Origin of the sequence: Saccharothrix coeruleofusca (assembly GCF_017876325.1) — a bacterium.
In the GTDB taxonomy this organism is placed as follows: domain Bacteria; phylum Actinomycetota; class Actinomycetes; order Mycobacteriales; family Pseudonocardiaceae; genus Actinosynnema; species Actinosynnema coeruleofuscum.
Genome location: NZ_JAGINV010000001.1, coordinates 3251390 through 3309060, shown reverse-complemented (window position 1 = coordinate 3309060; position 57671 = coordinate 3251390). Strand labels below are relative to the sequence as shown.

The 57671-nt window shown below is 73.0% G+C and carries 48 protein-coding genes (2 of these 48 running past the window's edge); 22 read left to right on the top strand and 26 right to left on the bottom strand.

The genetic code is table 11. The annotated features are described in order from the left end of the window. The 3 genes from JOF41_RS14965 to JOF41_RS14955 form a co-directional block, all read right to left on the bottom strand. Positions 1–336, bottom strand: the start of a protein-coding gene (locus JOF41_RS14965; RefSeq protein WP_209619642.1) for an SGNH/GDSL hydrolase family protein. The gene continues 354 nt to the left of window position 1, outside the view; the window shows 336 of its 690 coding nt (coding positions 1–336); the start codon lies at positions 334–336; its stop codon lies off the left edge, out of view. 133 nt (positions 337–469) lie between these two features. Continuing rightward, positions 470–2155 carry a PHP domain-containing protein gene (locus JOF41_RS14960; protein WP_209619639.1) on the bottom strand — a complete coding sequence of 562 codons (1686 nt, stop codon included), beginning with the start codon at positions 2153–2155 and terminating at the stop codon, positions 470–472. A gap of 113 nt (positions 2156–2268) precedes the next feature. Further along, entirely contained in the window at positions 2269–5625 is a 3357-nt protein-coding gene (locus JOF41_RS14955) for a phosphodiester glycosidase family protein (RefSeq protein ID WP_209619637.1), read from the bottom strand. A 286-nt stretch (positions 5626–5911) separates the two neighbouring features. Here JOF41_RS14955 and JOF41_RS14950 point away from each other — a divergent pair, with 286 nt between their 5' ends. From JOF41_RS14950 to JOF41_RS14940, 3 genes are all read left to right on the top strand, one after another. Then, positions 5912–7171, top strand: a complete 1260-nt coding sequence (locus JOF41_RS14950) for a cytochrome P450 (RefSeq protein WP_189227289.1) — start codon at positions 5912–5914, stop codon at positions 7169–7171. Positions 7172–7497: 326 nt separating this feature from the next. Further along, positions 7498–9786 carry a PQQ-dependent sugar dehydrogenase gene (locus JOF41_RS14945; RefSeq protein ID WP_189227288.1) on the top strand — a complete coding sequence of 763 codons (2289 nt, stop codon included), beginning with the start codon at positions 7498–7500 and terminating at the stop codon, positions 9784–9786. 290 nt (positions 9787–10076) lie between these two features. Beyond that, a complete protein-coding gene (locus JOF41_RS14940; RefSeq protein ID WP_189227287.1) occupies positions 10077–10538 on the top strand; it encodes a MarR family winged helix-turn-helix transcriptional regulator in 462 nt (153 codons plus the stop codon). 121 nt (positions 10539–10659) lie between these two features. On the opposite strand, the gene surE is transcribed toward JOF41_RS14940, so the two are convergent. Both surE and JOF41_RS14930 read right to left on the bottom strand, forming a co-directional pair. Then, positions 10660–11409, bottom strand: coding sequence for a 5'/3'-nucleotidase SurE (surE, locus tag JOF41_RS14935; protein WP_209619634.1), 750 nt, complete (start codon positions 11407–11409; stop codon positions 10660–10662). Next, the gene (locus JOF41_RS14930) at positions 11406–12320 is read right to left on the bottom strand and encodes a PfkB family carbohydrate kinase (RefSeq protein WP_189227285.1); all 915 of its coding nucleotides are present in this window, start codon (positions 12318–12320) and stop codon (positions 11406–11408) included. The genes surE and JOF41_RS14930 overlap by 4 nt, the downstream gene beginning before the upstream one ends. Before the next feature lie 62 nt (positions 12321–12382). Between JOF41_RS14930 and JOF41_RS14925 the strand changes: the two genes are divergently transcribed. Continuing rightward, the gene (locus JOF41_RS14925) at positions 12383–12892 is read left to right on the top strand and encodes an HIT family protein (protein ID WP_189227284.1); all 510 of its coding nucleotides are present in this window, start codon (positions 12383–12385) and stop codon (positions 12890–12892) included. Between the two features lie 29 nt (positions 12893–12921). On the opposite strand, the gene JOF41_RS14920 is transcribed toward JOF41_RS14925, so the two are convergent. Next, positions 12922–14730, bottom strand: coding sequence for a glycoside hydrolase family 76 protein (locus tag JOF41_RS14920; RefSeq protein WP_209619631.1), 1809 nt, complete (start codon positions 14728–14730; stop codon positions 12922–12924). A gap of 260 nt (positions 14731–14990) precedes the next feature. Here JOF41_RS14920 and JOF41_RS38275 point away from each other — a divergent pair, with 260 nt between their 5' ends. After that, positions 14991–17096: a putative bifunctional diguanylate cyclase/phosphodiesterase gene (locus tag JOF41_RS38275; RefSeq protein WP_209619628.1), complete on the top strand. Its 2106-nt coding sequence runs from the start codon at positions 14991–14993 to the stop codon at positions 17094–17096. 9 nt (positions 17097–17105) lie between these two features. On the opposite strand, the gene JOF41_RS14910 is transcribed toward JOF41_RS38275, so the two are convergent. After that, complete coding sequence (locus JOF41_RS14910; RefSeq protein WP_209619625.1) at positions 17106–17558, bottom strand: ATP-binding protein; 453 nt, start codon at positions 17556–17558, stop codon at positions 17106–17108. Between the two features lie 89 nt (positions 17559–17647). Between JOF41_RS14910 and JOF41_RS14905 the strand changes: the two genes are divergently transcribed. Then, positions 17648–18526 carry a fructosamine kinase family protein gene (locus JOF41_RS14905; RefSeq protein WP_189227280.1) on the top strand — a complete coding sequence of 293 codons (879 nt, stop codon included), beginning with the start codon at positions 17648–17650 and terminating at the stop codon, positions 18524–18526. A gap of 34 nt (positions 18527–18560) precedes the next feature. Here JOF41_RS14905 and JOF41_RS14900 read toward each other — a convergent pair whose 3' ends face one another. After that, positions 18561–19736, bottom strand: coding sequence for a metallophosphoesterase (locus tag JOF41_RS14900; RefSeq protein WP_209619622.1), 1176 nt, complete (start codon positions 19734–19736; stop codon positions 18561–18563). A 69-nt stretch (positions 19737–19805) separates the two neighbouring features. Continuing rightward, positions 19806–20486 (bottom strand): TetR/AcrR family transcriptional regulator, encoded by a 681-nt coding sequence (locus JOF41_RS14895; protein ID WP_189227278.1) that lies wholly within the window; start codon positions 20484–20486, stop codon positions 19806–19808. Positions 20487–20981: 495 nt separating this feature from the next. Between JOF41_RS14895 and JOF41_RS14890 the strand changes: the two genes are divergently transcribed. Together JOF41_RS14890 and JOF41_RS37065 are read left to right on the top strand one after the other, a co-directional pair. Continuing rightward, on the top strand, positions 20982–21305 hold the full coding sequence (locus tag JOF41_RS14890; RefSeq protein WP_189227277.1) for a PadR family transcriptional regulator: 324 nt from the start codon (positions 20982–20984) through the stop codon (positions 21303–21305). Then, complete coding sequence (locus JOF41_RS37065) at positions 21302–22429, top strand: HAAS signaling domain-containing protein (RefSeq protein WP_189227276.1); 1128 nt, start codon at positions 21302–21304, stop codon at positions 22427–22429. Before JOF41_RS14890 ends, JOF41_RS37065 begins: the two co-directional genes overlap by 4 nt. Positions 22430–22434: 5 nt before the next feature. On the opposite strand, the gene JOF41_RS14885 is transcribed toward JOF41_RS37065, so the two are convergent. Both JOF41_RS14885 and JOF41_RS14880 read right to left on the bottom strand, forming a co-directional pair. Next, positions 22435–24189: a sensor histidine kinase gene (locus tag JOF41_RS14885; RefSeq protein WP_244989598.1), complete on the bottom strand. Its 1755-nt coding sequence runs from the start codon at positions 24187–24189 to the stop codon at positions 22435–22437. Further along, positions 24186–24851 carry a response regulator gene (locus JOF41_RS14880; protein ID WP_189227274.1) on the bottom strand — a complete coding sequence of 222 codons (666 nt, stop codon included), beginning with the start codon at positions 24849–24851 and terminating at the stop codon, positions 24186–24188. Before JOF41_RS14880 ends, JOF41_RS14885 begins: the two co-directional genes overlap by 4 nt. An 80-nt stretch (positions 24852–24931) precedes the next feature. On the opposite strand from JOF41_RS14880, the gene JOF41_RS14875 reads away from it, so the two are divergent. Beyond that, the gene (locus JOF41_RS14875; protein ID WP_209619608.1) at positions 24932–25756 is read left to right on the top strand and encodes a DUF3152 domain-containing protein; all 825 of its coding nucleotides are present in this window, start codon (positions 24932–24934) and stop codon (positions 25754–25756) included. Between the two features lie 9 nt (positions 25757–25765). On the opposite strand, the gene JOF41_RS14870 is transcribed toward JOF41_RS14875, so the two are convergent. From JOF41_RS14870 to JOF41_RS14860, 3 genes are read right to left on the bottom strand one after another with little or no spacing between them, the layout of a single operon-like run. Further along, positions 25766–26092, bottom strand: a complete 327-nt coding sequence (locus tag JOF41_RS14870) for an STAS domain-containing protein (protein ID WP_209619605.1) — start codon at positions 26090–26092, stop codon at positions 25766–25768. Further along, a complete protein-coding gene (locus JOF41_RS14865) occupies positions 26089–27318 on the bottom strand; it encodes a PP2C family protein-serine/threonine phosphatase (RefSeq protein WP_209619602.1) in 1230 nt (409 codons plus the stop codon). Before JOF41_RS14865 ends, JOF41_RS14870 begins: the two co-directional genes overlap by 4 nt. Further along, positions 27318–28097 carry an alpha/beta fold hydrolase gene (locus JOF41_RS14860; RefSeq protein ID WP_276530117.1) on the bottom strand — a complete coding sequence of 260 codons (780 nt, stop codon included), beginning with the start codon at positions 28095–28097 and terminating at the stop codon, positions 27318–27320. The genes JOF41_RS14865 and JOF41_RS14860 overlap by 1 nt, the downstream gene beginning before the upstream one ends. Positions 28098–28224: 127 nt before the next feature. On the opposite strand from JOF41_RS14860, the gene JOF41_RS14855 reads away from it, so the two are divergent. The 6 genes from JOF41_RS14855 to JOF41_RS14830 all read left to right on the top strand — a co-directional run bounded on the left by JOF41_RS14855 (position 28225) and on the right by JOF41_RS14830 (position 32778). Continuing rightward, entirely contained in the window at positions 28225–28605 is a 381-nt protein-coding gene (locus tag JOF41_RS14855) for an ATP-binding protein (RefSeq protein WP_189227269.1), read from the top strand. A 108-nt stretch (positions 28606–28713) separates the two neighbouring features. Continuing rightward, entirely contained in the window at positions 28714–30045 is a 1332-nt protein-coding gene (locus JOF41_RS14850; RefSeq protein ID WP_209619599.1) for an extracellular solute-binding protein, read from the top strand. Positions 30046–30049: 4 nt separating this feature from the next. Then, positions 30050–30955 carry a carbohydrate ABC transporter permease gene (locus JOF41_RS14845; protein ID WP_189227267.1) on the top strand — a complete coding sequence of 302 codons (906 nt, stop codon included), beginning with the start codon at positions 30050–30052 and terminating at the stop codon, positions 30953–30955. Further along, entirely contained in the window at positions 30952–31767 is an 816-nt protein-coding gene (locus tag JOF41_RS14840) for a carbohydrate ABC transporter permease (RefSeq protein ID WP_189227266.1), read from the top strand. Before JOF41_RS14845 ends, JOF41_RS14840 begins: the two co-directional genes overlap by 4 nt. Before the next feature lie 46 nt (positions 31768–31813). Further along, a complete protein-coding gene (locus JOF41_RS14835) occupies positions 31814–32242 on the top strand; it encodes a hypothetical protein (RefSeq protein ID WP_189227265.1) in 429 nt (142 codons plus the stop codon). A gap of 92 nt (positions 32243–32334) precedes the next feature. Then, complete coding sequence (locus tag JOF41_RS14830) at positions 32335–32778, top strand: nitroreductase family deazaflavin-dependent oxidoreductase (protein WP_189227264.1); 444 nt, start codon at positions 32335–32337, stop codon at positions 32776–32778. A 60-nt stretch (positions 32779–32838) separates the two neighbouring features. Here the strand turns inward: JOF41_RS14830 and JOF41_RS14825 are convergent, their stop codons facing one another. Genes JOF41_RS14825 through JOF41_RS14810 form a run of 4 tightly spaced genes read right to left on the bottom strand, consistent with a single transcriptional unit; the run spans position 32839 to position 36245 of the window. Next, positions 32839–33774: an ornithine cyclodeaminase family protein gene (locus tag JOF41_RS14825; RefSeq protein WP_209619596.1), complete on the bottom strand. Its 936-nt coding sequence runs from the start codon at positions 33772–33774 to the stop codon at positions 32839–32841. A 4-nt stretch (positions 33775–33778) separates the two neighbouring features. Beyond that, positions 33779–34876: an alanine racemase gene (locus tag JOF41_RS14820; protein WP_209619593.1), complete on the bottom strand. Its 1098-nt coding sequence runs from the start codon at positions 34874–34876 to the stop codon at positions 33779–33781. After that, positions 34873–35565 (bottom strand): helix-turn-helix transcriptional regulator, encoded by a 693-nt coding sequence (locus JOF41_RS14815; protein WP_209619590.1) that lies wholly within the window; start codon positions 35563–35565, stop codon positions 34873–34875. Before JOF41_RS14815 ends, JOF41_RS14820 begins: the two co-directional genes overlap by 4 nt. Before the next feature lie 56 nt (positions 35566–35621). Further along, the gene (locus JOF41_RS14810) at positions 35622–36245 is read right to left on the bottom strand and encodes a TetR/AcrR family transcriptional regulator C-terminal domain-containing protein (protein WP_189227260.1); all 624 of its coding nucleotides are present in this window, start codon (positions 36243–36245) and stop codon (positions 35622–35624) included. A gap of 42 nt (positions 36246–36287) precedes the next feature. Here JOF41_RS14810 and JOF41_RS14805 point away from each other — a divergent pair, with 42 nt between their 5' ends. Further along, complete coding sequence (locus tag JOF41_RS14805; protein ID WP_307867415.1) at positions 36288–37661, top strand: FAD-dependent monooxygenase; 1374 nt, start codon at positions 36288–36290, stop codon at positions 37659–37661. Positions 37662–38154: 493 nt separating this feature from the next. Here the strand turns inward: JOF41_RS14805 and JOF41_RS14800 are convergent, their stop codons facing one another. Next, positions 38155–38427, bottom strand: a complete 273-nt coding sequence (locus JOF41_RS14800; RefSeq protein WP_189227258.1) for a GlsB/YeaQ/YmgE family stress response membrane protein — start codon at positions 38425–38427, stop codon at positions 38155–38157. Positions 38428–38589: 162 nt separating this feature from the next. Here JOF41_RS14800 and ppk2 point away from each other — a divergent pair, with 162 nt between their 5' ends. Next, the gene (gene ppk2 / locus JOF41_RS14795; RefSeq protein ID WP_209619584.1) at positions 38590–39594 is read left to right on the top strand and encodes a polyphosphate kinase 2; all 1005 of its coding nucleotides are present in this window, start codon (positions 38590–38592) and stop codon (positions 39592–39594) included. A 31-nt stretch (positions 39595–39625) separates the two neighbouring features. Beyond that, complete coding sequence (locus tag JOF41_RS14790; RefSeq protein ID WP_209619581.1) at positions 39626–41125, top strand: amidase; 1500 nt, start codon at positions 39626–39628, stop codon at positions 41123–41125. 45 nt (positions 41126–41170) lie between these two features. Here JOF41_RS14790 and JOF41_RS14785 read toward each other — a convergent pair whose 3' ends face one another. The 6 genes from JOF41_RS14785 to JOF41_RS14760 form a co-directional block, all read right to left on the bottom strand. After that, positions 41171–42817 (bottom strand): glycoside hydrolase family 27 protein, encoded by a 1647-nt coding sequence (locus tag JOF41_RS14785; protein WP_209619578.1) that lies wholly within the window; start codon positions 42815–42817, stop codon positions 41171–41173. Between the two features lie 111 nt (positions 42818–42928). After that, a complete protein-coding gene (locus JOF41_RS14780; RefSeq protein ID WP_229796339.1) occupies positions 42929–44173 on the bottom strand; it encodes a PP2C family protein-serine/threonine phosphatase in 1245 nt (414 codons plus the stop codon). A gap of 18 nt (positions 44174–44191) precedes the next feature. Further along, complete coding sequence (locus JOF41_RS14775) at positions 44192–44338, bottom strand: hypothetical protein (RefSeq protein ID WP_209619575.1); 147 nt, start codon at positions 44336–44338, stop codon at positions 44192–44194. 503 nt (positions 44339–44841) lie between these two features. Then, positions 44842–45561, bottom strand: coding sequence for a helix-turn-helix domain-containing protein (locus tag JOF41_RS37790; protein ID WP_209619572.1), 720 nt, complete (start codon positions 45559–45561; stop codon positions 44842–44844). Between the two features lie 24 nt (positions 45562–45585). After that, a complete protein-coding gene (locus JOF41_RS14765; RefSeq protein ID WP_189227253.1) occupies positions 45586–45783 on the bottom strand; it encodes a ferredoxin in 198 nt (65 codons plus the stop codon). A gap of 9 nt (positions 45784–45792) precedes the next feature. Beyond that, a complete protein-coding gene (locus tag JOF41_RS14760) occupies positions 45793–47004 on the bottom strand; it encodes a cytochrome P450 (protein WP_189227252.1) in 1212 nt (403 codons plus the stop codon). A gap of 103 nt (positions 47005–47107) precedes the next feature. Between JOF41_RS14760 and JOF41_RS14755 the strand changes: the two genes are divergently transcribed. Further along, positions 47108–47767, top strand: a complete 660-nt coding sequence (locus tag JOF41_RS14755; protein ID WP_229796336.1) for a TetR/AcrR family transcriptional regulator — start codon at positions 47108–47110, stop codon at positions 47765–47767. A 72-nt stretch (positions 47768–47839) separates the two neighbouring features. On the opposite strand, the gene JOF41_RS14750 is transcribed toward JOF41_RS14755, so the two are convergent. After that, on the bottom strand, positions 47840–49744 hold the full coding sequence (locus JOF41_RS14750) for a Calx-beta domain-containing protein (protein WP_209619570.1): 1905 nt from the start codon (positions 49742–49744) through the stop codon (positions 47840–47842). Positions 49745–50203: 459 nt separating this feature from the next. On the opposite strand from JOF41_RS14750, the gene JOF41_RS14745 reads away from it, so the two are divergent. The 3 genes from JOF41_RS14745 to JOF41_RS38270 all read left to right on the top strand — a co-directional run. Further along, on the top strand, positions 50204–51553 hold the full coding sequence (locus tag JOF41_RS14745; protein ID WP_189227249.1) for a 3' terminal RNA ribose 2'-O-methyltransferase Hen1: 1350 nt from the start codon (positions 50204–50206) through the stop codon (positions 51551–51553). Then, positions 51553–54039 carry a polynucleotide kinase-phosphatase gene (locus tag JOF41_RS14740; protein WP_209619567.1) on the top strand — a complete coding sequence of 829 codons (2487 nt, stop codon included), beginning with the start codon at positions 51553–51555 and terminating at the stop codon, positions 54037–54039. Before JOF41_RS14745 ends, JOF41_RS14740 begins: the two co-directional genes overlap by 1 nt. An 858-nt stretch (positions 54040–54897) precedes the next feature. Further along, on the top strand, positions 54898–57671 hold the 5' portion of the coding sequence (locus JOF41_RS38270; RefSeq protein WP_307867414.1) for an AAA family ATPase. 94 nt of this gene lie beyond the right edge of the window; 2774 of the gene's 2868 nt are visible here — the first part of the coding sequence; it begins with the start codon at positions 54898–54900; its stop codon lies beyond the right edge, outside the window.

Sequence of the window (57671 nt, the reverse complement as noted above, 5' to 3'; positions counted from 1 at the left end):
GTAGTACCAGTCGTTGATGCCCCAGTTCATGATGATCAGCGGGGGACGGTGGCGGGTGAAGGCGATGTGGCCGTGCTGCGGTCCGCCGGGCAGGAAGTCGGCGGTGGTCGAGCCCGCCACCGCGCCGCCGGACCACACCTGCGCGTTGGGATAGCCGTCGGCCACCAGGCTCTGCTGCAGCAGCAGGGGCCAGCGGTGCTCGTCGTCGGCGCGGTCGCCGCGGGCCACCGAGTCGCCGAGCACGTCGACCACGGGCGCGCCCGCGGCCAGCGACTGGCACCAGGCCGTGGTCGCCGCGCCACCGGCGGGTGGCGCGGTCGGTAAGAGCAGCAGCACGAGCGGCAGGAAGGTCAATAAGCGTCGAGGGCGGGCGGTCATGCGCTGCCGCCAAGTCTGCGGATGATCACGTTCACGATGTCGATGATCACCCTTTCGAGCGTTACTCGAAAGGGTGATCAGAGGGTGTTCGCTAGATGACGTCGATGAAGACCGGGTTGGCGTAGAACCACAGGTCGGCCCACGGGTCCGCGTCGCCGATCACGTCCACCACGGGATGCCCGTCGGCGGTCAGCCGGTTGCCGTCGCTGCCGCGCAGCCGCAGGTAGAAGGAGCGGTCGACATCGCGGAAGGTGTGCGTGAAGCGGACCTCGCCGCGTGCGCCGCCGACCTCGAAGGTCTTCACCACCGAGGTCCCCGGCGCCGACAGCGCGTCCCGGTCGGCCGCCGGGCCGGTGACCGGACCCGCGATCAGGTCGACCTTGGCCAGCTTCGGCACCACGCCGCCGAAGTTCGCGCCGCGGGCCAAGGTCACCTCGATGACGACCTCCACCTCGCCGCCGCGGGGGACGAACGTGCGGCCGCCGATGGTGACGCCCCGGCCGTCCCGGTTCGTGCGCACCCGCAGGTCCAGCCCGTCGATCAGCCTGCCGTGCACGGCGATGACCTTGCCCGCCTGCATCCCGCGCATGACGTCGAGGTAGGACTTGGAGGCCGCGCCGACCAGGGTGCTGCTGTAGAAGCCGGGCCAGTAGTCGCCGTAGACCTGCTCGACCCCGGTGTCGACGGGCTTGCCGCGGCTGCCGGTGCTGCCGTGGTCCCCGCTGCCGGGAACGTGCGTGTCGCGGTGGTTCTGGTGGCTGTCGGAGGTCGCGGTGACCCACCACGGCTTGCCCTCGGCCAGCATCGAGTCCCACAGGCCGCCGACCTTGGCGGTCATCCAGTCGAACCCGCCGTAGGTGCGGTAGGGGTTCTCCGACGCGGTGGGGGCGTAGCCGGGGAAGCTGTCCGGGCCGGGGGAGGAGTCGTAGTAGCCGCGCCCACCACCGCGCCCGCCCCGGTCCTCGGGGATGCCCGCGGCCTGGTGGCCCGGCGCGCCCTCCATGCCCACCGCGACGCCGGGCGCGGCGTCGCGCCAGCCCCGCAGCTCGTGCGGGCTGTCCAGGCCGCGGCGGGACGGGTGGTTGGCGAACATCAGCGCGATCTCGGTGCGACCGGAGAGTACCTGCGCCTCCAGGTAGCGCAGGGCGGCCAGCGCGTACGGCTCGCCCTCGGGCCCGGTCGAGCGGGGGATCAGGCCCGCGCCGCCCTGCTCCGCGGGCGTGGACAGCACGCCGCCGTCGTACGCGGCCTCGAACGCCCGCAGGATGTCCATGGTGGAGCGGCCCGGAGGCAGGAACAGGGTGGCGTGCTCCGCGCCGGGGATGTTCCACTCCAGGCCCTGGTACACCAGCACGTCGCGGTAGGACTTGCGGGCCCGCTCGACGTCCGGCCCGACCTGGTCGAGCGAGAGCTTCTGGTGCGCCACGCCGCCGTGGTCGGTGATGACCACCCAGTCCAGGCCGTGCTCGCGCGCCGCGGCCACCTGCTGGGCGACCTCGTACTGCCCGTCGGAGGAGTACCGGGTGTGGATGTGGTGGTCACCCGCCAACCACCGGTCGCCGCCGCCCCACGGGTTGCGCGGCCTGCGGTCGTCCTCGTGGGCGTGCGCGGTCCCCGCGCCCACCGCCGCGGTCCCCGCGACCGCGCCCGCCGCGCCCAGCCCGGCCAGGAAGCGTCGGCGCGCCACCGAGAGCGGGCGGTCGTCCTCCTGGTTCAGCCAGCTGTCCCGCGCGTCCTGGTGGGTGTGCTCGTGGGAGTGGCCGTGGTGGTGCGACATCGGGGCGCTCCGATCGTGACCCGTGCGGTGGCGTCCCGAAACTATTGCGACGCCACCGCACGCGCGCACCGCACGCGGGCGAACAGCCGGTGAACACTCAGGCGGGGAACACTTCAGGCGACGCCCAGGCCCCGCTGCGGCAGCGCGACGGTCACCTCCGCCCGTTGCGTCACGCCGTTGACCGCCACCGCCAGCGTCACCCGGCCGGGCCGCAGGCCGGTCAGCTCGCCGGTGCTGGGGTCGAACCACGCGGTGTGCCACGGGCGCACCCCCTGCCGCGGCCCGACGTGCAGGTTCGGCGAGCCGCTCCAGTCCTGGCTCATCGGGTACGCCACCGGCACCCGCCGCGCGCCCTGGGTCACGGTGGCGCTCACCCGCTCCGCTGAGCCCGTCCACACGACCGGCGGCGCCTGCAGCGCCAGCGCGTCCACGTGCGGGCGGATCTCCGCGGCCAGCCAGTCCCGTGCGCCCTGGTCCACGCCCAGCAACGTCCAGCCGGTGAACCCGCCCGCGCCCGCGTCGCCCGAGGGCGCCTTGCCGGAGTTGCCGTTGACCAGGTGCGGCACGCCGTCCACCCGCGAGGCGGCGAACAGGCCCACGTGCGCGCCGATGAACGCCGCGCCCTTGCCGGTGTCCCGCTGGAACTCGGCCAGCCACCGCTCCACCAGCGCCGCCTCCATCCGGTCGGACAGCTGGCTGCTCTTGACCGGCGACGGGTCGCGCGTCGGGTGGTGCTCCAGCACCACCACCGAGTTCACCCCGCCGTGGTCGCGCAGCGCGTCGCGCAGCATCACCACCTGGTCGAAACCGCCCCCGCGCAGCGTGCCGGTGGAGGAGTCCAGCAGCACGAACCGGGTGCCCCGGTGGTCGAAGACGCGGTTGGTGACGCCGAACTCGCGGCGGAAGTTGTCGATCGTGCCCGGCCCCATGATCTCGTGGTTGCCCGGCACGTAGTACCACGGCAGCTCGTCACCCAGCTCCTCGTCGAGCACGCGGTGCGCCAGCGCCAGGTCCTCGGGCGCGGCCTCGTCCACGAGATCGCCGTTGACGACCACGAAGTCGGGCCGCTGCGCCTTGATCTCCCGCAGGGTCCGCCGTGCCGCCTTCACCAGGTCGCTGTCGGGATCGCGCGCCACGAACTGGGCGTCGGACATCACCGCGAACCGCCACGGTCGCCCGTCCACCGTGCCGTCCCGCACCACGAACCGGTCCGCCACCACCTCGGTGGGCGGCAGCTCGACCGGCGGCGGCACCTTCGCCACGATGTCGTCCACCAGCACCTCGCCGGTGTACTGCCGGTCGGACTTGATCTCGATGGTGTAGAACCGGGTGATCCGCAGCGGGAACGCCAGCTCGGCGGGCACCGCGACCTCGATCTGCTGCCAGCCCTCCCAGGTGATGAACGGGCCGTAGAGCGAGCGCGTCAGCCCTTGGGCGTCGGTGACGGTGAACGCGGTCCACTCGCCGCGGCCGTGCCCGTGCACCCACGCGCCCAGCGCCAGCGGCTGCCCCTCGACCTCGATCGGCCGCGGCGGGATGGCGTAGGCGGTGCGCGTCCCGGTGGACTGGCTGAAGTCGTAGCTCAGCCTCAACCCCGTGCCGGTGCGCCCGTCCGGGGTCGGTGCCACCGACCCCGACCCGCGCGCCGAGCCGAACGTCCACGACGCGGCGTCGTCGAACCCGGCCACCAGCTGCTCGCGCAGCCCGACCGTGACCGGCAGGCGCACTTCGCGCCCGCCCGCGCGGGCCACGACCGTGGTGGCGCCCTCCCGCTTAGCCGTCACCCGCAGCGCGCCGTCCTCGCCGCCGACCACGTCGACCACCGTCCGGTCGTACTCCAGCGCCAGGTCCGCGGGCTCGATCGGCGCGGTGAACCCCTCGGCGTCGTGGCCCACCACGCCGAAGGCCGCCGTGCCGCCGACCGCAGCCAGGCTGAGCCTGCTCTCGGTGGCCGACAGCCGCGCCAGCGGGCCCAGCACGGTCAGCTCCAGCTCGCCGCTCACCCGCCCCCGCCGCGCCACGGCGCTGGTGGTGCCGGGCCGCTGGGCGCGGAACACGCCGTCCTGGTCGACGCGGCCGACCTCGGGGCGGGAGCTGTGCCAGACGTGCGACTCGTCGCGCGCGGGCCCGTAGGTCTCGTCGTACCCCTCGGCGGTCAGCCGCCGGGTCAGACCGGGGAACACCCGCTCGGGGTGGCCGCCGGGGACCGTCCCGGCGCCGGGCGCGGTGTCCGGGTCGACCGCGGTGCCGACCCAGAACCCGGCGAGCTCGCCGCTGCCCCGCGGGGCGTACAGCGCCAGCCCGTTGGGCACCGGCCGCTCACCGCCGTCGGACGGGGTGTTGGCCAGTTCCACCGCCTCCGCGCCGGGCGTGCGCACGACCATCGTGGACGAGCCGCCGCCGTCGAGGTTGAGCGCGTTGTGCGCGCCCATCTCCTTGAGCGTGGTCGCCAGGTCGCGCAGGCTCAGGCCGAGCAGGTACGGCGTGGTCCGGCCGTCCACGGTGAGCATGAACATCTTCTTGCCGTCCGCCGAGAAGCCCACGGCGGTGCGCGGGTTGATCGGGTCCTCCGGCGCGACCACCTCGCCGTTGTCCACCAGCAGCTGCCTGCCGCCGATCGCGGCGCGCAGGGCCGCGCCGTCGGCGGCCTTGGCGGTGTACCGCACCGAGACGGGGTCGCCGGGCCGCAGCGCGGCCAGCGCGTCCCCGCCCGTCTCCCGGCCGACCAGCACGTACCCGTCGGAGGGGATCGGCTCCGCGGTCGCCTGCCCGCGCGTGGCCACCACGACGTCGCCGCGCACCACGACCTCGGTGACCCGCGCGCCGCCGCGCACCGCGCGGGCCCGGCTGTAGGACCCCCACAGCGGGGTGAACACGCCGATGCCGTCCGCGCCGATCGAGGCGCTGTTGAGCTGCGCCAGCGGGACCTGCCCGGACGGCAGCACGACACCGCCCTCGAACAGCACCTCCATCACCCGGCCCAGGCCCGCCGCGTCGATGCCCACCGCTCGGCCGCGCCCGGCCGCCCCCGACTTCACCGGCTGCCCGTCGCGCACCCCCGGCCCCTCCGGGGCGTTGGAGTTGTTGATGTCGAAGAAGTCCCCGTTGATCGCGGCGACCGCGCCCGTCCGGTCGGCCTGCGCGGACAGCGGCTCGACGTCGGTGACGCGACCGGGGTCGAGGTAGTCCACCCGCGTGCCCGCCGTCAGGTCGACGGTGAGCGCGTCGCCGCGCACCCAGCCGCCCGCGCCGCCCGGCTCGTACCAGTCGAACGAGTCCAGCGTCACCCCCGGCGCCACCGGCCGGGTCTCGCGGTCGGTCTCGATCCGCCGGGTCGGGTCGACCGCGGTGGCGGTGGCGGGGGCGTCGGGCAGGTCCTGGACCGGCAGGTCGGGGGCGGCGTGCGCCGGGGCGGCCAGGCCGAGCAGCAGGGCGGACAGCGCCAGGAGGCGGAGCGGGCGGCAGGACATCGGGGACCCCCGGTGTGGTGACGAACTTACCCACTGCAAGTTCACCGTGTTGTTCATTGGCGGGACAGTGCCGTTCGGCGCAACCGCGACCCGCCCGCCGTGCGGGGGTTCGAGCCGTTCGAGTGGGCTTCCCGGCATCCCCGACACGCACCGCGACCGCCTAGTACTACCGGAGGCTGAGGCGCTTCCGACCGGGGTTTGACGCAGCGCGGTCCCCGGTCGGGTTACCGTGCCACGATCATCGGCCGGGTGGGGCCGAGCCCGTGGTTGAGGGGGAGGAACGGTCATGACGACAGTGGCATCGGTGCGAGACGGTCTGGTCGCCTGGGTCGCGCGGCGGTCGGCCGCGAAGTGGGTGCTGGCGAAGTTCGGCTCGCGGGCGCTGGCGCTGCTGCCGCAGGCGGCGCTGGTGCCGCTCAAGCGCGACGGCGTGGAGCCGGTCGCCGAGCTGGAGCGGATGCGGCGGGCCGCGCCGCTGCACCGGGTGCCGGTGCCCTTCGGCGTGCGGGTGTGGCTGGTCACCGGCCAGGCCGAGGCCAAGGCCGTGCTGGCCGACACCGACTCGTTCAGCAACGACTACGCCAAGCTGGGCGCGGCGGTGGGCCTGGAGCAGTCGCCCGGCGGCCTCGGCTTCGCCGACCCGCCGCACCACACGCGGCTGCGCAAGCTGCTCACCCCCGAGTTCACCATGCGCAGGCTGGCCAGGCTGGCCCCGCGCATCGACGAGATCGTCACCGAGCGGCTGGACGCCATGGCCGCCGCGGACGGGCCGGTGGACCTGGTGCGGGAGTTCGCGCTGCCCATCCCGTCGCTGACCATCTGCGAGCTGCTGGGCGTGCCCTACGACGACCGCGACCGGTTCCAGCAGCTGGCCTCGGCGCGGTTCGACCTGTTCGGCGGCGCGGGCGCGGCGCTGGGGGCGGTCTCGGAGTCGCTGGCCTACATGCGCGACATCGTGCGGCGGGAGCGGCTGGCCCCCGGCGACGGGCTGATCGGCATGATCATCCGGGAGCACGGTGACGAGGTCAGCGACGAGGAGCTGGCCGGGTTGGCCGACGGGGTGCTCACCGGCGGGTTCGACACCACGGCCAGCATGCTGGCGCTGGGCGCGATCGTGCTGATGAGCGACGAGCAGGCGGGCGCGGCGATGCGCGACGACGACGCCGCGGTGGCCCCGCTGGTGGAGGAGCTGCTGCGGCACCTGAGCGTGGTGCAGGTGGCGTTCCCCCGCTTCGCCCGCCGCGACATGCGGATCGGCGACACCGAGATCCGGGAGGGCGACGTGCTGGTCTGCTCGCTCAGCGCGGCCAACCGCGAGGGCGCCGACGGGTTCGACCCCTCCCGCGCCCCCTCGGGGCACCTGGCCTTCGGCCACGGCGCCCACCGCTGCGTGGGCGCCGAGCTGGCCAGGATGGAGCTGCGGGCGGCCTTCCCCGCGCTGGTCCGCCGCTTCCCGCAGCTGCGGTTCGCCGACCCCGCGCCCGCCTTCCGCGGCGCGTCCATCGTGCACGGCGTGGACTCGCTGATGGTCCACGTGCGGCCGTGAGTCACGCCCCCTCGGGGGCGTAGCCGAGGTTGGGGCGCTGGGCGCGCCCCAACCTCGGCTAGTGCCGCGCCTGCGTGCGCAGTCCTCGACCTGGTCGCGGTCTCTTGGCGGGTGGGCCGCAGATGAGGGATATTCCAGGTGGAGTGGACAGCGACGCGGCCTCTCACCACCGGTGACCGGCTCCGCACTGTCCGACAGGACCGGATTGCTCCGCTCGTATGACGGTGGGGCGTCCGGACGACTCTGGCACGGATTGCAAAACGCCCTGGCCAGAGCCCGTGTTACCCCTTCGTGCTCACTCCGAAGTGCGAGAGGAGTACAACCTCATGGGTTTCTTCCGCCGCAGACAACCCCGCGCCAGACGCACGACGAGCGTGCTGACCGCGCTGCTCGTCGTCGCGGGCACGACCGTCGCCACCACACCGACCGCCACCGCCGCGGTGCCCACCGGGTTCACCGACAGCCTGGCCATCGGCGGCCTGACCGCACCCACCAACGTCGCCTTCGCGCCGGACGGCAAGGTCTTCGTCGCCGAGAAGAGCGGGATCGTCAAGGTGTTCGACTCGCTGGCGGACACCACCGCCACGGTGTTCGCCGACCTGCGCCCGCAGACGCAGGACTTCTGGGACCGCGGCCTGCTGGGCATCGCGGTCGACCCGCGGTTCCCCGCCCGCCCGTTCGTCTACGCCCTCTACACCTACGACGCGGTGCCCGGCGGCGCGGCGCCACGCTGGGGCGACACCTGCCCGACCCCGCCCGGCGCCACCGACCAGGGCTGCGTGGTCACCGGGCGGCTGTCCAAGCTGACCATGGGCCCGGCGGGCGTGGCCACCGCCGAGCAGCCGCTGATCACCGACTGGTGCCAGCAGTACCCCAGCCACTCCATCGGCACCGTCGCCTTCGGCCCCGACGGGGCCCTCTACGTCGGCGGCGGTGACGGCGCGAGCTTCAACTTCGCCGACTACGGCCAGGTGGGCAACCCGTGCGCGGACCCGCCCTCGGCCGCGGGGACCAACCTCACCCCGCCGACCGCCAGGGGCGGCGCGCTGCGCTCGCAGTCCCCGCGCAGACCTGCGGGCGAACCGGTCACCCTGGACGGCACCATCGTCCGGGTCGACCCGGACACCGGCGCCGGGATGCCCGGCAACCCGTTCGCGGGCAGCCCGGACGCCAACGCCCGCCGGGTCATCGCCCACGGGATGCGCAACCAGTTCCGCTTCGCCTTCCGCCCCGGCACCGAGGAGATCTGGTCCGGCGACGTCGGCTGGAACACCTGGGAGGAGATCAACCGGATCGCCGACGCCAACGACGCGACCGCGGAGAACTTCGGCTGGCCCTGCTTCGAGGGCGCGGCACGGCAGTCCGGCTACGACAACGCCAACCTGACCCTGTGCGAGTCGCTGTACACCTCGGGCGGCCAGAACGCCCCGTTCTACGCCTACAACCACTCGTCCAAGGTCGTGGCGAGCGACCCGTGCCCGACCGGCGGCTCGTCGGTGGCGGGCATCGCCTTCGAGAACGGCAGCAACTACCCGGCCGCCTACGACGGAGCGCTGTTCTTCGCCGACAGCTCCCGAGGCTGCGTCTGGGCCATGCAGACCACCGCGGGCCAGCCCGACCCGACCAAGCTGGTGCCGTTCGTCACCGGCGTCAACGCCCCCGTGCAGGTGCTCACCGGTCCCGGCGGCGACCTGTTCTACGTGGCGCTGGGCGCGGGGCAGGTGCGCCGGGTCAGCTACCCCGGCGGCGGCAACCGCGCGCCGACCGCGGTGGCCACCGCCACGCCGTCCTCCGGCCCCGCGCCGCTGACCGTGCAGTTCAGCGGCACCGGCTCCACCGACCCCGATCAGGGCGACGTGCTGAGCTACGCGTGGGACCTCGACGGTGACGGCGCCTACGACGACTCCACCTCCGCCACCGCGACCTGGACCTACACCGCCCAGGCCCAGGTGACCGCGCGGCTGCGGGTGACCGACCAGGCGGGCGCCTCCGGCACCGCGGCGGTGGCCGTCACCGTGGGCACACCGACCTCGCAGGACCCCGTGCCGGTGATCAGCACGCCCACCACGGCGCTGCGCTGGCGGGTGGGGCAGGCGGTGTCGTTCAGCGGATCGGCCACCGACCCGCAGGACGGCGCGCTGCCCGCGTCGGCGCTGAGCTGGAAGCTGAGCATCCAGCACTGCGCCAGCACCGGCTCCTGCCACGAGCACGTCGTGCAGAACACGACGGGGGTGTCGTCGGGGACCTTCGTCGCGCCCGACCACGAGTACCCCTCGTACCTGGAGCTGACGCTGACCGCCACCGACTCGTCGGGGCGCACGGCGAGCACGACCCGCAGGCTGGACCCGCAGACGGTGGCGCTGACCTTCGCCAGCAGCCCCAGCGGTCTGCAGCTGGCCGTGGGCGGGGCGACCCAGGCCACGCCGTTCACCCGCACGGTGATCGTCGGGTCGAACAACTCGATCAGCGCGCCCAGCCCGCAGGGCAGTGGGACGTTCTCCCGCTACCGGTACCGCAACTGGTCCGACGGGGGAGCGCAGACGCACAACATCATCGCGCCCGCGACCCCGACGACCTACACCGCCACCTACTCGCGGTGCCTGCTGAGCTGCTGATCCGAACCGGTGGTGGACGGCGCTGACCGCGTCGCCCACCACCGCCCGGCCGACGAGGTCCCGCACCCGCGACAGCGGGATGCCGTAGTCCCGTCCGATCCCCGACGACCCGTCGGAGCGGGCGGTGCGGACCCACCTGCCCGTCGGGCCCTCGGGCTCGGCCCGCGGGCGTCCGCTGTGATCACCGCGTTCGCTGTTCGCCCGGCCAACATTCGCGATCGGAACGTTGGCCGGGCCAACCATTTCCGGGAAACATTGGTCGGTCCAACGAGCTGATTAGGGTGGCTGCCATGGACACGCGCGCCCCGGCCCCCGACCCGGCCGCCAAGTGGGTGACCCTGCCCAGCTGGCTGATCACCCAGACCGCCCTGCACGCCCACCGCCTGGTGACCGACGGGCTGGCCGCGGTCGACGCGCGCGGGCACCACTTCCGGCTGCTGGCCGAGCTGGACCGGATCGGCCCGGTCAGCCAGGCCACCCTGGGCCGCAGCAGCGGCATCCACCTCAGCGACGTGGTCGCCGCGCTCAACGAGCTGGCCGACCGCGGCCTGGTCGAGCGCACCCCCGACCCCGTCGACCGCAGGCGCAACACGGTCACCATCACCGCGGCGGGCCGACGCCAGCTGCGCAGGCAGGAACGGCGGCTGGCGCGCGTCCAAGAGGAACTGCTCGCACCCCTGTCACTTCCCGAGCGGGAGCAGCTGACCCGATTATTGGGTGAAGTCCTCCGGCACCACAGCGGACGTGATTAACCCCCCGTTCGCGGCGATCTCCGCGCACTGCCACACCTGTGCGCTTCTCCTCGTTTCCGAGCGCATCGCGCTCGGTTGACCGGATTCGCGCGGGCACGCGATCCGCACCCGTCGGGGAGGCTCACAGCTCCACCTCGAGATCCTCGGCCACCGACCGCAGCGGCGTGATGGTGGGGTGGCCCTGCGCCAGCAGCGCGGCGTCGCTGCCCGGCGGCAGCTCGCCCTCCACCACCAGCGGCGCCACGTCGATGCCGCCGTCCCCGACCTGCTTGAGGCGCGTCTGCACCGCGCCGAACTCGGCCAGCCCGGCCCGCAGCGGCGGCCCCACCCGCTCCCGGTTGGGCACGTTGAGGTTGAGCACCACACCCGGCGGCAGGGCGACCAACCGCTCGAACACCCCGCGCGCCACGGCCGTCGCGGTGCCCCAGTGGTACTCCACCACCTCGTCGGGGTCGCCCAAGCCGACGTCCAGCGACACCGCCATGGCCCGCGCGCCGTTGATCGACGCGGTCAGCGCCGCGCCGACGGTGCCCGAGTGCAGCACCGCCCGGCCGATGTTCGCGCCCCGGTTGACCCCCGACAGCACCACCTCCGGCGGGTCGCCGAACGCGCCCTGGCAGGCCACCAGCGCGATCAGGCCGGGGTGCGCGGCCACGGCGAACGCGGGCACCCCCGGCAGGCCTGCCAGCTCCCGGCGCTCGACGGCGACGCTGCGCCCGTGCTCGGCCGCGGTCAGCCCGGCGCTGGTGCCGCTGGACTCCCGCGCGGGCGCGGCGACGACCACGTCCCAGCCGTGCTCCCGCGCGGTGCCCGCCAGCGCCAGCAGCCCCGGCGAGTCGATGCCGTCGTCGTTGGTCACCACAACCCTCACGCTTCCTCCAGCGGACGCAGTTCCACCCGGCCGGTCAACTCCGCGACGCCCTCGCCGCTGCCGGTGCCCAGCCCGTGCCGGGTCACGTTCAGCGCGCCCGCCGCCGCGCCCAGCCGAAGGGCTTCGTGCAGCGAGTCGCCCCTGGCCGTGCCCGCGGCGAGCCCGGCGGTCATGGAGTCGCCACCACCACGGGTATCCACTGTGGACAGCGTCGGAACCTCCACGGTGAACAGCTCGCCCTCGATCAGCGCCAGGGTCGGGTCCGCGGCCCGCGACACCACCACCGCCCGCGCCCCCGACTCGGCCAGCCGGTAGCAGGACTTGACCAGGTCGGGCACCTCGGCCGAGTCGGCCAGCCCGTCCTCGACCAGCTCGTCGTGGCTGACCTTGAGGATCGACGGCCCGCCCTCCAGCGCGGCGGCCAGCCTGCCGCCGGACAGGTCGACCACCACCTCGCAGCCGTTGGCCCGCAGGTCCGCGGTGAGCCGCTGGTACAGCTCGTCGGGCACCACGTCGTCGCTGGGACCGCTGAGCACGGCCACCCCGGCGCGCAGCGACTCGACCAGCGTCATCTCGTAGAGGTCGTCGAGCTCGTGGCGGGACAGGTGATCGGGCTGCATCTGCACCATGGGTTCCCGCTCGCCCTCGCGCCGGTCGTGCACGTAGGCACCGTTGCGCGCGGCCACGTCCCGCGCGCGCAGCTCGACGTCGATGAGATGCCGCAGCACGTGGCCGGTCTCACCGCCGAGCGCGGCGCACAGCACGACGTCGACGCCGAGTGAGGCGATCATGCGGGACTGCCAGACTCCTTGGCCGCCCGCGTGCAGGTGGATGTCGGGGGTGCCGTCGAGGTCCTCGACGGTGATGGTGAGCTGGGGCGAGGGCGCGAAGACTGCAACTTGTCCGGTCACGGTGGGCGGTTTACCCGTTTTGTCGCCACGTCATCCCTCGGTGTGGTCCGACCGGTGCCGGCATGATCGATCGGGTGAACCGCGTGCCGTGGGACGAGGACGCCTACCTGGAGCTGGTCCGCAGGGCCTGCTTCATCTGCGAGGTGCTGGCGGACAACCCCGACTACCCCCACCACGTCGCGCACCGCGACGAGCGGGCGATCGTGTTCCTCAGCAAGTTCCCCTTCATGCGGGGACACGTGCTGGTGGCGCCGGTCGACCACCACGAGCACGTCATCGGCGACTTCCCGGTGGAGGAGTACCTGGAGTTGCAGCGCGTGGTCCACGCGGTCGGCCAGGCGCTGCCGCGCCTCGTCCCCACCGAACGGCTGTACGTGCTGAGCCTGGGCAGCCAGCAGGGCAACCGGCACGTCCACTGGCACCTCGCACCGCTGCCGCCGGGCGTGCCCTACGAGCGGCAGCAGATCGCTGCCTTCTCGGCGGACCACGGATACCTGGAGATCCCGCCGGAGGAGATGGCGGCGCTCGCGACGGCGCTGGGGGAGGAGGTGGCGTCCGCCCTCGGGCGGTGACGAACCGGTGGGCACGCCAGCGGAAGCGGTCAGCGGACCAGGACGCCGCCGAGCGCGCTGGCCTGGGTGCGCCAGTCGAGCTGGTTCGGGGTGCCGCCCGCCCAGCGCTGCCCCAACCGGTTGAGCGCGTCGCGATCGGTGGTCCAGATCGAGTCCGACTGCCGCTGGGCGTAGGCCCGGTGGGCCGCCGAGCCGGTCACCCGCGCCAGGTCGGCCAGGTAGCGCGCGAAGATGCCCTTGAACTGCTTCTGGTTGTCGTCGCAGCTGCGCTGCCCGACATCGCACGACTCGGTCAGCACCCCGCCACGGGTCAGCACCGGGCTCACCAGCGCGACATCGGCCAGGCGCCGGGCCGCGGCCAGGTACCGGGCATCGCCGGTGGCGCGCCACGCCTCGGTCAGGCCGCCGATGCCCAGGCCCTGGTTGTACGTCCACACCGTCGAGCCGTTGTTGCGGCAGTCCGCGGTCAGACCGTCGTTCACCAGCCCCGCGCTGTTGATCATGCCGCTGGCCAGGTACCAGTCCGCCGCGGTGCGGGTGCGCCGAGACCACACCGCATCACCGGGCAGGCGGCGGTGCAGCGACGCGGCCAAGCGCACGTAAAGGCCCGCGGTCACCGCGTTCTTGTACGTGCGCTCGCGGTCCCACCACACGCCACCACCACAGGTCCTGGTGTCCCAGTACTGGTGCACATAAGCCCCGATGGTCGCCGCCATGCCCAGGTAGCGCCGCTCGCCGGTGTGGTCGTAGGCCGCGATCCACGCCAGCCCCCACCACGCGCTGTCGTCGATGGCCCGGCTGACGAAGTCGCCCTCGATGGGGTCGCTGCCGCGCTGCCCGGCGGGGAAGACGCCCCGGTTGACGTCGAAGGTGCGCGCCACGACCCAGTCGTAGCGGCGGTTCCCGGTCCGCGCCGCGTAGTCGACCAGCGCGGTCAGCGTGGCCGCCGAGTTCCACCAGCTGCTGGCCCACCACCCCTCGTGGGGACGGTACGAGTACATCAGCGCTTCCGCCGCGCCATCGGCCCGAGTCGGAGCTGGGCGGGCCCACGCCGTGCAGCTGCCCTCGTTGCTCCCCGCCGCGCGTCCGCACGCGCGGACCGCGCCGCCGTAGTGGCGCCCGCGCGGGTCGCGCGTGGCGAACATGGTCGTGCGGGTCGAAGTGCCGGAGATGACGGCGGTGCGGCCCAACGACGAACCGCCCGGCCAGCTCGCGCCCTCGTCCCACGAGCGGTCCAGCCACACCTCGTCACCGGGACCGCCTGCCTCGACCGTTCCCCAAGCCATCGCCCTCGCGTCCACGTGCAGGCGGATCGTGCGGCCGTGCAAGGTGGTCGGGGCGACCGGCTGGACGTCACCGGCGGCCAGGCTCGCGTCGACGTGATCGCACAGCACGTCGCACACCACGGGGTAGATCCAGTCGGTGCACGCCACCGCTCCCGCGTCACCGCACGCGCGGATCAGGCCGCGCCGGTGCCCGGCCGGGTCGCTCACGTTGTGCATCAGCGTGCGCGTGCCCGTCCGCGTGCCGGGCACGGTTGCCCTGCCCAGCAGGGGCTCCCAGGTGACGCCGCCGTCCCACGAGCGGTCCAGCCACACCGAGTCGCCTGGCGTCCCCTCGTCGATGCTGCCCCACGCCATGCCGTCGGCGTCGGACACGTGCAGCACCAGGAGACGGCCGTTGAGCCGCTTCTCCGGCACCGGGAACTCCTCCTCCCTGGCCTGCGAGGGGTCCAAGGCGTCGCAGGCCAGGAAGCAGACGGTCGCGGCGGGAGTGGGAGCGGTCGGGCTGAGCAGCTGCGCGGTGGTGATCAGTGCGACCAGCAGGGGAGTCGGCATGGTGGCCTCCGCCGGGAAGCGCCGGGGTTGTCCGAAGAGGACCGGAATGCGTTTTCCAGCAGAGTGGACGGTAGTGCGCCGAAGCTGCGCTTACAACGATGTAAAAGCGTTCTGTCCGGTTCTGTCACCAAGATCGCCCACCATGGGCCGCCTGGTGGAGCGGACTCACCCGGATGGCGGTTGTCGAACTGGTCGTGGCATCGGATAGTGCCAACTTCGACCCGGCAGCGCGGGATGCCGTGGTGGGGGAGACGGAACACGTGACGACTTCAGTGGGTGACCGCGGGTTGCGGCGCATCCGAACACTGGTCGACGTCGTGGCGTGGGTCGGCGGCGTGGGCTTGGCGACCACCCTCGTGCTGGAGGCCGACCACCCGGCGCGGTTCGCCGTCGTGGCCCTGGTCGCGGTGGTGCTGGGGTCGTGGTGGCTCAAGCCGCGCGGCGACAGCCGGTGGGTCGCCGCGCTGGAGGGCGTCATCGCCGCCTCCGCCCTGCTCCTGCTGCCTGCCCCGCAAGTGGTCATCGGCTTCCTGTTCGGCGTCACCACCAAGCGCGCGCTGCGCGGCGAGCGGCTGGTCGTGGAGGCGGCCTTCGCGCTGGTGGGCTACCTGGCAGGCGTGATCGCCTCGCTGGTGCTGGGCACCGGGGCGGCCCCCCACGACACGCTGCCGACGATGCTGCTGCCGCTGGCGGGCCTGGTGCTGGAATCCGCCGCGCTGCACCAGGTGGTGCGGGTGGCCCGCCGCGCCGAGCTGGCGCACCTGCGCGCCGAGGACGCGCGCGCCACGACCGCCGCCGTGCTGCACTCCAGCCCGGTCGGCCTGGTCCTCGTCGACGGCGACGGCACGCCGGGACTGCACAACGAACGGGCCAGGGACCTGCTCGGCTGGGACGGCGTGGCGGCCCCCGCGGTGCCGTGCCCGCACGGGCCCAACATCGCGGCCTGCGACCGGGGATGCCGCGACCAGCCGGTGGAGGTGCGGCTGCCCGGCGTCGAGCGCGTGGTGGCGCTGCATCCGGCGCGCGTGGAGCAGGCGATGGGACCGGACCGCACCCTGATCGCGGCGGTGGACATCAGCGTGCGCAGGCGGCTGGAGGACCAGCTGCGCCACCGCACCGAGCGCGATGAGCTGACCGGCCTGGTCGGCCGCGCCCACCTGCTGCACCTGCTCGACCGAGCGCTGGCCGACGGCGACGCGGGCCTGCTGGTGCTCGACCTCGACCAGTTCAAGGAGGTCAACGACACCGAGGGGCACCACGCGGGCGACCGGTACCTGGTCGCGGCGGCGCACCGCATCCGCGACGCGGTCGAACCGGGCGCGGTGGCCGCGCGGCTGGGCGGCGACGAGTTCGCCGTGCTGGTGCCCGGCGGCACCGAGCGGGAGTGCCTGCGGCTGGCCGCGGCGGCGCTGGCGGCGCTGCGCGAGCCGTGGTCGGATCTGGGCTACGACCTGGTGATGCGGGCCAGCATCGGCGTCGCGGTGTCCGCGCCCGGCACCGCCACTGACGAGCTGCTGCACGACGCGGACACCGCGATGTACGTGGCCAAGCGGGAAGGCGGCGGCCGGGCGCGGCTGTTCCGCCGGGAGATGGCCGAGGAGCTGCTGGCCCGCCAGCGCGACAAGCGCGACCTGCGCGCCGCGATCGGCACCGAGCAGCTGGTGCTGCACTACCAGCCCATCGTGGACCTGACCAGCTCGGCGGTGTCCGGCGCGGAGGCGCTGGTGCGCTGGCAGCGGCCGGGACGCGGACTGCTGCCGCCGCAGGAGTTCATCGGCCTGGCCGAGGAGACCGGCCTGATCGTGCCGCTGGGCGCGCAGGTGCTGACCGCGGCGTGCGCGCAGGCGGTGCGCTGGCGCGGGGAGGGCCGCTCGCTGGACGTGACGGTCAACGTGTCCACCCGGCAGCTGTCCGCGCCGGGCTTCCTGCCCTCGCTGGGCCGTGCCCTGGAGGCCACCGCCCTGCCGCCGGACGGGCTGACCATCGAGGTGACCGAGTCGGTGTGGGCCGACGAGGCGGCGATGCGGGCGCTGATGGCGGTGCGCGAAACCGGGGTGCGGGTGGCGCTGGACGACTTCGGCACCGGTTATTCGTCGCTGAGCTACCTGCACCGCTACCCGTTCGACGTGGTCAAGATCGACAAGTCGTTCACCAGGGCGCTGGGCGACACCGGCCGCACCGCGGGCGTGGTGCGCTGCATCATCGACCTGGCCGAGGTGCTGGGTGCGGTCACCGTGGCCGAGGGCATCGAGACGCGGGAGCAGGCGGACTGGCTGCGCCGCGCGGGCTGCGGCTACGCGCAGGGCTTCCTGTTCGGCCGACCGGAACCGGCTAAGGGGTGGGACTCGCTGCCGTCGCGCAACTGAGCGAGCGCTTCACAGCGGTGTGGTGGTGAAGTCCCCGGCGCCGTCGAAGCGCACCTCGTGCAGTTCGTCGAAACCCTCGTCGAAGCTGGGCGGGCGCAGGCGCTTCAGCGTGGCGAACAAACCTACTTCGGGCACCCGCGCCCGACCCGGCCTGGCGGCGTTGCGCCGCAGCGACCCCGCCGGGTCCGGCGGGAACCAGTAGCCGACCACCGGCACGGCGGCAGCCCGGCCGAGCGCGACCAACCCCGCCCGCTCCTCGGGAGAAGCGTTGGTGTTGTCCACCGCGACCGACCGGCCCGCCGCCAACCCCTCCGCCACCGCGCGCCGCTGCCGGGCCTCGCGGTGCCTGGCGCGCGGCCAGAGGTCCTTGCTCACGTGCAGGTGGGTGGCGGCCAGGTGACGGGTGTAGAAGGTGGTCTTCCCCGACGCCTGCAAGCCCACCAGGATCACCAGTCTCGTCATCGCCCTTTCCGCATCGCCCTCTCCGCTCCGTGAACGCGCCTGCCACCCCCTCTGGCACCGGGCCGCTCCCGCCTGCGAACCTGGTGCTCATGATCCTCCCGGAGCCCAAGGAGCGCCGAGCACGCGAAGCGCTGGCAGCGTTGGGACTGGACGACCACGTGACCGGCCTGGAACTGCTGACGGGCGGCGTGGTGAACACCGTCTGGATGGTTCACCGCGCGAATGCCGACGACCTGGTGCTCAAGACCACTGACGACACCCCCGAGGACCTGTACGAGGTCGAGGCCGAAGGGTTGGACGCGCTCCGCGATCACGGTCTGCGCACCCCGCGCGTGCTCGGCGTCGGAGGGGGAGGGCTGGCGCTGGAGGCGCTGACCCCGCGAGTGCCCGCCGAACCGGAGTTCTGGGAACACGCCGGCCGCGCGGTTGCCGCCCTGCACGGTGTGCACGGCGACAGGTTCGGCTGGCCGCACGACGGCTGGCTGGGCGTGCTGCCGCAACGCAACCACTGGCACGACGACGGCCACGTGTTCTTCGCGGAGCAGCGGTTGCTGCGCTACGTCGGTGAACCCAAAGCCGAAGCCGTGCTGACCAGTCGTGATCGTGCCGCCCTGGAGCGGCTGTGCGTCCGACTCCCCGACATCGTGCCCACCGCGCCACCCGTGCTGACCCACGGCGACCTGTGGCACAACAACGTGGTGGCCGCGCCGGACGGCGAACCGGTGTTCATCGATCCCGCCGTGTCGTGGATGTGGGCCGAGGTCGACCTGAGCATGATGTTCTGCGCCGACAAGTCGCCCGCCAGGTTCTTCGACGCCTACCGGGAAGTGCGACCGCTGGACTCCCGATGGCGCGAGCGGATGCCGGTGCTGTTCCTGCGCGAGGTGCTCAGCACCCTGGCCCACGAAGGCAGCCGGTGGTCCCTGGACTACCTCCGCACGGTGCTGCGCCCCTTCATGACGAGTTGACCCCTCCTCCCCGCTCTCCACGCGGTCACGGCGATCACCGCGGCGCCCGCAGGGTCAACAAGGAGATCTCACTCGGCGCGAACACCCGCAGCTGTGGCCCCCAGAAGCCCGCGCCGCGACTGGTCCAGAGCTGAGTGCGTTCCCCGTGCCCGCTCAGCCCCGACAGCACCGGCTGCTGCAGCCTCACCAGGTGGTGGAACGGCCAGATCTGCCCGCCGTGGGTGTGTCCGGACAGTTGCAGGTCCACCCCGGCCGCGGCGGCTTTGCCGACCTCGCTGGGCTGGTGGGCCAGCAGCACCACCGGATCGTCCGGACGGGTGCCCGCCAGGGCGGCGCCGAGGTCGTCCCCGTGGCCGGGCTCGCCGGAGGCGGAACCGGTGACGTCGTCGACACCCGCGAAGACCAACCGCGCTCCGCCCCGCTCCAGGACGCGGTGCTGGTTGTGCAGGCTGGTCCAGCCCAGCTCCGACATGTGCTCCAGCCACGCCTGCGCGTTGGACAGGTACTCGTGGTTGCCCGAGACGTAGAACCGCGCGCTGGCGCGGACCTCGCCCAGCGCGGCCGCTTGGCCCCGGCGCTGGGCCACCGTGCCGTCGGCGATGTCACCGACGTGGACCACCACGTCCGGCTCCGCCGCGTTCACCGCCGCCACCATGGCGCGGGACCACCGGGTGCGGTCGATCGCGCCGTAGTGGGTGTCGGCGAGGACCGCGATGGTGAGGCCGTCGAACGCCCTGTCGAGGCGGGGGAGCACGATCTCGGCACGCCTGACCCTGGGCACCCGGCGCGCCTCGACCGAGCCGTGCGCCACCAGGACCACGACGACCACCGCCAGCAGCACCGAGACCACCCGCGCCCGCAGCGGGTTGTCGACCCCGGCCACCAGCAGTACCAGGCGCACCACGTCGGTGATCAGCGTCCAGGCGAACGCCACCCAGCTCACGCCCAGCATCAGGTGGGCGATGCGGGCCGCCCGGTCGGAGCGCCGCCGCCCGTGGGCGCGGACCAGCAGGACGGGGAACGCCACGTACGCCGTGCCGAACAGCAGCAGACTGGTGACCGTCACCGGCCACGGCCACTGCGCCGACGGCGGGAACAGGCCGAACCAGGGCACCCAGAACAGCAGCGTCGCCACGGTGACCAGCACCGCGACGAAGGCCAAGCGACGCCGCGGTGCCGAGCGCGGAGGACTTGACGTGGTGCTCGACATCGCAACTCCTCGGTAAGGGACCGGTGGTCTGCTCGACCCTATCCCAACGGACCGGTGGTCTTTTGGTGGTTAACCCGATCGAGCGGTGAGGCCGATCAGTTGGTTGACCAGGCTCTCGGTCAACGCGGCGGGAAAGGTCTGCTCGGCGGGGGGCAGGCCCAGTTCGGCGGTCACCCGCGCCACCGCGTCGGTGGGGTGCGCGTGCGGCCACAGCCCGGCGGTGATCACCAGCACGGCCTCCGCGAAGTGCGTCGCCGCGTCGGCGCCGAGGTGGGGGAGCTCGGCGCGCACCAAGCGGGCGAGCCGGTGCGTGTTCGTGGTGGAGTGGGCCTTGAACACGCGGGCGAAGTCCACGCTGATGTTGCGCTCCAGCACGGAGGCCATCGCGCTGAACAGTTCGCACAGCAGCGGGTGGCGCAGCACGGAGTGGGCCACCGCGGTCGCCACGGCGATGGCGCGGCCGTAGGGCACGGGCTCGGCCACCGCTTCGCGCAAGCGCGGTTCCAACTCGTCCAGCCATGCGCTCCACCTGCGGTTCAGCACCTCCAGGAAGATCGCCTCCCGGCTGTCGAAGTAGCGCAGCACGTTGGACTTGGCCAGTCCCACCCGGTCGCTGAGCTCGCGCAGGCTGATGTCGGCGATCAGCCGCTCGGCGAGCATCGCCTCCGCCGTGCTCAGGATGGCCGCTCGTCGGGCTTCGACCTGCTCGGGGCGCCGGGCCCGCTGGAACTCGCCGCTGGTCGCCTTCATTCGTTCAGGTTATCAATACCGGTGCGAGTGGATAAGGGACCGTCGGGCTGTTAGCTTGATGGTCACTGGTCCTGAAGGGAGCCGGGATGAACGCACTGTCGATCACCGATCGCGGGGCTCTCGCAGTGGTGACGCCCGCTCTCGCGCCCCCCGGTCCGCCGGTCGGGGAGGGGTGATGGGGCCGCTGTTCGAGTTCGCCGATATGAGGACGGGGCGGCGCCGATGAGCTGCGCGTCCACGTCGCCGAGCGGCATTCGCTGGCGGAGACCGCGCTGGTTCACGAACGGGGTGAGGCCGGTGCGCTCACCGGCAAGACCGTCGTGGTTCCGGAGAGCTGAACGCTCGCGCGTGAGACAGCGGGGCGGCGATCTTGCTCGATGTGGTGATCTGGGGCAGTAGCTCCCGTGACGGACTGTTACAGAAAGGTGGTGTACCGGTGTCGGTAGTACTGCGCTTCCCGTAGTAGTGTTCACAGCACACAACCGGGAGAGGTCAATGGACACCAGTCAACTGCTGAAGGGAGTGCTGGACCTGGCCGTCCTTGCGGTGCTGCGCAAGGAGGACGGGTACGGCTATGACGTGCTGCGCCGACTCCGCCAAGGTGGTCTGGACGGCGTCGGCGACGCGTCGGTCTACGGGACGTTGCGCAGGCTCTACAACGCCGGGCTGCTGACGTCCTACGTCGTTCCCAGTGAAGAGGGGCCGCACCGCAAGTACTACAGCCTCAACGAGCCGGGGCGGGCCCGGCTGATCGAGTCGGGCAACACGTGGAAGTCGTTCGCGCGGACGCTGGACGACCTGTTGGGGGAAGTCGCATGAACACGCAGACCAACACCGAGGTGCAGCGCTACCTGGACCGGATGCGCGCCGCCCTGTCCGACCTGCCCGCCGTCGAGGTGGGCGAGATCATGGACGACGCCGGGTCGCACGTGGTCGAGGTCGCTGAGGAGCTGGGCGACGAGTTCTCCGCCGAGGCGCTGGCCGCCCGCCTCGGCTCCCCCGAGGCTTACGCGCGGGAACTCCGCGCGGCCGCCGGGTACCCGCCCGCAGCCGCGCCCGCGTCGACGGGCGGCGGGGGCGCGGCGCTGGCCAGGTTCTGCTTCTACGCCCTGGTGGCCGGTGTGGCCGCCGCTTTCGCCTTCGCCGCGAGCGGCGGCGAGCACGAACAGGTCACCTTCCTGGTCGCGGTGTGCGGACTGATCGCGGTGGCCCTGCTGTTCGGGCGGGCGGGGCTGGTGCGGGAAGTCGGCAACCTCCCGGAGGCCTCGTTCGCCCGCGACGCGATCGCCCAGGCGGAGCGGTCCGAAGCGGCCAGGGTGCTGGCCTACCTGCGCACCCTGCAGCCGGGGTGGTGGCTGCTGCGGGCGCTGGTGATCCTGGCCGCCGGTTTCCTGCTGGGCATCTCGGAGTTCCTGGTCCTGGCGCTGCCGCTGACCGCGCTGGCCCTGCTGTCGGGGCCGAGGGCCAAGCGGGACCGGCGCTGGCTGTGGATCAGCCTGCCCATCGGGGCGTTCGCGCTGGGCCTGTTCCTGACCCTGTTCGACGCGGTGTTCACCCACACTTATTACCGGGCGTCGGTCCCGCAGGCGACGTACAGCGCCACGCCGGACTACCCGGACAACATCTACGTGTTCGACAAGAACGGCAAGGCGCTCACCGACGTCTACCTCTACGACGAGGACGGGCAACCGCTGGAGTCGCCGTGGTACGGCTGCGCCTCTGGCGTCCCCCGCGCCGACAACCAGTACCCCAAGCCGCAGGTGGAGCGCGATGGGCACGGTTGCCGGGAGGTGGACGGCGTGCCGTTCGCCGTGGTGATCCCGACGCCGACGACGTCGGCCCCGCCGACCACGACCGGCCCGGTGCCGCCATCCTCCCCGCTGCCTCCCTCGTCGGAGTCCGCGCCGCCTGCCACGACCGGCTCGGTGACGACCACTGGGTGATTCAGTCACACCACCGGCAGTCGCGGCAGCACGAGGCGGAAGGTGGTCCCGGCACCGGGGGTGCTGGTCACCGACACCTCGCCGCCGTGCATCTCCACCAGCTGGCGGGTGATCGCCAGGCCCAGGCCGCTGCCGCCGGTGGTGCGGCTGCGGGACTTGTCCGCGCGCCAGAACCGGTCGAACACCCTCGGCAGGTCCTCGGCGTGGATGCCGACACCGGTGTCGACGACCTCCACCACCACCGACTCGCCTTCGGCGCGGCCGGTGACGGTGATCGTGCCGCCTGCGGGGGTGTAGCGGACGGCATTGGTCACGAGGTTGCCCAGGGCTTGGCGCAGCCGCACCGGGTCCGCGTGCAGGAACAGCCCGGACCGGCTCTCCGCGCGCAGCGCCACGCCCTGGACTTCGGCTTCGGCCCGGTGCGCGGCGACCGCCTGGCCGATCACCTCGTCCGCGTCCACCGCCTCGCGGTGCAGGCGCAGCGTCCCGGCGTCGGCTCGGGCGAGGTCCTGGAGGTCGGTCACGAGGTGCTGCAGCAGCAGGGCCTCCTCCAACAGCATCGAGATCAGCTCCGGGTCCGGGGTGGCCAGACCGTCCTGGGTCGCCTCCAACCAGCCGGTGACGTTGCCCAGCGGGGTGCGCAACTCGTGCGCCACGTCGCTGATCAGCGCCCGGCGCTGGCGCTCGGTCTCGGCCAGCGCGGCCGACATGGTGTTGAACGCCCGCGCCAGCTCGCCGAGTTCGCCCTTGGCCTCCTCGACGCGGACGGTGCGGTCGCCCGCGCCCATCCGCTGCGCCGCCGAGGTCAGCGCGCGGATCGGCCGCGCCAGCTGCATCGCGGTCAGCCACGCCGCGAACCCGGCCACCGCCAGGATCGCCGCCCCGGTCAGCGCGATGCGCGTGACGCCTGCCGTGGACAGGTCCACCGTGGCGGGTTCCGCCCCGGTCGGCGCGGTGAGGAACAGCAGTGCGGGCTGTGCCACGTAGGGGATGAGCTGCTCCCGGCGCGCGGTGGTGAGGCACTGCGCGGTTTCCGGGGGCAGGCGGGCCGCGCTCCGGTACACGTCCACCGTGAGCCGCGGCCACTGCGGGTCGAAGGCGAAGGACTTGCCGGAGCGCTCGGCGCAGGCGGCGGCCCTGTTCAGCAAGTCGGTGTTCGCGGCGACCTCGGTCGGCACGGGCAGGTCCAGGTCCTTCTCGACCGTGCACGGCGGGCCGGGAGCGGCGGAGGTCGGCCATTCCAGGTGGGGTCTGCCGGACGCCCTGGTGGAGATCCGCGCGCCGGTGCACTCGGCCAGGGCGCGGGCCTTGCGCTGGAGGTCGGCGCTCTCCTGCTCGGTCAGCTTCAGCGGGCCGACGGCGCGCGGGTCGATCTCGTCGGTCCCGCCCGCCTTGAGCGCCGGGTCGACGTTCAGCGGGTCGACCACGACCTTGGGGGTGACCGGCAGCGGCGGGGCACCGGGGCCACCTGAGTCGGCGATGGGTTCGCGGTCCTTGGTGGTCAGCGCGATCCGGCGGCCGTGCCGGGCGGCCAGGGCCCGCACGGTGGGGCCGACCTCGGACCAGTCCGGGTGCGTCGCGGCGTAGCCCAGCAACTCGTCGTAGAGGGTCGCGTCGGTGGCCAGCGCCTCGCCCTGCTCCTGCCTGATGCTGCCGGTGGTGGCCTGGGTGGCCAGCCAGGCGGTGACCGCGATCGAGCAGGCGGCGATCAGCGCCGAGACCGCGAAGAACCGGACCAGCAGGCTGTGCCGCCTGCTCATACGAGCTTGTAGCCGACGCCGTACACGGTCAGCAGCCGCTCCGGGGTGCGCGGGTCGCGCTCGATCTTGCGGCGTACCTTCATGATGTGCACGTCCACCGTACGCGCGGTGATGTAGCCGTCGTAGAGCAGTTGGCCGCGGGTGAACACCCGCCCTGGTTGCGCGGCCAGCGTGGCCAGCAGCCGGAACTCCGAGGGCGTCAGCGCGACCGGCTGCCCGGCCAGGCTCACCTCGTGCCGGACCTGGTCGATCGCCAGGTCGCCGACCCGCAGCACGCCAGAGCCCGCCGAGTGGGCACGCCCGGCGCGGCGCAGGATGGTGCGCACCCGCGCGACCATCTGCCGCGGCCGGAACGGCTTGGTGATGTAGTCGTCGGCGCCCAGGTCGAACCCCAGCAGCACGTCGTCCTCCGTCGACCGCGCGGTCAGCAGCACGATCGGCACGTCGGACTCCGCGCGCAGGACCCGGCACACGTCCAGGCCGTCGACGGCGGGCATCATCACGTCGAGCACCAGCAGGTCGGGGTTGTGCCTGCGCGTCTGGTCGATCGCCGCACGTCCGTCGTGGACCACCAGCACCGAGTGCCCGTCGTGCTCGAGGTAGCGGCGAACCAGTTCGGCCTGGTTGTGGTTGTCCTCCGCCACGATGATGTGGGCGCACACGCCAGCGAGTATGCCCTGCGTTCATCGGAGTCGAGCAGGTCGCAAATAGGTTCTTCACGATTTCCGGCGATCTTGGGGACATGAGGACGCGCTTGGGGCTGATCGCCTGCCTGGTCACGGTGCTCGTGCTGAGCTCGTGGCAGGTCGTGGGCACGCGATCGGCCGTGCGGGAAGCCATCCCCTCGCCATCGGCCACGAGCACGGTCCCGACGACCACGACCACGAGCGCCATCACGACCACAACCACGACCGCGATCACGACCACGACCACCAAGCGCGTCTACGCGTCGTCCGCAGAACTGCCCGACGGCGGTCCGATCCCGGAGCAGGGCGCCGGGACGTGGCACGTGGTTCCGGGCACCTCGGCGCCCGTCGGCAGCGGCACGCTCCACACCTACGTCGTGGAAGTCGAGGACGGCGTGCGGGTCGACGAGCAGGCGTTCGGCCAGTTCGTGCAGGACACGCTGGCCGACCCGCGCGGCTGGACCGCGCGCGGCGGCGTCGCGCTGCGGCGGGTGGACAGCGGCCCGGCGAGCATGCGGGTGCGGCTGACCTCCATGCGGACCGCCCGAGCCCTCTGCGGCTACGAGATCCCCGTGGACGTGTCGTGCCGCAACGGGGGACGGATCGACCTCAGCGCGGCCCGCTGGGTGCGCGGCGCGGTCGCCTTCGACGGCGACCTGGTGAACTACCGGCGCTACGTGATCAACCACGAGGTCGGCCACGCGCTCGGGCAGGGCCACCAGCCGTGCGCGGTCCACGGTGGACTCGCGCCGGTGATGATGCAGCAGACGTTCAGCACGTCCAACGACGAGATCGTCAGGATCACTGCGGGGGTGCCGCAGGGCGCGGTGATCCCGGCGGACGGCAAGGTGTGCGCGCCCAACCCCTGGCCGTTCCCCTGACCGGCCCGGTCAGGCGTCCTGCGGGTGGCGGGCGAGCAGCACCCGGTCCAGTCCGGTCACCCGCAGCATCCGGGACACCGGCGGGGGCGGGGCGGTCAGCTCGAACCCGGTGCCCGCCGCCAGCGCCCGCTCGCGCGCGACGATGAAGGTGGTCAGGCCGCTGGAGTCGCACAGCGCCAACCCGGACAGGTCGATCACCAGTCGGTGCCCCGCGGCCTGCGGCAACCGCGCCAGCGTCCGCTCCAGCGCGGGAGCGGTCTCGTGGTCCAGTTCGCCGGTCAGCACGACGCGGTGCGTCGTGCCCTCGGCCGCCGTGGTGATGCGCAGTCCGCTCATCCCGCCTCCGGGGGACGCGGGCCCAACGCCAGGATGGCGGTGTCGTCGGAGGGCTCGTCCGCCCAGGCCGTCAGCACCTCGGCCAGGGAGTCCACCACCGCTCGGGCGCCGGTGCCCGCGAAGCCCGCGGCCAGGGCGGGCAGCCGCTCCTCGTCCTCGCCGAGCATCAGGCCGTCGGCCCGGCGGGCCTCGGTGAGACCGTCGGTGTACAGCACCAGTACGTCGCCGGGGGTGAGGCGCGCGCTGGTGGCGACGAAGTGGGCGTCGGGCAGCGCGCCCACGAGCTGTCCGCCCGGTGTGGTCAGCACGTCGACCTCGCCGTCCGCGCGGATCACCAGCGGTGGCGGGTGGCCGCCACTGGCCAGCGACACCGCGAAGTCGTCGCCGTCGGGCTCGAGCAGCCCGAACACGACGGTGCAGAACCGCGGTGCGCCGGGGTCGTGCCGCTGGCGCAGCACGCTGTTCAGGGTGGACAGCACCGCCACCGGGTCGGTGTCGTGCACGGCGGCGGCGCGCAGCGTGTAGCGCGTCAACGAGGTCAGGACCGCGGCCTGCGGTCCCTTGCCGCACACGTCGCCCAGGAAGAAGCCCCAGCGGTCGGCGTCGAGCGGGAACACGTCGTAGAAGTCGCCGCCGACCTGGTCGCTGGACGCGGCGTGGTAGTGGGCCGCGATCTCCAGCCCCGGCACCTCGGGCAGCTCGGCGGGCAGCAGCGTGCGTTGGAGGGTGCTGGTCAGCCGCTGCAGGCGTTCCCGCTCCCGCTCGGCCTCCCTGCGGGCGCGCAGCAGTTCCCGCTCGTAGGCGCGGCGCTCCCGCGCGTCGAAGACGGTGATGCGCACCAGCAGCGGGTCACCGTCCTGGTTCTTCTTCACCGTGGCGGTGACCAGAACGGGCAGCCGGTGGCCGTCCGCGGTCACCAGGTCCAGCGCCAGCTCCCGCGCCTCGCCGTGCATCCGCAGCATCGGCGCGTAGTGCGTCTCGTGGTAGAGCCTGCCACCGACGCTGAGCAGGTCGGCGAAGCTCCTGCGCCCGACCAGGTCCTCCCGCCGGTACCCCAGCCACGTCAGCAGGGTGGCGTTGACCTTGGCGATCTCGCCGTCGAGCAGCGTGGACAGGTAGCCGCAGGGGGCGTTGTCGTAGAGGTCCTCCATGCTGTCCTCCAGCAGTGCGGAGAACGAGGCTTCGCGGTCTTCGGGCTCCTCGACCTGGTGCCCGGCGACGCTCATCACGATGACGACCTGCGGCGCAGGAACTCGGCGATGGCCGCGGTGGTCTGCTCGGGCGCGCTCAGGTGCGGGCAGTGCCCGGTGGCGTCGAGGAGCACCAGCTCGCTGCCCCTGAGCCTGCGGTGCACGAACTCGCCCACCGCCGGGGCGGCGATGATGTCCTCCCGGCACTGCAGGACCAGCGAGGGCACGGTCACCGCGGCCAGGTCGTCGCGGTTGTCCGACAGGAAGGTCACCCGCGCGAAGTGCCTGGCGATGGCCGGGTCGGTGCGGCAGAAGCTCTCGGTCAGCTCCTGGCCCAGCTCGGGACGCTCCGGCACGCCCATGATCGCGGGCGCCATGGCCGCCGACCAGCCCAGGTAGTTGCTGTCCAGGGAGTCCAGCAGCTCCTCGATGTCGGCGGCGCTGAAGCCGCCCCGGTAGTCGCCGTCGTCGACGTAGCGGGGCGAGGGGCCGACCAGGACCAGCCCGCCGAAGCGGGACGGGTCGGCCACCGAGGCCAGCACGCCGATCATGGCGCTGACCGAGTGCCCGACGAACACCGCGTCGCGCAGGTCCAGCTCCGCCATGATCTCCAGCACGTCGGCGGCGTAGCCCTCCAGCGAGGAGTACCGCTCGGGGTCCCAGGCCGACAGGTCCGACCGGCCCGCGCCGACGTGGTCGAACAGCACCACCCGGTGGTCGGCGGCGAAGGCGGGCGCCACGAGCCGCCACATGTTCTGGTCGCACCCGAACCCGTGGGAGAAGACCAGGGGGCGGCCGCCTTCCGGACCGGTCACCGTCACATGGTTCCTGCTCCACACGTCCATGGTGGGAAGTATCCCACCATGGTGGCGGCGCACCCGCTCGGGCGGTTTGGACCCGTCCGAGCGGAGGTACACCGGGCGGCGAGGAAAGGTGGAGCACATGGCAGTTGCCTGCGACGACCGCGTCGACCTGGCGCTGAGGTCGGTCCTGCCGCTGGCGCAGTTGCGCCGCCGGATCACCACGGCGCTGGCGGATGTCGAGGACGAGCGGTTGACCGACGTGCTGCTGGTGGGCAACGAGCTGGTCAACAACGCCTACGAGCACGCGGCCTCGCCGCGGCCGGTCCGGCTGGCGCGGCTGGCCGACCGGGTGCGCATCGAGGTCGACGACGCCAGCCCCCACCGCCTGCCGGTGCTGGGCAGGCCGGGTGGGCAGCCCGTGGGCCTGGGACTGCTGGTGGTCGCGCGGCTCGCGGTGGACTGGGGTGTCGAGCAGCACGAGGACCACAAGACCGTGTGGGCCGAGGTGGGCACCGGCTGAGGGCCTCGCCCCGACCGGCGTTGAGCCGTTCGGGCGGTCTGCGCGTGCTGCTGTTCCCCACCGGGGACCGGGTCTGCGACCTTCTCCCTCCCGGCACGTGGAGGTGTCATGGGCGGACGTTGGCGGACGGCGGTCCTGGTGCCGCTGCTGCTCGCGGCGGGCTGCGGCGGGCTGGGGGCCGACCCGGCCGACGACCCCCGCGCCCTGGTGACGATGGGTTTCGGTCTGCCGGACGAGCACGCCACCGCGCGGGTCGCGGTGTTCCGGCGGGCCAATCCGGACGTCGACCTGCGCATCACCGAAGGCGCCTTCGACGAGCAGCAGTTCCTGTCCGCGGTGGCCGCGGGCGAGCCGCCCGACGTGGTCTACGCCGACCGGCGCAAGCTGGGCGGCTACGCGGCCAGGGGCGCGGTGGTCAGCCTGGCCGACTGCGTCCGCGAGCACGGCGTGGACCTGGGCCAGTTCCGCGAGGCGGCGCTGCGGCAGGTGACCTACGGGAGCGAGGTCCACGGCCTGCCGGACTTCTCCAGCGTCCGGCTGCTGATCGTCAACAACACCGCGGTGCGCGAAGCCGGTCTGGACCCGGCGGCGGTCGCCACGTCGGACTGGGCGGCGCTGGCGGGGATGACCGACCGGCTGGCGCGGGTGGAGGGCGGGCGGCCCCGCCGCATCGGCTTCGACCCCAAGGTGCCGGAGTTCCTGCCGCTGTGGGCCAAGGCCAACGGCGTCGAGCTGGTCGGCGGCAGCGGGGTGGACGTGCGGCTGGACCACCCGAAGGTGGTCGAGGCGGTGCGCTACACCGCGGACCTGGTCGCCGCGCAGGGCGGCTGGGCGTCGTTCCGGGCCTTCCGCGACACCTTCGACCAGTTCGGCGCCGCGAACCAGTACGTCACCGGGCAGCTCGCGGCCATGGCGATGGACTCCTGGTACATCAACACGCTGGCGACCAACTCGCCCGATGTCGACGTCACCGTCGCGCCGTTCACCGACCGCTCGGGCGCGCCGCTGACCGAGTCGGGCGGCCAGGCGTGGGCGATCCCCAAGGGCGCCCGGCACCCCGAGGCGGCCTGCCGGTTCCTGGTCACCATGACCGCGACCGACACGTGGGTCACCGCGGCCACCGCCCGGCGGGACGCGCTGGCCGGGGCGGGCAGGCCCTACGGCGGCACGTTCACCGCCAACCGCGTCGCCGACCAGCGCATCTTCGACGAGGTCTTCGACCCCAGGGGCAACCGCGTGCTGGAGCGGGGGGTGCCGATGGTGCTGGCGCTGCAGGACCAGGCGTTCGCGCTGCCGCCGAGCCCGGCGGCGAGCGAGCTGGTGCGCGCCTGGGAGGGGGCGGTGAACCGGGTGCTGACCGGTGGGCAGAACGCCGAGGAGGCGATGGCGCAGGCGCAGCGGGAGGCCGAGCGGGCGCTGCGGCGCGTGGGCGGGAGGTAGCGGCGTGGCGAGCGTGAGCAGGCGCGAGTCGCGCGCCGGGTGGTTGTTCCTGCTGCCGTGGATCATCGGGTTCCTGGCCTTCACGGCGGGACCGATGCTGTTCAGCCTGTGGTTGTCGCTGACCCACTACGACATGCTCAAGCCACCGCGGTTCGTCGGGCTGGAGAACTACCGGGAGGCCGTGCGCGACGAGCGGGTGGCCACCGCGCTGTGGAACACGGCGTTCTACACCGTGCTGCACGTGCCCTCGCAGATCGTGCTGGCGCTGGCGCTGGCGAGTCTGATGCGCCGCGCCGGGCGCGCGGCGGGTTTCTTCCGCACCGTGCTGTACCTGCCGGTGATGACGCCGCCGGTGGCGCTGGCGGCGATGTTCCTGCTGCTGCTCAACGGCCAGAACGGCGCGATCAACGAGTTCCTCGGCTGGTTCGGCTTCACCGGTCCGAACTGGACCACCGACCCCGCGTGGGTCAAGCCGGGCCTGGTGCTGATGAGCCTGTGGACGGTGGGCAGCACGGCGGTGCTGTACCTGGCCGCCCTGACGCGGGTGCCCCTGGAGCGCTACGAGGCGGCGCGGCTGGACGGCGCGAGCCCGTGGCGGCAGTTCTGGCACGTCACGCTGCCCGGCATCAGCGGCACGGTGTACTTCACCGTGGTGGTGAACACCATCGCCTCGCTGCAGGTGTTCACCGAGGCGTACGCGATGTTCTTCGGCGCGCGCGACCAGCAGTCCAAGGAGGGCGACGCGGCGCTGTTCTACGTGATCCACCTGTTCCAGGAGGCGTTCGGCTCGCTGCGGATGGGCTACGCCTCGGCGTTGGCCTGGGGCTTGTTCGTGGTCATCGCCGCCGTCACCGCCGTGCAGGTGCGGCTGTCGCGCCGGTACGTGCACTACGAGGGGGAGCGGTCGTGAAGCGCGCGCTGGTGCTGCTCGGGTTGCTCCTGGTCGCGGTGGCGTTCGTCTACCCGTTCTGGTGGCTGGTGAGCGCGTCGCTGAAGGACCGGGCGCACGTGTTCGACAACGCGCTGCTGCCCGCGCCCTTCTCGCCGGGCAACTACGTCGAGGTGTGGCGGGCGGTGCCGCTGCTGACCTGGATCGGCAACAGCGTCGTGGTGGGCCTGGCCGCCGCGGTGGCGGTGACGCTGAGCAGCGCCGCGGTGGCGTTCGGGTTCGCGCTGTTCCGCTTCCGCGGTCGAGGCCCGCTGTTCGGGCTGGTGCTGGCCACCATGATGCTGCCTGCCGCGGTGACCATGGTGCCGGTCTACCTGGAGTGGCACGCGATCGGCCTGGCCACCACGCAGGTCCCGCTGTGGGCGCAGAACCTGTTCGGCTCCGCCTTCTACGTCTTCCTGCTGCGCCAGTTCTTCCTCGGGCTGCCCAGCGAGGTGTTCGACGCCGCCAAGGTCGACGGCGCGAGCCCGTGGCGGCTGTTCACCGGCATGGCGCTGCCGCTGGCCAGGCCCGGCCTGGTCGTGGTGTTCGTCTTCGAGCTGAAGAACGCCTGGACGGATTTGGTCAAGCCGCTGATCTACCTGCGCGAGGCGCAGCTGTACACGCTGCCGCGCGGGCTGAAGGCGGTGCTGGACCGCTTCGGCGAGGGCGGCGAGGCGCAGTGGGAGCTGGTGCTGGCCGCCAGCACGGTGGCCACGGTGCCGATGGTCCTGCTGTTCCTGGTCGCGCAGCGGTACTTCGTCCGGGGGACGGTGACGCAGCACGTCGAATGAGCCGCGTGGTCTACTTCGGTCCGTTCGCGGAGCGGAGGAGGTGGCGGTGCCCGAGGTGCACTGCGCGGCGGGACGGGTGCTGGTGGTCGTCGACCCGGAGGGGACGCCGGGGGAGCGGGCGGTGGCCCGGTTGGCCGAGCTCGGCTACGAGGGGGACGGGGTGCTGCACCTGTCGCGGACCGACGGCTGGGCCGAGCGGCGGCTGCGGGACGGCGTCCTGGTCGTGGACGTCCTGGTCCGCTCCGCCGCGCTGGAGTCCCTGGGGGTCGACGCGGAGGCGTTCACCGAGAGGTCCCGCGTGGACCGGCGAGCGGTGCGGCTGCTGCGCGTGCGGGGCGAGGCCGCGGAGGGCGAGCGGCTGCCGGACGCGACGACCGTGGTGGCCGTGCCGCCGGGGACGCCGGTGCGGCGGGTGCTGGCGGACCTGGACTCCGGCGTGGAGTGGCCGCTGGTCCTGGCGCCGCCCCAGCGGTGAGGCGCCGTTCTGGAACGTCATTCCGGGATGCTCGTGGCCCCGTCCGGTGTTGTGATGGGTGATCGGACCGCGGTACGGAGTGAGGAGAACCGATGCCACTGACCGGCGAGTACGAGCCCAGCCCCGAGAAGTGGGTGCGCGAGCAGGTCGAGCTGTACGAGAGCTCGGGCGGCACCGAGGGCACGACCTTGCGCGGCATGCCCGTGATCGTGCTGACCACGAAGGGCAACCGGTCGGGCAAGATCCGCAAGACGCCGCTGATGCGCGTCGAGCACGACGGCGTCTACGCCGTGGTCGCCTCGCAGGGCGGTGCGCCCAAGCACCCGGTCTGGTACTACAACATCCGCTCGACGCCGACGGTGGAACTGCAGGACGGGCCGGTCCGCAAGGACTACACCGCGCGCGAGGTGACCGGCGAGGAGAAGGCCGTGTGGTGGGAGCGGGCCGTGGCCGCGTACCCGGACTACGCCGACTACCAGCGCAAGACCGACCGTGAGATCCCCGTGTTCGTCCTGGAGCCGGTCCAGGAGGGCTGAGGTCGTCCCGGCGGGCGGGTCCGGCTCGCCCGCCGGGAGCGCGGTCAGCTCACGGCGTCCTCACGAGCCGGGTTGGGCCCGGTGCTCGCGGGCCTCCAGCAGCGCCACCGCCAGGAACAGGTCCTGCAGGCCGATGCCGGAGCTGTCGAAGACGGTGATCTCGTCGGCGGAGCGGCGTCCCGGCGACCGGCCGGACAGCACGTGCCCGAGCGCGGTCGGCTCGGCGTGCGCCGGGGCGTGCTGGAACTCGCCGATCTCCCGCGACTGGGCGGGCCAGTCGCAGAACAGCCGCGCGGTGGCCAGCAGCTCCGGCGGCAGCTCCTGCTTGCCCCTGGCGTCGGAGCCCATGCTCGCCACGTGGGTGCCCGGCCCGATCCAGGCGGCGTCGAACAGCGGGGCGCGGGAGGTCGTCGCGGTCACCACGACGTCGGAGGACCGGCACGCCTCCTCGGCGGAGGCGGGCACGGCGGTCAGCCCGTGCCCGGCCAGCTTCCGCGCGAACGCCGCGCCCCGATCCGCGTCGCGGGCCACCACGCGCACCACCTCGAACTCGCGCACGCGGGCCAGCGCGGCGCACTCGTGGAACGCCTGGTGGCCGGTGCCGAAGACGGCCAGCGCCCGCGCGTCGGGGCGGGCCAGCGCGTCGGCGGCCACCGCGTCGGCGGCCGCGGTGCGGTAGGCGTTGGCCTGCCCGGCCTCGATCACCGCGCCGATCCGGCCGACTTCCTGGTCGAACAGCAGCACCAGCGAGTTGTGCCGGGGCAGCCCCCGCTCGGCGTTGCCCGGCCAGTAGCTGCCGACCTTCAGGCCCGCCACCTCCGCGGTGGCGGCCGACTTGACGGTGAACCGGTTGGCCCGCGCCGAACCGTGCCCGAGCACCGCCGGGAACGAGTGCGCGTCCTCGTCCACCGCGGCCAGCAGCGCCCGGCGGGCGGCCGCGTAGGCCAGCTCGTGGGTCACCAGGGCGGCGGACTCCGCCTCGGGGATGAAGATCACCGGGTCACCAGCCGTTCACGCGGCGCCACGTGCTCGCGCCGACCTGGTAGGAGTCGTGCTGCGCCGCGGTGGCGCACGCGTGGTTGGGCAGGACGCGGACCCTGGTGCCCACCGGCAGGTCCGGCAGCGGCCGGTCGCTGCCCGCGCGCATCGACAGGGTGCCGTGCTCCTGGCTGGCGTCGGTCATCAGCAGGTCCGGGTAGATCCCGCCGTCCAGGGCGGCGACCAGGCCGTAGCCCTGGTCCACCGGCTGCCGCGCGGTGCCGCGGTCCCGCGATGTGGCCATCCACCCGCCGTCGGTCATGATCCAGCCCTTCTCCGGGCGGTGGCCGATGACGGTGACGACCACCGACAGCGCCAGGTCCTCCAGCGAGCACACGCCGAGGCCCGCCATCACCAGGTCGAAGAAGACGAAGTTGCCCGCCCGCACCTCGGTGACGCCGGTCAGGTCCGTCACCGCGTGCGCGGTGGGGGTGGAGCCGATGCTCACCACGGGGCAGTCGTGGCCCGCCGCGCGCAGGTCCTCCGCCACCCGCACGGCCGCCGCGCGCTCCGCCTCCGCGGCGGCCACCAGCGCTTCACGGGTGTAGCAGAAGTAGGACTCGCCCGCGTGGGCCAGCACACCGCGCAGCCGCGCACCATCAGCGAGCTCCTCGGCGATGGCCACGACCTCCGGCGAGCCGGGCAGCACGCCGCCGCGGTGGCCGTCGCAGTCGACCTCGACCAGCGCGGGGATCGCCGTCCCCGCCGCCCTGGACGCCTCGGCCACGGCGGTGGCCTGCGCGACGCTGTCGAGCAGGACGACCAGGTCGACGCCGCGCTGACGCAGCGCGAGGACGCGGTCCAGCTTCGCGGGCGCGATGCCCACCGCGTAGACGATGTCGGTGAAGCCCGCGTCGGCGAACGCCTCGGCTTCGCGCAGCGTCGACACGGTGATGGGGCCGGTGCCGCCGTCGAACAGCAGCTTCGCCACGTCGACCGACTTGGCGGTCTTGACGTGCGGGCGCAGCGGGGTGCCCAGCGCGTCCAGGTGGGACCGCAGACGCGCGATGTTGCGACGCACCTTGTCCTCGTCCAGCAGCAGGTAGGGGGTCTCGGTCATCGTTCCCCGTTCACGGTGTCGGTGTTCGTGGCGTCGGTGTTCGTGGTGCCGGTGTTCGTGGTGCCGGTGGAGCGGCACTCGGCCAGGTCGGCGTAGAGGGAGGCGCGGGAGATGCCCAGCCTGGCGGCCACCCTGGGCGCGGCCCCGCGCACGTGGAAGACGCCGCGCCGGTCCAGAGCGCGCAACAGGGGCAGCCGTTCCCGCCTGCTCAGCCCGTGCACCGGCTTGGCCAACGCCAACTCCTCATCGCGCAGCACGGCGTCCACGACCTCGTCGACGTCGTCGGTGAACGTGGTCGGCACGGGTGTCGCCGCGGTTCCGGCCAGGTCCGCCAGCAGGTCGCCGACCTGGCGCAGCGCGGTGACGTCCAGGTTCACGCACAGCGCGCCGAAGACGTGACCCCCCTCGTCGCGCAGCGGCAGGGTGGAGGACTTGACCACTCGGCCGGACGGTGTGCGGGTCAGGTAGTTCAGCTGGGGGGTCGCGTCGTCGCCCTCGGCGAGCACGCTCAGCCCGATCTCGCTCATCGCGCCGCCCACCCGCCGGTTGGTCAGCTCGCCCGCGACCGCCACCACCGAGTGGTCCGGCTGCCGGTAGTCGTGCAGCACCAGTTCGCAGGAGCGGCCGAAGGTCGCCGCCAGGCCGGGCAGCACATCCTTGAGCGCGTTGAGGATCGCGTCCGCGGTCATGCGGAGCAGTCTAGACAGACAGTCCAAGAGTTGGACAGATTGTCAGACAAATCTCGTCAGGGGAGCTGTCCGAGGACCTGGTCCAGGGCGAAGTCGAGCCGCTGCGCGAACGCGCCGGGTGCCAAGTGGGCATGGACGCTGTCCAACGCCGGGTATCCGCCGCGCGACAGGGCCTCGGCGAGCCTGTTGTCGCCGGGCTCGGGCTGCGCCTGCTCCTCGTGGACCAGGCCGAGCGTGAGGTAGAGCAGGCTCCAGGTGGTCCAGGCGGCGCGCCTGTCGTCCACGCCCCCGGCGAGCAGCGCGGCCACGAGTTCCTCCGCGAAGCGCAGCGTGCCCGGTTCGGCGGTGTAGGTGCCGATCACGGTCGCCGCGCCGTCGCGGTGGGCCAGCAGGGCGTGCCGGAGCCTGCGCGGGAGTTCGGCCGCGCGGTCGCGCCAGTGCTCGGGCAGGTCGTTCAGGGCGACCTGGGCGAGGATCGCGTCGGCCATCAGCTCGCGCAGTCGCGCCTTGCTCTTCACGTGCCACAGCACGGTGTTCATCCGCACGCCGAGCCGGGCGGCGACGGCACGGGTCGACACCGCTTCCAGGCCCGCCTCGTCCAGCAGGGCCAGCGCGGCGCTCACCACGGTGTCGCGGTCGAGTCGGGGCGGACTGGGGCGGCCCGCTTGCTTATTGGTCATTGACCTAGTCTAGGGATATTGGTCAATGACTAAGGAGGAGTGGTGGAGGACGTCATCGTGGTCGGCGCCGGGCCGACCGGGCTGTGGCTGGCCGCCGAACTGCGCCTGGCGGGCGTGGGCGTCACCGTGCTGGAGGCCCGGCGCGAGCGCGACCCGCATTCCAAGGCGCTGACGCTGCACCCGCGCACGCTGGAGCTCCTGGCCTGCCGGGGGTTGGCGGAGCGGTTCCTCGCCGAGGGGCTGCCCATTCCGAAGAGCCACTTCGGCGGGTTGGAGGAGAGGCTGGACTTCGGCGTGCTCGACACGCCGTTCCCGTTCACGCTGTTCCTCCCGCAGGCCCGCACCGAGGAGCTGCTGGAGCGGCACGCCGTGGAAGCCGGTGCGCGGGTGCGGCGGGGCGTACGGGTCGCGGGTGTCGACCAGGACGCCGAGGGCGTGACGGTCGAAGCGGACGGGGAGGTGTTCCGGGCCCGGTACGTGGTGGGCTGCGACGGCGTGCGCAGCACCGTGCGCGCGGCGGCGGGCATCGACTTCCCCGGCACCGAGGCCAACACCTGGGGCTGGCTGGGCGACGTGGTGCCCGAGCGACCGCCTGCGGGACCGCTGATCACCAGTGGACCCCGCGGCGGGATGATCGGTGTGCCGGTGGCGGGCGAGGTCTGGCGCTTCGTCGGGGTGGACCCCTCGGGGCTGCGCGCCGACCACCCCGGTGAGCTGACCACCGAGGAGCTCTGCGCCGCCGTCACCCGGATCACCGGCGCCGACTTCGGCGTCCGCGAGGTGCGGTGGTTGTCCCGCTTCGGCAACGCCACCCGCCAGGCGGCGCGCTACCGGGCGGGCCGGGTGCTGGTCGCGGGCGACGCGGCGCACCAGCACTTCCCCACCGGCGGGGTGGGCCTCAACACCGGTGTGCAGGACGCGGCCAACCTCGGCTGGAAGCTGGCCGCCGTGGTGCGCGGGGAGGTGGGCGAGGACCTGCTCGACAGCTACCACGACGAGCGCCACCCCGTGGGTGCGCAACTGCTGCGCGTCACCAGGGCCCAGACCGCGCTGATGACCGCCTGGTCGGGGGAGGGGCAGGCGCTGCGCGCACTGCTGAGCCACGCGATCGCCGCCGTACCGGCGTTCTCCCGCGCGCTGGCGGAGGAGGTTTCCGCGCTCGCCGTGGCCTACCCGGCGCCGGAGGGCGCGCACCCGCTGACCGGCAGGCGGGCGCCGAACTTCCGGTTCGACGACGACGACCTGTTCACCCGGCTGCGGGGCGGACGTCACGTCCTGCTCGACCTCGACGAGGTGCGGCCAGGTGAGGCGCGGGAGGACTGGGCGGGCGTGGCCACCGCGCTGATCCGGCCCGACGGGCACGTCGCCCGCGTGGACCTCCGACGTCCGGTCACGGGGGCCGACGAGGCGGCCTGAGGACTCCTCCGGGGAGCGGGTGGAGGGATGAGCCAGACCGACGCGGGTGCTGTTTGGTCAACGATCCCGCGTCGATCTGGCCGGTCCGCCACAGCGGTCCTACCGTGCAGACCACGCGCGCGCACGGCGACAGCGGATTACCCACCGCTGTGGATCTGACACGCGAACGCCCGATCTTCTTCGGCAGCCCGCGCGACCACCGCATTTCGGCGGGTTGGTTGGCTCGGTGGCGAGGGGGCGAGCCCTCGGGGCGCGTCGGCCCCTCACCGGTGGGGTGAGCTCGGCGCGCCCGTGCCCGACATTGTGGTGAACATTTGACGACCGTGGCGCGAAAAATCATCCGACGTGCCGCGGCGACCTGGGGTGAACCAGCGGCGGTCCGAATTGCCGGAAGTGCCGACGGCGAAAAGCGGTGAGGCCCACCGGGTGTTCCCGGCGGGCCTCACCGCTCGACCGGACAGCGGTCCGGTCCGGTTATTCGTTCATCCGTGCGTCACCCGTGCGCGCGGTGTCCGCGGCTGGTCACCAGGTGGTACACGGCGAGCACCACGATGGAGCCGAGGATGGCCAGCAGCCAGGTGCTCAGGTCGAAGAAGCTGCCGATGTCGGAGCCGAAGAGGGCGCGACCGATGAAGCCGCCGAGGATGGCGCCGATGATGCCGAGCAGCATGGTGATGATGATGCCGCCGGGGTCCCTGCCGGGCATGATGGCCTTGGCGATGGCGCCGGCGATGAGACCCAGAACGATCCAACCCAGGATGCCCACGGTGTGGTTCCTTGTCCTCGTGCCACGCCGTCTTCGGTGGTGCGGCGTGGTCCCTGTCGACGCCGGGATGCCCACCTCACCGCGTTCTCACACCTATTTCACCCGGCGATATCGGAATGTGATCCTGTTTGCCTTCCCGCGCCACCGGGTAGGCCTCATTCCGTGCTCGAAGAGTTGTCGGAGACCGCGAAACTGTTCCCGGAGCTGCGCGACGGACTCGTCGTCGACTACCAGGACGCCGACGACCCGGTGCTGCGCCGCGAGGACGGCTCCGAGATCGACACGTGGCGCGAGAACTACCCGTACTCCTCGCGCATGTCGCGCCAGGAGTACGACTACACCAAGCGCCTGCTGCAGATCGAGCTGCTGAAGCTCCAGTACTGGGTCAAGGACACCGGCGCTCGCATGGTCATCCTGTTCGAGGGCCGCGACGCCGCTGGCAAGGGCGGCACCATCAAGCGGTTCACCGAGCACCTCAACCCGCGTGGCGCGCGTGTGGTCGCGCTGAGCAAGCCGACCGAGCGCGAGCAGGGGGAGTGGTACTTCCAGCGCTACGTCAACCACCTGCCCACGGCCGGGGAGATCGTGCTGTTCGACCGCTCCTGGTACAACCGGGCCGGGGTGGAGCGGGTGATGGGCTACTGCTCCGACGAGGAGTACGAGCGGTTCATGCGCCAGGTCCCCACCTTCGAGCGGATGCTGGTCGACGACGGTGTGCTGCTGGTCAAGCTGTGGTTCTCGGTCTCCCGCGCCGAGCAGCGCACCCGGTTCCTGATCCGGCAGGTGGACCCGGTGCGGCAGTGGAAGCTCAGCCCCAACGACATCGAGTCGCTGGACCGCTGGGACGCCTACACCGAGGCCAAGGTGGCCATGTTCCGCGCCACCGACACCGAGTGCGCGCCGTGGACGGTGGTCAAGAGCAACGACAAGAAGCGCGCCCGCATCGAGGCCATGCGCAGCGTGCTGGCCAGGACCGACTACGCCGACAAGGACGCCGAGGTGGTCGGCGAGCCCGACCCGCGCGTGGTGGGCGCGGCGGCGACGCTGCTGGAGGAGGGCGAGGACGACACCGCCCTCAGCCCCACCCCCATCGCCCCGGTGCCCGACCCGGACCACGGCCCCGGCCTGCACCCCGACTGCGACGAGACCGGGCGCACAGGAGCTTGACCGGGCGTGCCCGCGCGGCTGGGCTGGACGGATGCACTCCCGCCGCACGCCCCCGACCGGCCCGTCGCACCAGCCGGTCCCGCCCGCCGGGCACCCCACCGGGCAGCTCGGTTCCGACCTCGACGCGGCCACCATCCCGTGGCTGGCGCGGCGGATGGCGTCCGGCGGGCTCACCTCCGTCCGGCTGACCCTGGCCTACCTGCACCGGATCGCCACCGTCGACCGCAGGGTCCGGGCCGTGCTCGCGATCGATCCCAGCGCACTGCGCCAAGCCGCCGAGAGCGACCGGCGTCGCGCGCACGGCCGCGCCCTCGGTCCGCTGGACGGCATCCCGGTGCTGGTCAAGGACAACATCGACACCGAAGGTCTGGCGAGCACCGCTGGTTCGCGCGCCCTGCGCGTGCCGCCCACGCGCGACGCGGCGCTGGTGACCCGGCTGCGCGAGGCGGGCGCGGTGCTGCTGGGCAAGACCAACCTGTCGGAGTGGGCCAACTTCCGGTCCACCCGCTCCACCTCGGGCTGGTCCGGCGTGGGCGGCCAGACCAACAACCCGCACGCGCTCGACCGCAACCCGTGCGGCTCCTCGTCCGGCTCGGCCGCGGCCGTGGCCGCGTCGCTGGCCCAGGTCGCCGTGGGCACCGAGACCGACGGTTCGATCGTGTGCCCCTCCGGCCACAGCGGCGTGGTGGGCTTCAAGCCGACGCTCGGCCGGGTCAGCGGCGACGGGATCGTGCCGGTCTCGGCGTGGCAGGACACCGCGGGCCCGGTGGCGCGCAACGTGGTCGACGCCGCGATCCTGATGTCGGCGCTGGACGTCGAGGGCACCGACTACGCCTCGGGGCTGCGCCCGGACGCGCTGCGCGGCGCGCGGGTCGGCGTGTGGCGCAAGGCGGGCGCGGACGCCGACGTCGACCGCGTGATGCACTCCGCAGTGCGAGTGCTGCGCCGCGCGGGCGCGGCGGTGGTCGAAGTCGCCCTGCCCCACCAGGTCGCGGTCGAGGCGGCCGAGTTCCCGGCGCTGATCACCGAGTTCAAGCACGACCTGGAGCGCTACCTGCGCACCCGTCCCGGCGCCCCGCGCGCGCTGGCCGAGCTGATCTCGTTCAACGAGCGCGACCCGGTGGAGCTGAGCAGGTTCGGCCAGGAGCTGTTCGAGCTGGCGGCGGTCGCGCCGCCGGTCACCGACCCGGCCTACCGGCGGCAGCGGGAGACCGCGACCGCGCTGGCCCGCGCGTCCATCGACGAGACGCTGGCGGCGCACGAGCTCGACGTGATCATGGCGCCGACCAACAGCCCGGCGTGGAGGACCGACTACGCCGACGGCGACGCCTACGAGGTGGACTCCTCGACGCCCGCCGCGGTGGCGGGCTACCCGAACGCCACGGTTCCCGCCGGGTTCGCCGGACCGCTGCCGATCGGTGTGTCGTTCATGGCGGACGAGGGCGCCGACGCATGGGTCCTCGGCTGCGCGGCGGCCTTCGAGCGGATCGCGCGAGCCCGGCGCGCACCGGGGTACCTGCCCGCGCTGTGACGTGCGAAGCCGCGGCGGCGGGGCACCCCCGCCGCCGCGGGCTGCTCACAGCCGGGTCCACCGCTGGTTCGACCCGCCGTGGCAGGTCCACAGGATCAGCCGTGACCCGTTGGCGGTGGCGGCGCCCTCGACGTCCAGGCACAGACCGGACTGCGCGCCGGTGATCGTGCCGTCGTCGTTGAGCCGCCACCGCTGGTTGGCCTGCCCGTTGCAGGGCCAGGTGACCACCCGCGTGCCCGGCGCGGTGCCCTGGTCGTGGGCGTCCAGGCACTTGTCGCCGAAGATCCGCAGCTCGCCGTTCGGCCAGCTGGTCCACAACTGGTTGGCGGCCGGGTGGCAGCCCCACAGCACCAGGCCCGCGCCCGGCGCGGTGGACGCGGCCTCCACCACGGCGCACCGGGTGGACCCGACGCCGCGCAGCTGCGAGGTGGTGCCCGTGATCGGGCTGCCGCCGCGCACCCGGAACGCGGCCACGCCGTGCGCGGGCACGTCGGCGGAGATCGCGCCGGTGGTGGCCGAGCCCGCACCGGTCCACAGGTCGACCAGGTCGAAGCGGTCGCCGCGCAGGCCGACCTCGGCCGCCGTGGTGGCCACGCGGGTGGCCGAGTCGCCCCGGTTGAACAGGCCCACCGCGACCGAGCCGTCGGCCAGCGGCTTGGCGAAGACCTCGGTCGCGCCGTCGTCGCGCACCCGCCTGCCGCCCGCGCCCAGCCGGTCCTGGTTGACCTCCAGCAGCAGCGGGTTGCGCAGCACCGCGCTGATCTCGGCCGACATCGAGCGCGGGTCGTTGCCCGCCATCAGCGGCGCGGCCATCAGCGCCCACAGCGCGAAGTGCGCGCGGGACTCGGTCAGCGTCAGCCCCGGCCTGCCCACCACCAGCATGTCCGGGTCCGGCCAGTGCCCCGGCCCGGCCTGCGCGGTGCGCGGCGCGTTGATGTCGACGACGTTGCCCACGCCCATCGGGTAGCTGTTGACGTTGCCGTTCTGCCAGATGTCGAGCAGGTCCTCGGTGGTGCGCCAGAGGTCGGCGACCTCGCCCCAGTTGTAGTCCGCGCCCGCGATGGCGTGGTAGCTGTTGGGGTTGATGCTGTAGACGATCTGCCTGCCGGTGGCCCGCAGCGCGTCCCGCATCAGCGTGAACCGGGCGACCTGCTCCTCCAGCGAACCCTCCGGGGAGCACCAGTCGTACTTGAGGTAGTCCACCCCCCACGCGGCGAACTGCCGGGCGTCCTGCTCCTCGTGGCCCACGCTGCCGGTCGAGCCGGGGTAGGCGCCGCCGCGCTGGGCGCAGGTCTTCTCGGTGGGCACCTGGTAGATGCCGAACTTCAGGCCGCGGCTGTGGATGTAGTCGCCCATGGCCTTCATGCCGCTGGGGAAGCGGACCGGGTCGCCCTGCAGCGTGCCGTCGGGGTCGCGCTGGGGGTTGAACCAGCAGTCGTCGATCACCACGTACTGGTAGCCCGCAGCCTTCATGCCCGAGCTGACCATGGTGTCGGCCATCTCGCGGACCAGCGCTTCGTTGATGTTGCAGCCGAAGGTGTTCCAGGAGTTCCAGCCCAACGGGGGCGTGGCCGCGGGGCTGCCGGGGGCCGCGGTGGCGGGTAAGGACGGCTGCGCCGCTACGAGCGCCGCGGCGGTCGCCACCGCGGTCACGAGCAGGGGGAGCAGGCGTCGGGAGATGCGCAGGGGCATCGTTGCCTCCTGGTGCGGATGGACGCTGGGTGTCTTTTCTTGTTCGGTTTTGTGGGCAGGTGTGCAAGCCAGTTGACCACAGGGCACCGGTCGCGCCTAGCGCCCGTACGGTCACACCTGAGGCAGTCGCGTGCGCACCCCGTCGGACCACTCCAGCAGGACCAGCGTGGCGTCGTCCTGCAGGCGGCCGTCCTGGTGCTCCAGCACGGCGTGGCCCACCCTGCGCAGCGTCTCCGGCGGCGGCAGCCCCGCCGCCTCGTTGCGCTCGGTCAGGTCCACCAGCCGTTCCACGCCGAACAGCTCGCCGTCGGGGCTGCGCGCCTCGATCACGCCGTCGCTGTGGAACAGCACCCGGTCGCCGGGTTGGAGCTGCTCCCGGCCCAGCTTCGGTTCCTCGTCGACCAGGTGCCCCAGGCCCAGCGGCGGGCGCAGGTACCCGTGCAGCGTCTTGACCACGCGGCCCCGGCGCAGCAGCACCGGCGGCGGGTGCCCGGCCACCAGGTAGCACAGCTGCCCGGTGTCGAGGTCCAGTTCGGCGAGCACGGCGGTGGCGAACGGCATCCGCGACGCCCGGCTGCTCTGGACGTGGATGGACCGGTCGGCCAACCCGGCGGCCTCCAGCAGCCCCAAGCCCTGACGGCGGGCGTTGCGGGTGGCCGCCAGCGCCACCGCGGTGGTCAGGCCCGCCAGCATGTCGTGGCCCATCGAGTCGAAGATCGCCACGTACGCGCGGTGGTCGTCCACGGCGTAGTCGTAGCCGTCACCGCCGACCTCGTCGTAGGGCTCCAGCAGCGCGGCCACGGCCAAGCGGTCGCTGGCGAAGGTCTGCGGGGGCAGCATCTGCCACAGCAGCTCCGCGGCCACCGTCAGCGGCCTGGTCCGCCGCACGACGTGGAACAGGTCGCTGTAGTGCAGCTTGCTCATGACCAGGTGGCCCAGCACCCCGGCCAGCGTCCAGCACTGCTGCCGCACCACCGGGTGGTTGGGGTCGGCGCCCTCGGGCAGCACGACGTGCGCCACGCCAAGGCGCTCGGCCCCGTTGAGCATCGGCAGCCACAGGCACGACCGCCCGAGGAACGGGCGCCCCGGCACGATCTCGACCGTCCGGTAGGCGCGGCCCGCGGTGGTGGAGTCGATCACCTGCGAGGGGCCCGTCTCGGCGCGCACCGGGTGCAGGCGCCGCTGGGGCAGGTCGGTCAGGTACAGCTGCACCATCAGCCCGAGTTTGGCGACGGCCCGGTCGACAACGTCGGACAGGTCGTCGGCGGTCGCCACGTGGGTGTCGTCGATGATGCGCCGGAACACCCCGTGCCAGGACTCCTCCCGCTCGACCGCAGGGGGAGGGCAGTCCCGCACGGGGTGCTCCACGGGGCATCAGCCCGACGACTGGTCGTCCGGGTCCGGGCTGTCGCTCGGCGGGCGCTGCGAGACCTCTCGCTCGGTCTCGGTCAGCGGCACACCGCTGGACTCCTCGGCGTCACCGCGCTCGACGTCACCGTCCTCCTGCTGCGGTCCGGTCATGGTGGGCCTCCCTTCGCCTGGTCGCCCCTCGGCTACCCCGGTGCGGCCAGGGCAACCCGATGGCCACCGGGGCACCACAACGCCTGCCGGAATGGGGGAGAAACACGGGTGGTTCTGCGCGCACCTCTGCGCACCGGTGACGTGGAAGAGGATCTGCGGCAAAGGTACCCCCCGGTCCGGGGCGGTTCAACAGGACCGGATCGGTTCACGCGGAAGGGCAGCCGGAAACCACTCGGAGGAGTGTGCCGTGAGCGAACGCGGGAAAGGGCGGACCCAGCGCGGAGAGGGATGTCCGCCCTGTTCCTGCTGCTCGCGCGGGGTGCGCCCGCACCGGTGGTGCCACGCGGTGGGCAGGAGGGGATTTCGGGACAACGCCAGTCGCGGCGGTATTCGGATCTTCCGGAAAACCGGTCCGGCGGGCCGGGGCACCTGCATTGTCGACCACATTTCCGGTCGGCACCGGCGAAGCGGGACCGGAGGCCGGTGCGCCGTGAGCGGCCGTGTCACACCTGGGACTCGGCCGGCAGCCGCAGCGCCAGCTCCTTGAGCTCGGGCGTGGCGCGGGTGACGTCGCCGGAGTCGAACGGCGGGCGCGGGTCGTACTCGACGGCCAGCCGGATCGCCTCCGCCGTGGTGTCCCCGGCGATCAGCGAGGCCAGGTGCAGCGCCATGTCGATGCCCGCGGAGACCCCGCCGCAGGACTTGGGCCGACCCGAACCCGCAGCGGCGGGCGATCGCATCCCCCGCCAGCGCGGCGGGCGCCAGGTCCTCGGCCAGGTGCCCGGCGATGTGGCCCGCCAGGTCCCGGACCAGCCGGTCACCCGGTGGCGGCGCGGCCGGGAAGACGCTGATCTGCGCCTGGTCGGCAGGCCGGTGCGGACCGACGCGACGCGCCTGCTCCGCGCGGCCAGCCGCCGCACCCGCGGTGTCAGCCGCTGGTCCGCCGCCGCGTCCTCCGCACCCGCGCCGCCCACGACGACCAGCGTGTCAAGCCGCCCGGTCACCCCCTCCAGCCCGCACCCGGCCGCCAGCGCGATCCCGGTGGAGCTGCGCGCCGCGCGCCTGCCGAGGGGGCCCAGCTCGATGGCGTACGGAGGCGCCGCGCCGTACCGGTTGGCGATGTCCAGAGCGCCGCTGGGGCAGGCGATGTCGAGGACCTGCGCGTCGTCGTAAGCCACGATGAGCACCCGCCGCCGGTCGTCCACAGCGGTGGATCCCAGCACGCGGCGCGCGACGGCGGGGCCGCCTCAGTCCTCGGCCAGCGACAGCGCCCCGCTCGGGCAGAGCTGAACCGCCTGGCGGGTCCTGGTCAACGCCTCGCCCGCCACGTGCTCGGTGAGCACCACGACCGTGCCGTCCTGCTCGTCCTGGTCGAACGCGGTCGGCTCGGCCAGGACGCACTGGCCCGCCCCGACGCACCGGCCGGTGTCCGCGATGATCCTCATCCGCGCCCCCTACCAGGTCACCGGGAGCGCGTACAGGCCGTAGACGCTGGCGTCGTCCTTGAACGGCAGCTGGTCCGACGGCGTGGCGAGCGCGAGCGTCGGCACGCGGCGCAGCAGGGTGTCGAACACGACCTGCAGCTCCAGCCGCGCCAGGTTCTGCCCCAGGCACTGGTGCGGGCCGAAGCCGAACGCGACGTGGTGGCGCGCGCCGCGCGCGATGTCGAACCGCTCCGGCTCGGCGAACACCTCGGGGTCGTGGTCAGCCGTGTGCCCCAGGCAGATCACGCCCTCGCCCGCCCGGATGAGGGTGCCGCCGACCTCGATGTCGGTGGTGGCGACCCTGGAGGTCGCGTTCTCCACGATGGTCAGGTAGCGCAGCAGCTCCTCCACCGCGCCGGGGGTGAGCGCGGGGTCGTCCCGGACGGCGGCGAGCGCGGCGGGGTTCTCCAGCAGGATCAGCGTGCCCAGCGAGATCATGTTCGCGGTCGTCTCGTGGCCGGCGAGGAGCAGCAGGAACGCCAAGCCCACCAGTGCGCCGTGGTCCTCGGTGCCGTTCTCGCGCTGCTTGAGCACCTGCCTGCCGAGCAGGTCGTCACCCGGCTCGGCCTGCTTGGCGCTGACCAGCTCGCTCAGGTACGCCGTGAGTTCGCCCATGGAGCGGCTGCGCTCCTCCGGCGGCGTGCTCAGCCGGACCAGGGAGGTGGTGTGCACCTGGAAGAAGTCGTGGTCGGCGTAGGGGACGCCGAGCAGTTCGCAGATCACCAGCGAGGGGACGGGCAGCGACAGCGCGGTCACCAGGTCCGCGGGGCGGGGTCCGGCCAGCATGGCGTCGAGGCAGTCGTCCACGATCCGCTGGATGCGGGGTTGCAGCGCCTGCATCCGCCGCACGGTGAACTCGCCCAGCACCGCGCGGCGCGCGGCGCTGTGCTCGGGCGGGTCCATCGAGATCATCATGGGGTACCCGCTCAGGTTCGTCCTCGCCTGCCCGGCCAGCAGCGACGGGAACCCCGGTTTGCCGCGGTCGGAGCTGAACCTGGTGTCGGCCAGCACGGCGCGGACGTGCTCGTGCCGGGTGATCAGCCACGCGGAGGAGCCGTTGGGCAGCTCGATCCGGTGGACCGGGGAGTGCTCGCGCAGCTCCGCGTACTCGCGGGGCGGGGCGTAGGGGCAGGTCCGCTGAGCCGGGAAGTTCAGCGCGCGGTGGTCGACGGCTCGGGTCATGGCACGACCTTCCGGAGGCATGTGGAGGAGATCATTCCGCTTCACCCACGGTACTGATCCGGAAGCTGTCCGTCCACTTATCCGCGAATGCGACAATTCCCCGGTGACCGCGGATCTCTCAGCGTCGGACGACACACCGCTGCGCGCCGACGCGCGCCGCAACCGGGACCAGATCATCGGCGCCGCCAAGAAGATGTTCGCCGAGCGCGGCCCGGACGTGCCGATGGAGGAGATCGCGCGCCGCGCCGAGGTCGGCGTCGGCACCCTCTACCGCCGCTTCCCCGACCGCGATGCGCTGATCAGGGCCGTGGTGCGGGACAACATGGCCGACGCGCTGGCGTACGCGCGAGCCGCGGCGGTCGAGGAGCCCACCGGCTGGAGCGCCCTGGTCCGGCTGCTGAGCCATTCGACCGAACTGGGGCTGAGCGTCCGGCTGTCGATGCTCTCCCCGACGGTTCGGAAGACCCTCCACGGGGATCCGGTCCTCCGCGAACTGCGCAGCGCGCTGCTCACCGCGTTCGAGACCATCGTGGGCACCGCCCAGGCCGAGGGCTCGCTGCGCACGGACGTGAGCGCCAGTGACGTGGCCATCGTCTACGCACTGCTGCTGCGCCAGCCGCAGACGATGGCCGACTCGACCGCGCAGTTGGCCACGGGCCGCGCCCTGGCCCTCGTGCTGGAGGGTCTGCGAGCGCGTCCGGACGCGCCCCCCGACGCGCTGCCCGGCCGTCGGCTGACCGCGGCGGACCTGCTGCTGGACTGACCCGCTGTCCACCCGTCGCGCGCGAAGCGGGGGCAGGCCGCGTCGGCCCGCCCCCACGTCCCGACGCGGGCGTCAGCCCACGCAGGGGTTGCCGCTCGGGTGAGCGCCCGTGCCGTGGACGTCCGCGTGCGCCTCACCGATGACCACGTCGGTGAGCGGGGTGTCCAGCACCACGGCCCGCTGGGTCACCGAGGTGGCGGTGGTCTCGGTGCTGTTGAGCCGCAGCGAGCCGATCACCAGCGGGATGGTGACCGGGGCCGTGCCGACCGCGGTCGGCACCCCGTTGATCTTCAGGGAGGCGATGCTGGAGGCGCCGGAGAACTGCGGCACCAACCCGCCCCCACCGGAAGCGCACCGGGCCACCGCCTCGGACTCGATCACGCCCAGCTCGATGGTCAACCCCAGGGTGCTGATCGTGGTCTTGTCCACCTTGGCCGTCGCGGTGGCGTTGTCGCCCGCGGCGGGCGGCGCGGAGGTCAGGTCGTCCGGCGTCTGGTCGGTGGTGGCCGACAGCACCCGCGCGCCGACGGACAGCAGCCCGGCGTTGAGGCCGACCTGCGCCACCGCCTTGGCGTCGTCCTTGCACGGCACATTGTCCGGGTTGGCCACCGCGGGCTCGGCGCCGACCAGGTTCAGCGCGCTGGCCCGGCAGGAGAACACGCCGTCGCGGTCGTCGTCGACGATCGTGCCCACGCCGGTCGCGTCGGAGATCGCCGCGCCTGCGGCCGCGGACAGCACCACGGTGAACGTCTCGTCCGGCTCATCCACCACGTCGCCGTTGACCGGCACGGTCACCTGCTTGGTGGTCTCCCCCGGGGCGAAGATCACCGACCCGTTGGTCTGCGCGTAGTCCGCGGGTTGTATCGCGGTGCCGTCGGCGGTGGCGAAGCCGACCGTCACGGGGGCGGGGCTGGGCCGGTCCAGGCTCACGGTGAAGGTCGCGGGCGTCGTTCCCGCGTCGCCCTCGGCGACCACCACGTCGTCGATGGTCAGACCGGGCACGTGCACCGTGGTGTGCTCGACGAACCCGCGCGAGGTGCCGTCCACCAGGAAGTCGACCGTGCAGTGGTAAGTGCCCGCCGGGGCGTTCGGGTCCACCGCGATCGACTCCGCGAAGACCGCGTTCTCACCGCTGTCGACGGTCCGGGTGGCCGGGGTGAAGCCGAGGGCCAGTTGGGGGTCGCACGCCGTGATCGTGGGCGTGACGGTGACCTGGACGGCGCGGATGCCGTCCAGGATGGCCTGCGCCACCTGGTCGGCGGGCACGTTGTTCAGCAGCACGCCCCCGGTCGCGTCCACGATGGCCGTGGCCTGCCCGCCGGTGTCGATCCCGCCGCCGGAGGGCCCCATGTTGACCGCGATGACGCGGATGCCCGCGGCCTGCAGCGCGGCGATCGCGTCGGCCAGCGAGTGGCCCTGGCTGGGGTCGTGCGAGGGCGCGTCGCCGAACCAGGCGACGATCCTGGTGCCGTCCGGGCGGAACGCGATGGCGCCGCTGCCGATCTCGAACAGGGCGTTGATGGCCGCTTCCGGGAAGTCCCCGCCACCGGCCGCCACCCAGGCGTCGATACCGCTCTGCACGGCCGCGGTGTCCCCGGTCAGCCCCTGGTTGACCCGGAAGACGAAGGGGTCACCCGCGTCGCGGTACTCGGCCACCGCGAACTGCGCGCTGGGCTGGGCGGCGAGCACCTCTCCGGTCACGGCGGCGGCGTTGTCCCGGACGTCGGCGATGGCGCCGCCCATGCTGCCGGTGGTGTCGGCCAGGAACACCAGGTCCGGGTTGGGCGGCACCTGCGGGGTGGTGACCGTCTTGGTCACCCCGGTGCTCGCGCCGGGGCCGAGCGTGACCTCGACGTCGGCGGGGTCGACCTGGGCCGCGGCCGGTGGCGCCGTGACCGCGGCCACCGTCGCGGCCCACGTCGCCAGCGCGACCGCGGTGGCGGCCGCGGATCTTCGCCACGAGGAGCGGTGGGACATGAGTCCTCCCCAATGAACGTTCTCGTCCGGATGGTGGTGGAAAGGCGGAAGTGTTCCGGAAAGCGGTTGCCGGTGCTCCGGTGGAAGCTGTTCTCCGGAACTGGTCGAATTGCTGGGAAATCATTTAACAGGGTGCCCGGTAAGCCAAGGGTCTGGAGGGGTGACGGCTGAGCGCGGAGTGGCCACCAGGGGTGGAGCCAGGGCGCTTTCGGGTGAGGGGAACCGATTTCGGCGGACACTCCCGGCCTACCGCGCCCAGTGGCACCCCCGTGGTGGTGTCGGTCTGGTCACCGCGGCGAGTTGCTGGCGCGGCCCGGTCCGGGTCGTTCCGGATTTCTCCGGGGGCGGATTGTCGGGCCGTTGCGCATTCGCGGTCGATGGATCGTCGCGTTGGATCGTCCCCGTCCTCGCGGTGGTAAATCGGGCGCGTCGGACGGCCCGGTCGGTGACAATCCAGCGGTGCTGCTCACGCTGACCACGACCCACCGGCCCGCGACCGACCTCGGCCACCTGCTGCACAAGCACCCCGACCGGGCGCAGTCGTTCACGACGTCGTCGGGCACCGCGCACGTGTTCTACCCGCGCGCGGATGAGGAGGAGTGCACCGTCGCGCTCCTGCTCGAAGTCGACCCGGTGGCGCTCGTGCGAGGTCCTGGCAGCACGCTGACCCACTACGTCAACGATCGGCCGTACGTGGCGGGCTCGTTGTTCACCGTCGCGCTGGGCTCGGTGTTCCGCACCGCGATGAACGGCCGCAGCAGGAGCCACCAGGACCTGGCCGCCACGCCCATCCCGCTGCGGGTCGGGGTGCCGGTGCTGCCGCACCGGCTGGTCGAGCGGTTGTTCACGCCGCTGGGGTGGGAGGTCGGCATCCGGCCGATCCCGCTGGACGAGGGGGGCGACTCGCGCTACGCCGACGTCACCCTCACCGGCACCCACCGGCTGGCCGACGCCCTCAAGCACCTCTATGTGCTGCTGCCCGTCCTCGACGGCAGCAAGCACTACTGGGTCGCCCAGGACGAGGTGGACAAGCTGCTGCGCGCGGGGGAGGGCTGGCTGGCCGGACACCCGGACCGCGAGCTGATCACCACCCGCTACCTGGCCCGCCACAAGCCGCTGGTGGAGTCCGCGCTCTCGCGGCTGGCCGAGCTGGAGGAGGTCGAGCCGGAGGAGCTGGACAACGCGCTCGCCGAGCCCAGGATCTCGCTGGCCGCCCAGCGCCGTGCGGTGGTCCTCGCGCAGCTGGGGGAAGCGGGCGCCCGCCGCGTGCTGGACCTGGGCTGCGGCGGCGGGGCGCTGCTGCGCGACCTGCTGGCCGTGCCCGAGTTCACCGAGATCTGCGGTGTGGACGTGTCGACCAAGGCGCTGCGGGAGGCCGCCCGCGCGCTGCGCCTGGACCGGATGCCCGAGCGCCTGCGCGCGCGGATCACGCTGCGCCAGTCCTCGCTGACCTACGCCGACGCCGAGTTGAAGGGCTTCGACGCCGCCGTGCTGATGGAGGTCGTCGAGCACCTGGACCCGATGCGGCTGCCCGCGCTGGAGCACTCGGTCTTCGCCGTCGCACGCCCCCGCGTAGTGCTGGTGACCACGCCGAACGTCGAGTACAACGCGCTGTTCGAGACCCTGCCGACAGGCGGGTTGCGGCACCCGGACCACCGCTTCGAGTGGACCCGCGCGCAGTTCGGCGACTGGGCGCGGGAGGTGGGCGACCGCCGCGGCTACACCGTGCGGCACCTGCCCGTCGGGCCGGAGGACCCCGATCGCGGCGCGCCGACCCAGCTGGCCGTGTTCACCAGGGAGGACGCCTGATGGAGCTCAAGATCCCGGACTTCTGCCTGGTGGTGCTGATCGGCGCGTCCGGCTCGGGCAAGTCCACCTTCGCGCGCGAGCACTTCGCCCCGACGCAGGTGCTCTCCAGCGACTTCTTCCGCGGACTGGTGGCCGACGACGAGAACGACCAGTCGGCCTCGGCCGCGGCGTTCGAGGCGCTGTACTTCGTAGCGGGCAAGCGGCTCGACGCGGGGCGCACCACGGTCGTCGACGCGACCAACGTGCAGCGGGGAGACCGCGCGCAGCTGGTCGAGCTGGCACGCCACCACGACGTGCTGCCGGTGGCGATCGTGCTGGACGTGCCCGAAGAGGTGTGCCTGGCGCGCAACGCCGCGCGCCCGGACCGCGACTTCGGCGCGCACGTCGTGCGCAGGCAGCGGACCGCGCTGCGCAAGTCGGTGAAGTCCCTCGGGCGGGAGGGCTTCCGCCGCGTGCACGTCCTGCGCGGTGCGTCCGAAGTGGACAGCGCTCGGATCGTCACCGAGAGGCTGCGCAACGACCTCCGCCACGAGAAGGGGCCGTTCGACGTCATCGGCGACGTGCACGGCTGCCGCGCCGAACTCGAAGACCTGCTCGTCGCGCTGGGATACCGGTTGGTGCGCGACGAGGCGGGCCGCCCGGTCGACGCCGTCCCGCCGGGCGGCAGGCGTGCCGCGTTCGTCGGCGACCTCGTCGACCGCGGTCCCGACACCCCCGGTGTGCTGCGCCTGGTCATGGGCATGGTCGAGGCCGGGCACGCGTTCGCGGTGTGCGGCAACCACGAGCAGAAGCTGGTGCGCGCGCTGCGCGGCCGCGACGTGCAGGTCAAGCACGGCCTGGCCGAGTCCTTGGCGCAACTGGCCGCCGAACCCGCCGAGTTCCGCGAGCGCGTCGAGCGGTTCTGCGACGACCTGGTCGCCCACTACGTGCTCGACGGCGGCGACCTGGTGATCGCGCACGCGGGCCTGCCGGAGCGCTACCACGGCCGCGCCTCCGGTCGGGTGCGCGACTTCGCCCTGTACGGCGACACCACCGGCGAGACCGACGAGTACGGCTTGCCGGTGCGCTACCCGTGGGCCACCGAGTACCGGGGCAGGGCGACCGTTCTCTACGGGCACACGCCGACCCCGGAAGCGGAGTGGGTCAACAACACCATGTGCCTGGACACCGGTGTGGTGTTCGGCGGCAAGCTGACCGCGCTGCGCTACCCCGAGCGCGAGGTCGTGTCCGTGCCCGCGCGCGAGACCTGGTACGAGCCGGTGCGCCCGCTGGCGGCGGCGGAGCCCGAGCGCGAGGCCGACGTGCTGGAGCTGACCGACGTCACCGGTCGCCGCACCATCGAGACCGCGTACCGCGGCCGCGTCACCGTGCGGCCCGAGCAGGCCGCGTCCGCCCTGGAGGTGATGAGCCGCTTCGCGGTCGACCCGCGACGGCTGCTCTACCTGCCGCCGACCATGCCTCCGACCGCGACCTCGCGCCGTCCGGACGTGCTGGAGCACCCGGAGGACGCGTTCGCGGAGTACCGCGATGCCGGTGTGCGCCAGGTGATCTGCCAGGAGAAGCACATGGGTTCCCGCGCGGTGGTGCACGTGACCAGGGACTCCGGCGTCGTCCACACCCGCACCGGGCGGGCGTTCTTCGACCCGCCGCTGGGCGAGCAGCTGCTCGCCCGCGTCCGCGAGGCGGTCTCCTCGGCCGGTTTGTGGCAGGAGTTCGACACCGACTGGCTGCTGCTCGACACCGAGCTGATGCCGTGGAACGCCAAGGCGACAGGGCTGATCAAGGAGCAGTACGCGGCGGTCGGAGCGGCCGCCACCGGGGCGCTCACCGCCGCGGTCGACACCTTGGGCGCCGCAGCCGGTCGCGGTGTCGATGTCGCGCGGCTGCTGGCGCGCACTGCTTCCCGGCTGACCAACGCGACGCGCTACCGGGCGGCATACCAGCGCTACTGCTGGCCGACCGACGGGCTGGAGGGGGTGCGCATCGCGCCGTTCCAGCTGCTGGCCGCTCGGGGACGGACGTTCCACGACCGGGACCACCTGTGGCACCTGGAGGTGTTGGGGCGGTTGGCGGGCGAGCTGTTCTCCAGGACCCGGTACCTCGTGGTCGACACGACCGACGAGGAGCAGGTCGCCGCGGGCGTCCGGTGGTGGGAGTCGCTGACGGCGGACGGCGGGGAGGGCATGGTCGTCAAGCCGTTGGCGAACCTGGTCCGGGACGGACGCCGTCCGGTGCAGCCCGCGGTGAAGGTGCGCGGGCGGGAGTACCTGCGGATCATCTACGGACCGGACTACACCGAGCCGGAGAACCTGGAGCGGCTGCGCGGGCGCGCGCTGGGGGCGAAGCGGTCCTTGGCGCTGCGGGAGCACGCGCTGGGGCTGGAGGCGCTGGAGCGGCTCGCGCGCGGCGAGCCGCTGTGGCGGGTGCACGAGTGCGTGTTCGCGGTTCTGGCGCTGGAGTCCGAGCCGGTGGACCCGAGGCTGTGACCGCACCCGCCCGTGGCGGCGGTGCGGCTCCGCCCCGGTCACGGCCCGTCCAGCGGGGCCAATGCTGTCGAAATCCTGTCGGTTCGCGCTCCGCTGAGTGTTCGCCGCATTCTTCACAGGGCTGAGCGGTACTTCGGCCGGTAACGCGCCTGACCCAGGGTAGGTTCATTTACCGGACCTGCGGAAGTGCGGCCTACGAGGTGTCAAGCGAGGCTGACCTCTTCGGTGATCCGGTGCGGACATCGCCTACGGGAGAATCGTCGGCTCCTCGCGGTTGTGGTAGAGGGTGCGGCCCGTGGATGGTGTTCGCGGCGGCGGGTCCGGTTTCACGATCGACACCTCCAGGTCATTCGGCATTTGCCCGGTGTGCCGCGCTGCGGCGTGCGGTGGCCGTCCGTCTTCCGCCTGCGCGCCCCCCAGTGCGGGCGGTCCGCCCGTCGAGTACGCGCGCAGTGCCTGTGATGTGCGTCTCAAGCTCCTGTCCGGTGTCGGCTGACGTGCCGGAACTGCCCGTTTCTTGGTCCGTGAGTGTCCTCTTGCTGCCCGTTCGGGCCGTTGCGCGGCGTCGCGGGCCGGTCGTGCTCGCGCGGGCGGCGAGGTGCGTGTAATGAAGAGGAGGTAGGCGTGGGCAATGCGCTGTGCGGGCATCAGTGGACCGGTGAAAGCGGAAGATGACGTCACGACAAGGCGGTGGAACTGTCGGCGAAAGGCATCGGCGGAGATGTCCTGCGCTGTCGGGGACTGATCGGCACTTCACACGCCAAGGTGTGAGGGCTACTATCCCGCACGCTACATGACAACTTGTCATGCGCAGTCATGTCGAGTCGGCGGACAACATCCGGCATGGGGTGATCTTGGGTGCCGAGGGGCATCGGTGAATCCACAGGGTTCGTTGACTCCCTCATCGGTCGCGCACGCGAACTGGCGGTGGTGAAGGAACGCCTCGAAGCGGCGTGCGCGGGTTCCCGCCAAGTGGTGCTGATCCAGGGGCCCGCCGGTATCGGCAAGACCAGCCTGCTGCACGCGGCACTGGCGGGCGCCGTGCCCGCGAGTGCGACCGTGCTGCGGTCCAGGTGCCACGAGATCGACGCGGGCACCCCCTACGGAGTGGTCCGCGAACTGGTCGGACCGCTGGGGCTGACCTCGCCGGACGCCAGCAGCGCACCGGTGCTGCGCTCCGGGGCCCGCTGGGCGCTGCCCGCCCTGCTGGACGCGGGCGGCGACGGGCCGTCGCCGGACACCTCCCGCACCCACTCCCTGCTGCACGGCCTGTACTGGCTGGCGGTCAACCTGATGACCGAAGCGCCGCTGGTGCTGGCCGTCGACGACGTGCAGTGGGCCGACGAGCGATCCCTGCACTGGCTGGGCTACCTGCTGCGGCGCACCGAGGGGATGCCGCTGTGCGTCCTGCTCACCGCCCGCGCCCCGACCGCCCGCCCGGTGACCCCGTTGCTGGGCGACGTCCTCACCGGTGACGACGGCCTGCTGCTGACCCTGCCGCCGCTGGACGGGGACGGGGTCTCGCAGGTGGTCCACCAAGAGTCGGACGGCCCGCCCAGCGCGGACTTCCTGACCGCCTGCGGGCGCATCTCCGGCGGCAACCCGCTGGTGCTGGCCCGGTTGCTGGGTGAGGTGCGCAGGCTGGGCCTGAGGCCCACTGACGAGGCGCTGCCGGTCCTGGCGCGGATCGGTCGCAATGTGGTCGGCACCCTGGTGGCGGGCTGGCTGGCCGGACAGCCCGAGCACGTGCGCCGGGTGGCTCGTGCGGTCGCGGTGTTGGAGCGCACCGACGCGGACCTGGTCGCCGCGCTGTCCGGAGTCCCGGTGCACACCGCCGGTGCGGTGCTGGACCTGTTGCGGCGCAACGACATCCTGGCCGAGGACGGCCGCGAGGTGGCGCACGACCTGGTCCGCACCTCGCTGCTGGACGACCTGCGGCCACCCGCGCGCGACCGGCTGCGGGACCGGGCGGCGCGGCTGCTCAACGACGCGGGCAGGCCCGCCGAGGAGGTGGCCGCGCAGCTGTTGCTGCTGCCCCGGCCGCACGAGCCGTGGATGCTCACCGCGCTGGCCGCCGCCGCGGCCGACGCCCGGCGGCGCGGCGCCCCCGAAGCCGCCATCCGCTACCTGACCCCGCTGGTCGACGCGGAACCCCGAGACGTCGACCTGCGGTTGCAGCTGGCCGCGCTGCTGGGCCAGACCGACCCGGCCGCCGCGCTGGAGCACCTGCGCACCGCGCTGGAGACCGCCGAGGACCTGCGGGCGCGCGCCCGTGCCGCCGTGCGGTTCGGCATGACCGCGCTGGCCGTGCAGCGCTCGCCCGAGGCGGTCGAGGTGCTGGGCGAGGTGCTCGACGCGCTCCCCGCCGAGCTGGGTGCGGACTGCGCCGCGGCGGACCGGGAGCTGCTCACCCACGTCCGCTCCGCGTTCCTGATCGCGGGCCTGGACGAGAAGCGGACCGTGCCGCTGGTGCGCGAGCGGGTGCGCGCGATGGCCGAACCCGCGGGCGACACCCCGGCGGAGCGCCAGCTGCTGGCCATGATGGCGGTGGCCGGGGCGCTGGCGGGCGAGTCGCCCGCGCTGGCCGTGGAGCGGGTCAACCGCGCCGTGCTGCTGGACGACGGCGCGCTGGGCGGGTGGACCGCGCTGGCCTCGACCTTCGTGCTGGACCTGGCGGGCGAGGTGCCCGCCGGGCTGGTCGCGGTGGACAAGCTGCTCACCCGCAGCCGCGCGCACGCCGAGGTGTGGAGCTACTGCCTGGCCCTGGGCACCAGGGCGGTGCTGCTGCGCAACGCGGGCGACTTCGTGGAGTCCGGCGCGGACGCGCAGGTGGCGCTGGAGATCGCCGAGCAGGAGTCCTGGCACGGCAACGTGGTGCAACCCGTGGTGGAGGTCGCGATCTCCCTGGCGCACCGCGGCAGCCCGGCGCGGGCCGAGGGGGCGCTGTCCCGCCTCGTGCGACCGCGCATGGACGACTTCGTGGTGGAGAACCACCACTACCGCATGGCGCGGGCGCTGGTGCGCAGCCACCTCGGCGACGTGGAGGGCGCGCTGGCCGAGCTGCGGCGGTGCGGCCGCAGCCTGGCCGAGGCGGGCGTGGCCAACCCGCTGTTCGTGCCGTGGTGGGCCGAGGCGGCGCTGCTGCTGGCCGACGCGGGCCGCGCGGACGAGGCCGTGGAGCTGGTCGAGCACGGCGAGCAGCTGGTGCGCGGCTGGGACGTGCCGCGCGCCCGCGGGTTGGCCCTGCTGGCGCGGGCCGCGGTCGACCGCGCCGAGGCGGTGGAGCTGCTGGAGGAGGCCGTCCGCGTGCTGGAGGGGTCCTCGGCCCGCTACGACCACCAGCGCGCGGAGCAGCGGCTGGGCTGGGAGCTGCTGTGCCGGGGAGACGCCCGCGCGGCGCGCGAGCACCTGCGCCGGGCGGTCGACCTGGCCACCAGGTGCGGCTCCGCGGTGGCCGCGACGCGGGCGCGCGAGCTGCTGGTCCGGGCGGGGGGCCGGATGCGGCCGATCACCGGGGCCCGCGTGGACACCCTGACCGGCAGCGAGCGCCGCGTGGCGATGATGGCCGTGGCGGGCAGCACCAACCGCGAGATCGCCGAAACCCTGTTCGTCACGCTCCGGACCGTGGAGGT

Bases quoted from the DNA above. Each gene is read 5' to 3' on its own strand.
- JOF41_RS14960 (WP_209619639.1), bottom strand. From the start codon at position 2,155: ATGTCGCACCACCACGGCCACTCCCACGAGCACACCCACCAGGACGCG.
- JOF41_RS14955 (WP_209619637.1), bottom strand. From the start codon at position 5,625: ATGTCCTGCCGCCCGCTCCGCCTCCTGGCGCTGTCCGCCCTGCTGCTC.
- JOF41_RS14950 (WP_189227289.1), top strand. From the start codon at position 5,912: ATGACGACAGTGGCATCGGTGCGAGACGGTCTGGTCGCCTGGGTCGCG.
- JOF41_RS14945 (WP_189227288.1), top strand. From the start codon at position 7,498: ATGGGTTTCTTCCGCCGCAGACAACCCCGCGCCAGACGCACGACGAGC.
- JOF41_RS14940 (WP_189227287.1), top strand. From the start codon at position 10,077: ATGGACACGCGCGCCCCGGCCCCCGACCCGGCCGCCAAGTGGGTGACC.
- JOF41_RS14925 (WP_189227284.1), top strand. From the start codon at position 12,383: ATGATCGATCGGGTGAACCGCGTGCCGTGGGACGAGGACGCCTACCTG.
- JOF41_RS14920 (WP_209619631.1), bottom strand. From the start codon at position 14,730: ATGCCGACTCCCCTGCTGGTCGCACTGATCACCACCGCGCAGCTGCTC.
- JOF41_RS14910 (WP_209619625.1), bottom strand. From the start codon at position 17,558: ATGACGAGACTGGTGATCCTGGTGGGCTTGCAGGCGTCGGGGAAGACC.
- JOF41_RS14905 (WP_189227280.1), top strand. From the start codon at position 17,648: ATGATCCTCCCGGAGCCCAAGGAGCGCCGAGCACGCGAAGCGCTGGCA.
- JOF41_RS14900 (WP_209619622.1), bottom strand. From the start codon at position 19,736: ATGTCGAGCACCACGTCAAGTCCTCCGCGCTCGGCACCGCGGCGTCGC.
- JOF41_RS14895 (WP_189227278.1), bottom strand. From the start codon at position 20,486: ATGAAGGCGACCAGCGGCGAGTTCCAGCGGGCCCGGCGCCCCGAGCAG.
- JOF41_RS14890 (WP_189227277.1), top strand. From the start codon at position 20,982: ATGGACACCAGTCAACTGCTGAAGGGAGTGCTGGACCTGGCCGTCCTT.
- JOF41_RS37065 (WP_189227276.1), top strand. From the start codon at position 21,302: ATGAACACGCAGACCAACACCGAGGTGCAGCGCTACCTGGACCGGATG.
- JOF41_RS14885 (WP_244989598.1), bottom strand. From the start codon at position 24,189: ATGAGCAGGCGGCACAGCCTGCTGGTCCGGTTCTTCGCGGTCTCGGCG.
- JOF41_RS14875 (WP_209619608.1), top strand. From the start codon at position 24,932: ATGAGGACGCGCTTGGGGCTGATCGCCTGCCTGGTCACGGTGCTCGTG.
- JOF41_RS14870 (WP_209619605.1), bottom strand. From the start codon at position 26,092: ATGAGCGGACTGCGCATCACCACGGCGGCCGAGGGCACGACGCACCGC.
- JOF41_RS14865 (WP_209619602.1), bottom strand. From the start codon at position 27,318: ATGAGCGTCGCCGGGCACCAGGTCGAGGAGCCCGAAGACCGCGAAGCC.
- JOF41_RS14855 (WP_189227269.1), top strand. From the start codon at position 28,225: ATGGCAGTTGCCTGCGACGACCGCGTCGACCTGGCGCTGAGGTCGGTC.
- JOF41_RS14850 (WP_209619599.1), top strand. From the start codon at position 28,714: ATGGGCGGACGTTGGCGGACGGCGGTCCTGGTGCCGCTGCTGCTCGCG.
- JOF41_RS14830 (WP_189227264.1), top strand. From the start codon at position 32,335: ATGCCACTGACCGGCGAGTACGAGCCCAGCCCCGAGAAGTGGGTGCGC.
- JOF41_RS14820 (WP_209619593.1), bottom strand. From the start codon at position 34,876: ATGACCGAGACCCCCTACCTGCTGCTGGACGAGGACAAGGTGCGTCGC.
- JOF41_RS14815 (WP_209619590.1), bottom strand. From the start codon at position 35,565: ATGACCGCGGACGCGATCCTCAACGCGCTCAAGGATGTGCTGCCCGGC.
- JOF41_RS14810 (WP_189227260.1), bottom strand. From the start codon at position 36,245: ATGACCAATAAGCAAGCGGGCCGCCCCAGTCCGCCCCGACTCGACCGC.
- JOF41_RS14790 (WP_209619581.1), top strand. From the start codon at position 39,626: ATGCACTCCCGCCGCACGCCCCCGACCGGCCCGTCGCACCAGCCGGTC.
- JOF41_RS14785 (WP_209619578.1), bottom strand. From the start codon at position 42,817: ATGCCCCTGCGCATCTCCCGACGCCTGCTCCCCCTGCTCGTGACCGCG.
- JOF41_RS14775 (WP_209619575.1), bottom strand. From the start codon at position 44,338: ATGACCGGACCGCAGCAGGAGGACGGTGACGTCGAGCGCGGTGACGCC.
- JOF41_RS14765 (WP_189227253.1), bottom strand. From the start codon at position 45,783: ATGAGGATCATCGCGGACACCGGCCGGTGCGTCGGGGCGGGCCAGTGC.
- JOF41_RS14760 (WP_189227252.1), bottom strand. From the start codon at position 47,004: ATGACCCGAGCCGTCGACCACCGCGCGCTGAACTTCCCGGCTCAGCGG.
- JOF41_RS14750 (WP_209619570.1), bottom strand. From the start codon at position 49,744: ATGTCCCACCGCTCCTCGTGGCGAAGATCCGCGGCCGCCACCGCGGTC.
- JOF41_RS14740 (WP_209619567.1), top strand. From the start codon at position 51,553: ATGGAGCTCAAGATCCCGGACTTCTGCCTGGTGGTGCTGATCGGCGCG.